Annotated in this window: 35 protein-coding genes and 1 pseudogene (1 of these 36 running past the window's edge); 7 read left to right on the top strand and 29 right to left on the bottom strand. The window is 61.3% G+C overall.

What is annotated here, in order from left to right; all coding sequences use genetic code 11:
* The 7 genes from AB9K34_RS18865 to AB9K34_RS18895 form a co-directional block, all read right to left on the bottom strand.
* On the bottom strand, positions 1 to 178 hold the beginning of the coding sequence (locus tag AB9K34_RS18865; protein WP_369955972.1) for an alpha/beta fold hydrolase. Its footprint begins 656 nt before the window's first position; 178 of the gene's 834 nt are visible here — the first part of the coding sequence; it begins with the start codon at positions 176 to 178; its stop codon lies beyond the left edge, outside the window.
* A gap of 38 nt (positions 179 to 216) precedes the next feature.
* Positions 217 to 1,935: a PHA/PHB synthase family protein gene (locus AB9K34_RS18870; RefSeq protein ID WP_369955973.1), complete on the bottom strand. Its 1,719-nt coding sequence runs from the start codon at positions 1,933 to 1,935 to the stop codon at positions 217 to 219.
* A gap of 138 nt (positions 1,936 to 2,073) precedes the next feature.
* Positions 2,074 to 3,468 (bottom strand): dihydrolipoyl dehydrogenase, encoded by a 1,395-nt coding sequence (gene lpdA, locus AB9K34_RS18875; protein ID WP_369955974.1) that lies wholly within the window; start codon positions 3,466 to 3,468, stop codon positions 2,074 to 2,076.
* A 2-nt stretch (positions 3,469 to 3,470) separates the two neighbouring features.
* Entirely contained in the window at positions 3,471 to 5,123 is a 1,653-nt protein-coding gene (locus AB9K34_RS18880) for a 2-oxo acid dehydrogenase subunit E2 (RefSeq protein WP_369955975.1), read from the bottom strand.
* A gap of 2 nt (positions 5,124 to 5,125) precedes the next feature.
* Positions 5,126 to 6,139: an alpha-ketoacid dehydrogenase subunit beta gene (locus AB9K34_RS18885; protein ID WP_369955976.1), complete on the bottom strand. Its 1,014-nt coding sequence runs from the start codon at positions 6,137 to 6,139 to the stop codon at positions 5,126 to 5,128.
* 1 nt (position 6,140) lies between these two features.
* The gene (locus tag AB9K34_RS18890; RefSeq protein WP_369955977.1) at positions 6,141 to 7,373 is read right to left on the bottom strand and encodes a 3-methyl-2-oxobutanoate dehydrogenase (2-methylpropanoyl-transferring) subunit alpha; all 1,233 of its coding nucleotides are present in this window, start codon (positions 7,371 to 7,373) and stop codon (positions 6,141 to 6,143) included.
* A 185-nt stretch (positions 7,374 to 7,558) separates the two neighbouring features.
* Positions 7,559 to 8,404: a M15 family metallopeptidase gene (locus AB9K34_RS18895; RefSeq protein WP_369955978.1), complete on the bottom strand. Its 846-nt coding sequence runs from the start codon at positions 8,402 to 8,404 to the stop codon at positions 7,559 to 7,561.
* 274 nt (positions 8,405 to 8,678) lie between these two features.
* Here AB9K34_RS18895 and AB9K34_RS18900 point away from each other — a divergent pair, with 274 nt between their 5' ends.
* Both AB9K34_RS18900 and AB9K34_RS18905 read left to right on the top strand, forming a co-directional pair.
* A complete protein-coding gene (locus tag AB9K34_RS18900; RefSeq protein WP_369955979.1) occupies positions 8,679 to 9,158 on the top strand; it encodes an OmpA family protein in 480 nt (159 codons plus the stop codon).
* Positions 9,159 to 9,205: 47 nt separating this feature from the next.
* Positions 9,206 to 11,386 (top strand): protein kinase, encoded by a 2,181-nt coding sequence (locus tag AB9K34_RS18905; protein ID WP_369955980.1) that lies wholly within the window; start codon positions 9,206 to 9,208, stop codon positions 11,384 to 11,386.
* Positions 11,387 to 11,390: 4 nt separating this feature from the next.
* On the opposite strand, the gene AB9K34_RS18910 is transcribed toward AB9K34_RS18905, so the two are convergent.
* The 20 genes from AB9K34_RS18910 to tssA all read right to left on the bottom strand — a co-directional run bounded on the left by AB9K34_RS18910 (position 11,391) and on the right by tssA (position 38,939).
* Complete coding sequence (locus AB9K34_RS18910) at positions 11,391 to 12,104, bottom strand: PP2C family serine/threonine-protein phosphatase (protein WP_369955981.1); 714 nt, start codon at positions 12,102 to 12,104, stop codon at positions 11,391 to 11,393.
* A complete protein-coding gene (gene tagF / locus AB9K34_RS18915; RefSeq protein WP_369955982.1) occupies positions 12,101 to 12,790 on the bottom strand; it encodes a type VI secretion system-associated protein TagF in 690 nt (229 codons plus the stop codon). Before tagF ends, AB9K34_RS18910 begins: the two co-directional genes overlap by 4 nt.
* Positions 12,772 to 16,341, bottom strand: a complete 3,570-nt coding sequence (tssM, locus tag AB9K34_RS18920) for a type VI secretion system membrane subunit TssM (protein ID WP_369955983.1) — start codon at positions 16,339 to 16,341, stop codon at positions 12,772 to 12,774. The genes tagF and tssM overlap by 19 nt, the downstream gene beginning before the upstream one ends.
* Complete coding sequence (gene icmH, locus AB9K34_RS18925; protein WP_369956013.1) at positions 16,338 to 17,720, bottom strand: type IVB secretion system protein IcmH/DotU; 1,383 nt, start codon at positions 17,718 to 17,720, stop codon at positions 16,338 to 16,340. The genes tssM and icmH overlap by 4 nt, the downstream gene beginning before the upstream one ends.
* Before the next feature lie 16 nt (positions 17,721 to 17,736).
* Positions 17,737 to 19,077 (bottom strand): type VI secretion system baseplate subunit TssK, encoded by a 1,341-nt coding sequence (gene tssK / locus AB9K34_RS18930; RefSeq protein ID WP_369955984.1) that lies wholly within the window; start codon positions 19,075 to 19,077, stop codon positions 17,737 to 17,739.
* A 23-nt stretch (positions 19,078 to 19,100) separates the two neighbouring features.
* The gene (gene tagH, locus AB9K34_RS18935) at positions 19,101 to 20,519 is read right to left on the bottom strand and encodes a type VI secretion system-associated FHA domain protein TagH (RefSeq protein ID WP_369955985.1); all 1,419 of its coding nucleotides are present in this window, start codon (positions 20,517 to 20,519) and stop codon (positions 19,101 to 19,103) included.
* Between the two features lie 8 nt (positions 20,520 to 20,527).
* The gene (locus AB9K34_RS18940) at positions 20,528 to 20,830 is read right to left on the bottom strand and encodes a PAAR domain-containing protein (RefSeq protein WP_369955986.1); all 303 of its coding nucleotides are present in this window, start codon (positions 20,828 to 20,830) and stop codon (positions 20,528 to 20,530) included.
* Entirely contained in the window at positions 20,830 to 21,438 is a 609-nt protein-coding gene (locus tag AB9K34_RS18945; RefSeq protein WP_369955987.1) for a hypothetical protein, read from the bottom strand. Before AB9K34_RS18945 ends, AB9K34_RS18940 begins: the two co-directional genes overlap by 1 nt.
* Before the next feature lie 8 nt (positions 21,439 to 21,446).
* Positions 21,447 to 23,708, bottom strand: coding sequence for a type VI secretion system Vgr family protein (locus AB9K34_RS18950; RefSeq protein ID WP_369955988.1), 2,262 nt, complete (start codon positions 23,706 to 23,708; stop codon positions 21,447 to 21,449).
* Positions 23,709 to 23,762: 54 nt separating this feature from the next.
* Positions 23,763 to 27,320, bottom strand: coding sequence for a type VI secretion system contractile sheath small subunit (gene tssB, locus AB9K34_RS18955; protein WP_369955989.1), 3,558 nt, complete (start codon positions 27,318 to 27,320; stop codon positions 23,763 to 23,765).
* Positions 27,317 to 28,177, bottom strand: a complete 861-nt coding sequence (locus AB9K34_RS18960) for an ion transporter (protein WP_369955990.1) — start codon at positions 28,175 to 28,177, stop codon at positions 27,317 to 27,319. The genes tssB (AB9K34_RS18955) and AB9K34_RS18960 overlap by 4 nt, the downstream gene beginning before the upstream one ends.
* Before the next feature lie 30 nt (positions 28,178 to 28,207).
* Complete coding sequence (tssH, locus tag AB9K34_RS18965; RefSeq protein ID WP_369955991.1) at positions 28,208 to 30,910, bottom strand: type VI secretion system ATPase TssH; 2,703 nt, start codon at positions 30,908 to 30,910, stop codon at positions 28,208 to 28,210.
* A gap of 28 nt (positions 30,911 to 30,938) precedes the next feature.
* Entirely contained in the window at positions 30,939 to 31,982 is a 1,044-nt protein-coding gene (gene tssG, locus AB9K34_RS18970; RefSeq protein ID WP_369955992.1) for a type VI secretion system baseplate subunit TssG, read from the bottom strand.
* Entirely contained in the window at positions 31,946 to 33,823 is a 1,878-nt protein-coding gene (gene tssF, locus AB9K34_RS18975; RefSeq protein ID WP_369955993.1) for a type VI secretion system baseplate subunit TssF, read from the bottom strand. Before tssF ends, tssG begins: the two co-directional genes overlap by 37 nt.
* A 5-nt stretch (positions 33,824 to 33,828) precedes the next feature.
* Complete coding sequence (gene tssE / locus AB9K34_RS18980) at positions 33,829 to 34,326, bottom strand: type VI secretion system baseplate subunit TssE (RefSeq protein WP_369955994.1); 498 nt, start codon at positions 34,324 to 34,326, stop codon at positions 33,829 to 33,831.
* Complete coding sequence (locus AB9K34_RS18985; RefSeq protein WP_369955995.1) at positions 34,319 to 35,140, bottom strand: type VI secretion system accessory protein TagJ; 822 nt, start codon at positions 35,138 to 35,140, stop codon at positions 34,319 to 34,321. The genes tssE and AB9K34_RS18985 overlap by 8 nt, the downstream gene beginning before the upstream one ends.
* A gap of 74 nt (positions 35,141 to 35,214) precedes the next feature.
* Entirely contained in the window at positions 35,215 to 35,715 is a 501-nt protein-coding gene (locus AB9K34_RS18990; RefSeq protein WP_369955996.1) for an Hcp family type VI secretion system effector, read from the bottom strand.
* Positions 35,716 to 35,782: 67 nt separating this feature from the next.
* The gene (gene tssC, locus AB9K34_RS18995; protein WP_369955997.1) at positions 35,783 to 37,279 is read right to left on the bottom strand and encodes a type VI secretion system contractile sheath large subunit; all 1,497 of its coding nucleotides are present in this window, start codon (positions 37,277 to 37,279) and stop codon (positions 35,783 to 35,785) included.
* 9 nt (positions 37,280 to 37,288) lie between these two features.
* On the bottom strand, positions 37,289 to 37,801 hold the full coding sequence (tssB, locus tag AB9K34_RS19000) for a type VI secretion system contractile sheath small subunit (RefSeq protein WP_369955998.1): 513 nt from the start codon (positions 37,799 to 37,801) through the stop codon (positions 37,289 to 37,291).
* Positions 37,802 to 37,889: 88 nt separating this feature from the next.
* Positions 37,890 to 38,939, bottom strand: a complete 1,050-nt coding sequence (gene tssA / locus AB9K34_RS19005) for a type VI secretion system protein TssA (RefSeq protein ID WP_369955999.1) — start codon at positions 38,937 to 38,939, stop codon at positions 37,890 to 37,892.
* Positions 38,940 to 39,115: 176 nt separating this feature from the next.
* Between tssA and AB9K34_RS19010 the strand changes: the two genes are divergently transcribed.
* A complete protein-coding gene (locus AB9K34_RS19010) occupies positions 39,116 to 40,684 on the top strand; it encodes a hypothetical protein (protein WP_369956000.1) in 1,569 nt (522 codons plus the stop codon).
* Positions 40,685 to 41,021: 337 nt separating this feature from the next.
* Complete coding sequence (locus AB9K34_RS19015) at positions 41,022 to 42,404, top strand: DUF6079 family protein (RefSeq protein WP_369956001.1); 1,383 nt, start codon at positions 41,022 to 41,024, stop codon at positions 42,402 to 42,404.
* Here AB9K34_RS19015 and AB9K34_RS19020 read toward each other — a convergent pair.
* Entirely contained in the window at positions 42,380 to 42,547 is a 168-nt protein-coding gene (locus tag AB9K34_RS19020) for a hypothetical protein (protein WP_369956015.1), read from the bottom strand. The two genes, AB9K34_RS19015 and AB9K34_RS19020, sit on opposite strands and share 25 nt — an antisense overlap.
* Between AB9K34_RS19020 and AB9K34_RS19025 the strand changes: the two are divergent.
* The 3 genes and pseudogenes from AB9K34_RS19025 to AB9K34_RS19035 form a co-directional block, all read left to right on the top strand.
* Positions 42,500 to 42,688 (top strand): annotated as a pseudogene (locus AB9K34_RS19025) (DUF2924 domain-containing protein); the annotation flags it as partial. The gene AB9K34_RS19020 and the pseudogene AB9K34_RS19025 sit on opposite strands and share 48 nt — an antisense overlap.
* A 2-nt stretch (positions 42,689 to 42,690) precedes the next feature.
* On the top strand, positions 42,691 to 44,016 hold the full coding sequence (locus AB9K34_RS19030; RefSeq protein WP_369956002.1) for a recombinase family protein: 1,326 nt from the start codon (positions 42,691 to 42,693) through the stop codon (positions 44,014 to 44,016).
* Entirely contained in the window at positions 44,013 to 44,396 is a 384-nt protein-coding gene (locus tag AB9K34_RS19035; RefSeq protein ID WP_369956003.1) for a hypothetical protein, read from the top strand. The genes AB9K34_RS19030 and AB9K34_RS19035 overlap by 4 nt, the downstream gene beginning before the upstream one ends.
* 3 nt (positions 44,397 to 44,399) lie before the next feature.
* On the opposite strand, the gene AB9K34_RS19040 is transcribed toward AB9K34_RS19035, so the two are convergent.
* The coding region (locus AB9K34_RS19040; RefSeq protein ID WP_369956004.1) for a DUF3883 domain-containing protein at positions 44,400 to 44,611 on the bottom strand (212 nt) is incomplete at its 5' end.

Genomic DNA, 44,611 nt, shown 5'->3' on the forward strand with positions numbered 1-44,611 from the left:
GGTCAGGAAATTCGTGCATCAGCGGATAGAGGATCTCCACCGCCTGCCCCAACCCGTTGCAGATCACCATCGGAACGCCAGAGCGGCCTTCGCAAACCGAAAACACCCGCAGGTTCACGCCCTTTGCGCGGATGGTCCGGAACACGCCACCATCCGGCGCGGCATGACTGTCTGGCACGATACGATACTCCTGCTCTTCCCTCATAGATCGCGAGACTAGCCGTCTTGCGGCACCTGTTCCAGAACATAGGTTCCCGGTGCCGGGGCGAGCACCGGATGCTTGCGGTTGCCAAGGGTCTTGGGAGCCGTCCGCTGCGCATCTCCGCTGGTCTCGTCGAGCCATTGCAACCAGTGCGGCCACCAGCTTCCCTCGGATTTCGTGGCCGACGCCAGCCAATCCTCGGCCGATCCGGTGCGCTTGCCACCGGACATGAAATGGCGGCGGTTCCTGACCGGGTGATTGATCACGGTGCCCGAAACATGCCCGCCTGACGTCAGCACGAATTCCGCCTCTTGCGGCAGCAAGGTCGTCGAGGAATACGAGGTTTTCCACGGCACGATATGATCCCCTGTCGCGGCAAGGAAATAGCACGGTACGTCGATGTTCCCGCAGTCGACCGGCGTGTCGAGCAGGGTCAGCGCGCCGGGTTCCTTCAGCCGGTTGGCATGGTACATCTCCTCGACGAAATAGGAATACCATTTGGCCGGCAGGTTCGATGTATCCGCATTCCAGTACAATACGTCAAAGGGCGGCGGCGTCTTGCCCTTGAGATAGTTGTTGACCACAAACCCCCAGATCGATTCATTCACGTGCAACATCGCCATCGCGCGGGCAATGTCGCGACCCGGTGCCACCCTGGCCGTTTCCAGCCTTTGCTGATAGGCAGCGATCTGGGCATCATCGATAAACACCTCGACCTCGCCCGGATCGCTGAAATCGAGCATCGCCGACAGGAACGTGGCTGACCCGACGAGCGATTTCTGTGCCTGCGGCATGACCGCCAGCGCCGCCAGCAGCAACGTTCCGCCATTGCACCATGACAGCAGGTCGATCTTCTCTGACTTCGCGACATCCGCCGTTGCATCGATCGCGGCCAGAACCCCCTCGGTGATGTATTCGTCCCAGCCGTAATCCTGCGTCTCCTCGCCGGCGTTTCGCCACGAGATCATGAAGACGGAATTCCCCTCCTCCAGCAGGTAGCGCACCATCGACTTCTTTTCATTGATGTCAAAGATGTAGAACTTGTTGACACAGGGCGGCACGATCAGGATCGGATTGGCGCGGACCTTCGGCGTCACCGGTTCATACTGGATCACTTCGATCAGCGAATTTCGATAGATCACGGCACCCGGCGTCGTCGCCAGGTTCTCGCCGACCTTGAAGGCCGACTCGTCGGTCGTGGTGATATAGCCCTTTTCCAGATCGGCCAGCAGGTTCTGGAACCCGTCAACAAGGCTCTTGCCGCCGGTTTCCTGCGCCAGCCTGAGCACTTCCGGATTCATCAGGGCGAAATTCGACGGCGAAAGGCTGTCGGCAGCGACGCGGGCGTAAAAGCTGAGCTTGCGCTGCTCGTGTTCGGGCAGACCCGCCTTGTCCGCCAGATCGACCATTGCCTTGGCCGTCATTTCATAGGATTGGCGCAGGAAGGGATAAATACCCTCGCTCCAGGCCTCGTCGCCAAACCGGTGATCCTTGCTCGGGGTCGCATCGCCCGCCATTCCCGACAGCCAGAGCTGTGCCATATCGGCCTGGTAGGAGGACCAGGTCTTGAGCCAATCACCCCAGGTATCTGCCGCGAGCATGGTTTGCGCGGCCCGGTTCCAGGAGTCGAGAAATTTCTGGTGTCCGCTCGTATGCATACCCTTGAACACGGGATGGGTCCTGGTCGCGGTCAGCATCATGTCTGACAAGGTCTTGGTGAAATCCTGATCCATCGGGTCCTCCATGGGTGTCGTCGCTGCGGCCTGACCCGCAATCTGTCTTTATGTGCTCAGCGCCCCGGCAAGCCGTCAAAGCCCGGGCACCTTTTGCCTCATGAACGCAACCGCGTCCACCTGATCGCCCTTTCGCGTCTAGAAATGTATGGCGTGCCCCAACGCCTTGAGCGCGGCCTCCTGCAAGCCCTCGCTCTGGGTCGGGTGGGCATGAATCGTTCCCGCGATGTCCTCAAGACGTGCGCCCATCTCGATGGCATGGGCAAACACCGCCGCCAGTTCCGAGATGCCACCGCCGGTCGCCTGTATCCCGACCACGACATGATTATCCGCCCGCGCCACCACGCGGATAAACCCGGCCTCGTTCTCCATCGTCATGGCACGGCCATTGGCGGTAAAGGGAAACTTGCCCGTGACCGTTTCGCCGAACTGGTCCTTGGCCTCTTCGGGCGACAACCCGGCCGTCACGATCTCCGGATCGGTAAAACACACCGCCGGAATGCACTGCTTGTCCCAGGCGTGCGGACCACCGGCGACGATCTCGGCGGTCATCTCGCCCTGCGCGATCGCGCGATGGGCAAGCATCGGTTCGCCGGTGACATCGCCAATCGCGTAAACATCGCGCATCGAGGTCTGGCACCGGTCATCTATTTGAATGAACGGTCCGTTCATTCTCAGCGACAGTTCCTCAAGGCCCACATCCTCGGTGCGGGGTTTGCGGCCAACCGCCACCAGCACCTTGTCAAAGGGCAGCTCGGCCGTTTCGCCATCGGCAAGGCTAACCTTCAACCGGTCCTTGCCCGCATTGAGCCCCTCGGCCTTGGCCTGCAGCATGACCGTGATCCCGAGCGCCTCGAGCCGGTTTGCCACCGGTTCGGTCAGTTCCTTGTCGTATTGCGGCAGGATTTTCGAGGCGAATTCGACCACCGTCACCTCGGACCCGAGCTTGGCCATCGCCGTGCCGATCTCAAGGCCGATATAGCCTCCGCCGACCACGATCAGCCTTTCGGGCACGCTGGTCAACGCCAGAGCACCGGTTGACGAGATGACATCGCCACCGAAGGGCAGCGCGGGGATCTCGAACGGCTCCGATCCGGTGGCGATCACGATCCGCCCGGCACGGATCAGCTGTTCGCCCATATCGGTCTTGACGATCACGGATTTGCCGTCGCGAAACCTTGCATGTCCGATGATCGCGCGCGCGCCCGCCCGCTTGAGCAACGCCCCCACCCCGCCATTCAGACGCGCCACGATACCGTCCTTCCACGCCACCGTTTGCGCCAGATCGATCTCGGGCGCCTGAACCGAGATACCGAGGCTGTTGGGAGCGGTAAATCCGGTCGCCTTGTGAAACTCTTCGGCGGCATGGATCAGCGCCTTGGACGGGATGCAGCCGACATTCAGGCAGGTGCCCCCATGCGCCCTGGACTCGACGACAATGGTATCCACGCCAAGCTGCCCGGCGCGGATGCCACAGACATAACCGCCCGGTCCGGAACCGATCACCAGCAGTTCGCAATTGAGTTCTTCCATGATCAGTCCTCCAGCAACAGCAGCGCAGGGGTTTCCAGCAGCATCTTGAGTTTCTGCACGAAAACCGCGGCATCCCAGCCATCGATGACCCGGTGATCAAAGCTGCACGAGATGTTCATCTTCTTGCGGGGAACGAAACCCGACCCGTCCCAATGCGGTCGCACCTCCATCTTGTTGATCCCGACAATCGCAACCTCGGGATAGTTGATGATCGGCGTCGTCGCGAGCGCGCCAAGCGGACCCAGCGAGGTGATGGTGATGGTCGACCCGCTCAGTTCGTCACGCTTGGCGCTGCCGTCACGCGCCGCGGTGGCCAGACGAGACAGTTCCGCAGCGCTTTCCCAAAGGTCCATCGCCTCGGCATGTCGCACCACCGGCACGATCAGCCCACCCGGCGTTTGCGTCGCGATGCCGATATGGACCGCGTCGAACTTGCGGACAACACTGTCGTCATCCTCGAAATGCGCGTTCATCTCCGGCTGGTCCGCAACCGCATCGGCAATCGCGCGGATCACGAAGGGCAGCACCGTCAGTTTGCCCTTGGTCTCGGCGCGCGCCCTGTTCAACTGTGCCCGCAGGTCCTCGAGGTCGCTCACATCGACCTCTTCGACAATCGTGATATGCGGGATCCGCGACTTGGACAACGCCATGCGCTCGGCGATCTTGCGGCGCAGGCCGATCACCTTTTCCTCGGACTCGCCGGTGCGCATGGGCCGTTTTGCAGCGCCGCCACCTGTGAACTGTCCGCCTGTCTCGTGAAAATGCGTCAGGTCTTCATGGGTGATCCGTCCGGCGGGACCGCTGCCCGGCACACGCCGCAGATCAATGCCGAGTTCGCGCGCCCGCTTGCGCACCGACGGCGTCGTCAGCGGTTTTTCCCCTTCCGCACGGCGCTGTCCGGCGACCGGGACAGGTGCTTTGGATGCCTTGGGTTCGGGTGCCGGCGCCGGTTTCGCCACGGGTTTTACCGGGGCCGGAGCCGCGGCCGTGGATTTTGCCAGCTTGCCGGCCAGAGCCTCGGCCGTCGTATTGCCCGCGCCCTCGACCTCGATCACCATCAGGGTGCTGCCGATGGCCAGCGTGTCTCCGACCGCGCCGCCCAGAAACAGCACCTTGCCCGATACGTTGGTGGGGATTTCAACCGATGCCTTTTCGGTCATCACCTCGGCAACGACATCATCCTCGCGCAATTCCGCGCCGACGCTTGTCAGCCATGAGGTCAGTTCGGCCTCGGCGATGCCCTCGCCCACATCTGGAACCTTGATTTCGTACAGGCCCTTGCCCTCTGCGGCCTGAATGTCGATCGCAGGTGCCGCCGATGTCGGGCCGGCCAGCGGTTCGGGGTCCGCAGCAGGTGCAGCCGCAGGCGGGGTGTCGGCGGCGGCGGCCTGTTCGGCGGAGGTGTTCCCTTCGCCCTCGACTTCCAGCCGGATCAGGTCTGCCCCGATCGACATCTTGTCGCCCGCCTCGCCGCCAAGCCAGACCACCTTGCCCGAGACCGCAGCGGGAATCTCGACCGATGCCTTGTCGGTCATGACCTCGGCAAGCACCTCGTCCTCCTTGACCACATCACCGATCTTCACATGCCAGGCGCTCAGTTCGGCCTCGGCGATGCCCTCGCCGACATCAGGCAATTTCATCGTGAACAGTCCCATGCCTACGCCTCCATAAGCTGCTTCATCTTGCGCCCGACCCGTTCCGGCCCCGGAAAATAGGCCCATTCCTGCGCGTGCGGATAGGGCGTATCCCAACCCGCGATGCGTTCGACCGGCGCTTCCAGATGATAAAAGCACTCGGCCTGGACCTGAGCGGCCAGTTCCGCCCCGAAGCCCGAGGTCAGCGTCGCCTCGTGCAGGACGATACAACGGCCGGTCTTTTGCACCGATGCCATTATCGTTTCCGTATCGAGCGGCATCAGGGTGCGAAGATCGACCACCTCCGCATCTATGCCCGTCTCTTCGGCCGCGGCGATGGCCACATGCACCATGGTTCCATATGTCACCACCGTCAGATCCCCGCCGGGCCGCGCTATCGCCGCCTTGCCCAGCGGCGTTTCATAATAGTCCGGGTCGACCTCGCCCAGAGGATGCGTCTTCCACGGTTGCACCGGCCGGTCGTGGTGGCCATCGAACGGGCCGTTGTACAGCCGCTTGGGTTCAAGAAAGATCACCGGGTCCGGGTCGGCGATCGCGGCCAGCAACAGCCCCTTGGCATCCTGCGGGTTCGACGGGATCACCGTTTTCAGGCCGGACACATGGGTAAACAACGCTTCCGGGCTCTGGCTGTGGGTCTGCCCCCCCCAGATGCCCCCGCCCGACGGCATCCGCACCACCATCGGGCAGGTGAACTCACCCGCCGACCGATACCGCAGCCGTGCCGCTTCCGACACGATCTGATCATAGGCCGGGTACATGTAATCCGCGAATTGCACCTCGACGACGGGTTTCAACCCGTAGGCCGCCATACCGACCCCTGCGCCGACAATGCCCAGTTCGCTGATCGGCGCGTCGAAACAGCGTTCGGCCCCGTATTTTTCCTGCAGCCCGGCGGTGCAACGGAACACCCCGCCGAAATAGCCCACATCCTCTCCGAACACGACAACATCCTCGTCCCGCCCCATGGCGAGGTCATGAGCGTTCTGGATCGCCGCGATCATCGTCATCTGTGCCATGTCAGTATCCCACTTCGTGACGCTGTTTCACCAGATGCTGCGGCATCTCGGCATAGACATCCTCGAACATGTCCCGCGGTGACGGGACATGGCCCGAGTTCAGCGTACCGATGGCCTCGGCCCGTTTCTGGCAATCAATCACGCTGTCGGCGATTTCGGCCTCGGCCTGTTTGTGACGGTCGTCCGACCAGACACCGCGCCGGATCAGATGCGCCTTGAGCCGTTCGATCGGATCCCCGAGCGGCCAGGCCTCGTTCTCGGACTTGGGACGATAGGCGCTCGGATCGTCCGAGGTCGAGTGCCCGCCGGCGCGATACGTGACATGCTCGATGATCGTCGGTCCAAGGTTCCTGCGTGCCCGTTCCGCCGCCCATTTGCCGGCGGCATGAACCGCGAGATAATCGTTGCCATCGACCCGCAACGCGGGAATGCCAAAGCCGTGACCGCGCGATGCGAAGGTGTGGGCGCGGCCACGTGCGATCCCCTGAAAGGTGGAAATTGCCCACTGGTTGTTGACGATATTCAAGACAACCGGAGCCTTGTAGGTAGACGCGAAAACCAGCGCCGCGTGGAAATCGCTCTCGGATGTCGAACCATCGCCGATCCACGAGGCCGCGATCCTTGTATCGCCCTTGATCGCCGACGCCATGCTCCAGCCGACGGCCTGGATGTATTGCGTCGCAAGGTTGCCCGAGATCGAGAAAAATCCGTGTTCCCTGGACGAATACATCACCGGAAGCTGTCGTCCGTGCAGCGGATCGGCCTCGTTCGAGAAGATCTGGCACATCATGGTTTCCATTGGATAACCAGATGCGATCAGCAGGCCCGCCTGACGATAGGTCGGAAAATTCATGTCGCCTTTTTCCAGGGCCTTCTGAAACGCGCAGCTGATCGCCTCTTCGCCGAGATGCTGCATGTAGAACGAGGTCTTGCCCTGACGCTGCGCCAACATCATCCGCGCATCATAGGTGCGCAGGGTCATCATGTCGCGCAGGCCCTGCGCGAGCTCTTCGTCAGTCAGACCACCCGCCCAATCCCCTACGGCGTCGCCGTCATCGTCAAGCACGCGGATGATCGTGAAGGCAAGGTCGCGAATATCCTCGGCCCGCGCATCCACATCCGGGCGACGGACCGAACCCGCCGCCGGGATCTCGACCCCGGAAAAATCCGGAATGTCGCCCGGTCGGCATTCAGGCTTGGGAACATTCAGGGATAACGGCGCGTAATCAGTCATAACAACCTCGTTTCAGATGGATGGGTCATTTACCGGCAAGGGGCGCCGGAAGGCGCTGTTCATCGACGGCGGCCCGGTGTAGCCCCGGCCCGCAATTCGCTTGATCGGAACACTATTGCAGCAACGCGGGCGATAGGGAAGTGCCCGAAGGGAAACATCCGAAAAGGCTGCACACGGCATTGGAATCAAAGCATTCCTTTCGCGATCCATTCGTCAAGCTGGCGACGGCTGATCTCGAAATGCATGCTGTCCTCGCGTCGGAAGCCAGCGCCCCAGACCCAGCCTTCGGCATGAAAGAAATCGGCCAGGATCGTCAGGCCCAACTGTGTCTTTCCGTCGGTAAAATTGTCCAGATGCCCGTCGATATTGAGATCGAGCGCCAACCCGTAGCTGTGGGTGGACAGGCTGTCCATGGTACCGCGTATCCGGCGCACACAGAGCGATCCCGAGGTGTTGATCCGCGCGTAGAGGTCCGGATCGGCGCGCCGCACGTTTTCAAACACCCGGCGCAACGAGTCCGCCGCCGGCTTGAGCATCTGAACCCGAATGGGCCCGACATTCTCCAGGACCAGCTTGCTCGCCAGTGCCTGGTTCGTCATCGGTTCGCAGGTGTCGCTCAGCGTGTCGCGCGGTCGGCCGAGCTTTTCCTCGAGATAGCTCGGGCCGGCAACCTGCAGCCCCCGGTTCACATTCAGCCGATCGGCGATCAGCACGACCTGCGCATAGGCGTCGATGATGTCATTCGGTCCCGTGCCGCGCAAGATCGCGTCTTCGTCGTCCGGATTTGGCGCAAGGGTGTTTTGCCGCCCCATCCCCGCTGCCAGGCCCGCAATCTGGCTCTCCTGCGTCTTCATGCGGTTCTGCAAATCCTCGACCTGCTGGCGCAGCATCTCGATCTCGATCCGCGCACCGGAATCCACCGCAGACCCCTGAAAATCCTCTTCGGACAAGAGATAGTTCAACCCCAGGAAGACGGCAGGCGCCAACACCAGCGCGACGGCAATGATGATCGCCGGGAGAAATCGCATCATGTCCTCATCGTTTCGGGCAATTCAGCCTGCTTCAGGACAGCGAGTAAAGCGCTTTTTTCCTCGAACACGAAGAGAAACGGAACAATGCGACTGCATCGAATGGTTGCAAAACCGTTGTGACATGACAACGCGTCGTGTACAATTTCTATTGTAACTTTTTTGCAGCAGCAAAGGACGCAAGATGGGTTGTTTTTCCAGAATTTTCGCATGCACACTTGCCCTTGGCCTTAGCTATGCAGTTCCCGGCACAGCCGTCGCCCAGACAGCGGACGAAATGACGGCCGAAGAAATCGCGGATGCGTTCAAGAAGCAGAAGACCCGGGGACTGGTGATCGTGCCCAGCGCACAGCAGAGCGGTACGACCGAAACCGCCACCGTCGCGCCAGCTGCCGCCAAGGAATACTCGGCGGTCACACCCGACGAGCAGGTCAATATCCAGATCGCCTTTGACTTTGACAGCGCCGCGTTGCGGGACGATCAGAAGCCCAAGCTCGTGACCCTCTGCGAGGTCATGAAGTCGGTCGATGTCGCGGTCTATCAGGTGGTCGGCCACACCGACAGTTCCGGAACCGCATCCTATAACGAACGGCTGTCCCTGCTGCGCGCGCAGGAGGTCAAGCGTCACCTGGTCGATGATTGCGGGCTTGCGGAAAACCGGATCGAGGCCATCGGCATGGGCGAAAGCGCCCCATATGACGCCGCCAACCCAAGAGCAGATGTCAATCGCCGGGTCGAATTCCAGGCATTGGGCTGAGACCGCTGACGTTTGAAGCAGGACCAGATGCAGCAAGGGGCTGAGACATGATCGACTCACGCCCCATGGATACGTTCAAGCCCGGTGATGTGCTGAACAACACCTACCGCATCGAAGCAGTGCTCGGGCGCGGCGGCACCTCGGAAGTTTACAAGGCTCGCAGCGAGATCTCGGGGCGGCTCGCCGCGCTCAAGGTCCTGAAAGCCGAGTTTTCCGCAAATGATGATTACCTTGTCCTGCTGACCCGCGAAGAGGAGATTCGCGAAATCCGCCATGACGCCGTGGTGCGGTATTCCGAAAACCACCGCACGCAGGACGGATTGGTCTATCTTGTCATGGACTATGTCGACGGTCCCGGTCTGGACAGGAAACTGCGCGAAGGCCCGATGTCCGCCGAGGATCTGCTGACCGTGTGCCGCCGCGTCGCGGAAGGACTCGAGGCGGCGCACAAGCGCAACATCGTGCATCGCGACCTCAGCCCGGACAACATCATCCTGCGCAACGGCAACCCGGCAGAAGCGGTAATCATCGATTTCGGCATCGCCAAGGACACCAATCCGGGAGCGGAGACCATCGTCGGGAACGAGTTCGCCGGCAAATACGCCTATGCCGCGCCCGAGCAGTTGAGCGGGCAGACCGATGCACGTTCGGATATCTACTCGCTCGGCGCGATGTTGCTGGCGAATTTTCGCGGGACATCGCCCGATGTCGGCAAGAACCCGATGGAGGTGGTCAGGAAAAAGAGCGAACCGCTCGATACCTCGGGCGTGCCGGAGCCGCTCAGGACCCTGATTGATCGCATGGCCGCACCCGACCCCGACGCCCGTTTTCAGACGGCGGCCGAGGTTCTGGCCTATCTTCGAGACAACCAGGCAGACGCGGATCCCGATGCAACCGTGATATTTCCACCGCCCCGCGCCGACGATCCGGCATCCGAACCCGATCCATCCCCCGCTACCCCGTCTCCGTCCCGCCCTGCCTCCGAACCGCCACCGGCGCGTAACGAAACGCGCAAGTCACGCGGGGGGCTTGTCGGCCTCGTTGTCGTGGCTGCCCTGCTCGTTGGTGGTATCGGCGGGTATTTCGGCGGGCTGTTCGACGGGTTTCTGGGGCCGCAATACCCGGTTGCAGATCCATATGAGCTCATCGTCGACCATCCCGCAGATGAGCGGCCCCGCGCCACCGGCAACGTGCCTTCGGAACAGATGCTCGCGGCGCTGAATGAGTGGATGGCAGGTCTGTCAGGAACCACCGATCTGAGACTTGCCACCGGCAATATTGCCGACAGTTGGGGCAACGATGTCATGACGACGCTGTCGGACCTGCGCGATCTTGACGATTGGCGGCTGGTGCTTGACGGCAACAACGCACAGATCAGCGGCTCCACCACCGACACCGCCTTGCATGCCCGCCTCAGCCGGACCTTTGCCGATGGCCTGCCCGGTGCGCTGACGGGAAGTGCAGATATCGAACTGATCCCCCTGTTCCTGCCAACCGGCGAGGTCACTGCCGTGCTTGAACGGCTCGCGGATTGCGGTCCGATCGCGACGCCGGGGGCGACGCCCGTGGGATATGGACCGCAAAGCCCGATCACGGTGACGGGAAAGGTGGCGGAAACGGCAACCCGCATCGGCTTGTTCGACGCGCTCAGCGCGATTGCAGGGGAACGAAACGTCGCCGTGGATGTGGACGTTCTGAACCCCACGCTCTGTCTCATCGAAAGCAACCTGCCAAAAGCTCCGGAGGGCGGGATCGGCATAGATTTCATTGTCGGAGGACGGAATGAGCCAAACCCATCCGGCCGATTTTTTGTCGGCGAGAACCCGATAATCGACATCGCGTTGCCCGCGGATGTGACCGACGGTTACCTGACCGTCTCGATCCTGGATGTCTCCGGAAACGTGTATCATCTCTTGCCGAATCTGAACCGGCAGGAAAACGCGGTGACGGCGCTGCGCGACGGGCAAACGGGTCCGATCAAGGTACGGGTTGCCTACAGCGTCGAAGAAGCCGCCCGCGAGAACCGCATCGGCTTTACCGTTGATGACAGTTCGCTGGGCAAGAGCAAGGTGATCGTGCTTCATTCCAGCGAACCGCTATTTGACGGGCTGCGTCCCACATCCGAATCGGCAAGCGGCTATGCGGCGGCGCTCAGGGATCATGTCGAGACAAATCAGGCCAGTATCCTGTCGCTCGACAGCCGGATCCTGACCACGGCGACGCCCTGAGCGTTCAGAGCACGTCCAGCACGACGGCAGTGATATTGTCCGCGCCGCCACCGTCGAGCGCGATTTCGATCAGCCGGTCGGACACCGTTTCGAGCGGTTCACGCGTCAGCACGGATTGCAGGACCGCAAAGGTCGCATATTTCGTCAGCCCATCCGAGCAGAGCAGAAACCGATCACCGCGCAGCGCGTCGCCGCGAACCTTGTCGAGTTCCAACCTGTCCCCCACCCCGACCGCACGGGTGATCGCGTTGGATTGCGGGTGTTGATCCGCCTCGTCCCACGTCATCTGACCGTCGAGAACAAGCTCCGCCACGGCGGAATGGTCAGTTGTCAGGAGTTCGATCTGACCATCGCGAAGCCGGTATATCCGACTGTCCCCGGCCCAGAGCCCGACGAAATGCCCCCTTGCGATCATCAGCGCGGCAACGGTTGCCCCGATAATGCCTCGTCCGCGCGCCTCGGCTTCGCTGAGGATAATATCATGCGATTCAATGATCGCATCGCGGAGCGCATGCATCCGTTCCGTCGGATTCAGCCCCCCCGGGATCATCGCAACCCTGTCCGCAATCAGCCGGCTGGCATAATCGCCCGCGTCATGTCCGCCCATCCCGTCCGACACCATCCAGATGCTCCGCTCGGGCAGCACAAGCACGGAATCTTCATTGACCTTGCGTTTATGTCCCACATGGGTTCGGGCGTTATAGCGAATCTCGCTCATGCGATCTGGCCAGAGCGCCAGATCGGTGCGTCCATGTGGAAAAGGCCCACGGCCCCGGGGCCCTCTGGCAGGCCATCGCACAGCATCAGCCGCTGCGCATCCCCTGTCATCGCACTCCAGATGCTCGGGCGCGCACCGATATCCGCGATGCGGTCGGCGGCAAGGTCTGCGACCACATCGCTGCCCGTCATCGCGATGAAATGACCGGTGCGCGACACTGACGGCGAACATCCGGCCACGGGGGGCGGGATTTCGGCGAGCCTCTGTTCAAGTTTTTCACGGCTCATGTCGTCTTCCAATGCGTCCAGGGCAAGCGCCTCCAGTCTCTCAAATAATCGCGCGGCGCGAAAGTGGTCTGACGCAATCGTGCCCGGCGACGAAAACGACGCCATCAAGGTCAATGGAAATCGCCGCCCGACACGATCAACCGACGGCATGAGCACACCGATGATCTTGGACCCACCGGCCAGTGTCGGCGCCAGGCAGAAGCGCCAGATCGGGGAGGACATATAATGATCGTCCCATTGGTCTCCGAGGGCGGTCTGCGCCGCCAGCATGCTGCGCTGCATCCAGTCATCCCAGGTCGAGACGAAACCCGCCGGAGTGTTCAGCCGAAAGAAATCCCCGACCGTGGGTATCTTGCCAAACGCACCGAACGCCCCGGTCATCACATCGACTTTGGACAATTGAACTTGGCCAGCGCCGGCAGGGCGAACGGGTTGATCACGGAGCCCGACTGCAACTGAAAGATCGCGATGCGGCCACCCACGTTGAAGATCACGCGCTTGCGGTCCGACACGTTGGTGCGGCGTACCTCCGCCGCGTCCAGCAACCGGAACCACCCCCACGGGCCATCCCGCGACAGCGTGCTTTCGATATTCTTTCTGTCCGGCTGAAATGTCACCCGCGCCAATCCGACCGAACCGGGCCATGTCACCGCCACCGGGTTGGGCTGACCGCCACGATGCGCAAATTCGACCGCCTGGCCGTCGATTTCGAGTGACACCGACTTGGCCTTGGGATCCAGGGCCTCGGGCGTGATCTGGAACTGCACCGCCGGCGTCGAACCTGCGGCAAAGAACGCGTCGCGTATCTCGGCGGCATATTGCATCTGCTCCAGCACTGATTGAGAGATGCCCAGTTCCACATCATTGACCCGCTTCCATGACCAAGGCCGTGTTCTGGTATCGACATAGCGGATCAGGTGTTCGGTAAAAAACGAGTCGATCAGCCCCTGTGGCGCGAACAGCCTGGCGAAATCCTGCATGGCGACATCGGCACCCGCGCGGCGGTTGAACGGATAACGGTTGCTCAGCGCCTGCTCGCAGAACGGCAACACGCTGGCCTGCCAGCTGGCGTTGATCGACGCGCGCGTGCCATCCGCCGCGATCCCCGACGAACCGGTGGTGATCTGCGACGCCCAGCGCTGGATCGGTCCGTCGATGCGGCTGGCGGCCTGCTGAAACTGCTGGATCGCGGCACCACCCTCGGCGCTGCTGCTGACGCCGCTGAACGACATCTTGTTCAGCTCCTGATAAACATTGGTCAAGGCTCCCATCAGCCCGTCCAGCTGCGACGGTTGCCCGTCCGGACGGTCTACAAGCTGGTGCAACCAGGCAAAACGATCCTCGACATAGGCACCCGGCGGACGGGCGGGCTCTCCGGTATTGGCCGCGGCTGCGCGCGACAGGGCGCTCAACATGATCTGCGCCTGCGCACTCAGCGTGGACCGGGATTCAATCGCTGCCACCGCGCTCGCCCCGGTCTTGAGTTCGCTCGTGTCGAGGATCGCGCGATCTTCGGTCAATCGGGTTTCGTTCGAGATCTCGGTGAGGATGTTGACGATGGGCGATGTCGGGCCGGACAGAACATTCGTAACCTCCACCGCATGCGACAGGCTTTCCATCGGTATGATGTCGATATCGCCCAGGACCGCGTCGTAACGGGCAATGTAGTCGTTGTAGTACAGGTTCAGAACATCCCGGCTCAGCGCGATAAGCGCCGCGTCGGTCTGCTCGGCCTCGCCACGCGGCCCCAAAACCCAGCTTTCACTGGCGACGCGCGCGGCGACATCCACCGCCTCGTTCAGAAAGACGTTGTTGAACCCGTCATAGGTGAAAATGCCCTCGACCCCATCGCTGAGCGGTTTGCCCGACGAACGTACCAGCACACGCTGCACCGCCGGGCCGCCGGCCTCGGTGATGCGCCATTCCGGCAAGGCGGTGGCCTGCGGGCTGTTGATGATGCCGTTGTAAACCCGCTGCGACAACGGCATTTCCAGCAGCAGGCCCTGCACCTGCTCCACCAGCGGACCATTCAGGGCGATCTCTTCCATCGGCTGCGACAACAGGGCATCGAGATGATCCGCGAGGTCACGCCGCAAGGTGTCGCGCGCAGGGCCCGAATAGGCGAGCGACCAGTCGATCTGCAACCATTCCCTGACCAGATCGGCATTCATCGGCCCCTGCAGCCCAAGCATCAGGTAGATCTTGAGCGCCTCGTAGAGCAGTTCGGTGTTGTTCATGTTGGCGGCCATCTGCTCTTCCAGCCGCAACAGCAATCGCGGCAGGAAACGCTGGTTCAGCGCGGCGCGATAGGTCTGCGCCGCCTGTGTCCCGATGACTTCGCCCTGATACAGACCGTAGGTGAGGCTGCGGTCGGGGGCCGGATCGCCGAGTACCGGGTTGCCGGGCATGTCCCGCAGGATGTTCAACGCATCAACCACCGGCGGAAGGTCGGTATCGCCCACCGGGCTGGGCGGCAAGGTGGCCGCCGCCGCCTGATAGGTTTTCACTTGCGCCTCGGCCTGATCGAGCAACTCTGAATTGCCTAGATAGCTGCGAATCCACAGGGTTCCGGTGGTCAGGGCGACCAACACCGTGGCCGCTATCGCCGCGACACGCGCCCAGCGATAGCGTCGCTCGACCTTGTCGTCGGATGACACAAGCCCCGCTTCGGGGAAGATCACCTGTTCGAACAGCCGGGTCAGGAAATAGGAACGCCCCGTGCCCTGACCGGACCCGATGGCCTGACGCCCGATACCGAAGGTCTGTGCCATGTTCAGCATCAGCCGGTCGATCGGCGTGCCTTCTTGCGTGCCCGACGTGAAATAGACCCCGCGCAACATGTGGCGTTTCTCATAACGGTTATCCTGAAACACCTCGTTCAGAAACTCGCGCGCGACACGGCGCATCGAGGCGACCTGGCTCGGGAAGCCGGCAATCAGGGCGCGGCGCTGATGATCGGTTTCCGCCTGCATGCGTTCGAGCGACTGCGCGTTGAGTTGCCCCAGCAAGAGCGCGAATTCGTCGTCGAACGCCCCCATCGGAGAGACCTCGCCACGGCTCTGGTCCAGCGGCAGGGTAAATCCCCAGACCTGTTCGCGCTCTTCCTTGCCCAGATTGTCGTGAAATTCGCTGAACCCGGCGATCAGGTCCGCCTTGGTGAACAGCACATAGACCGGGAACCGCACCCCCAGGCGCTCGCGCAGTTCGTTCAGCCGTCGGCGCACCGCCAGCGCGTGGCTTTTCTGGGTCGTCTCATCCTGCAACGACAGGTCGCTCAGGCTGATCGCGATCATCGCGCCATTGATCGGCTGACGCTTGCGATGTCGCCTCAGCAGATCAAGAAAGCCGAGCCACCCCGCGTTGTCCGCATCCTTGTCGCTTTCCTGCGTGGTATAGCGTCCCGCCGTGTCGATCAGCACCGCCTGATTGGTGAACCACCAGTCGCAATTGCGCGTGCCGCCAACCCCGCCGACCGCCGCCTTGCCGGTCTTGTCCGCCAGCGGGAACTGCAATCCCGAATTCACGATCGCCGTGGTCTTGCCGGCACCGGGCGGGCCGATCATCACATACCAGGGCAGTTCGCTCAGATGCCGCCGTCCGTTCCTGGACTTGCGCAATTCGGTGATCGCCGTCTTGAACTTGCTCTTCAGCGCGCTGATCTCTTCGTTCAACACCTCATCGGCGTCGGACTCGACGGTCTCGGCGATCTCCTTGCCCATCGCCCGCGCCTTGCGCCAGCGCCACCAGTAGATGATACCCATGAGCAGCAGGAAGAATGCCCAGATCGCGACAATGGTCGCGATGCGGGTGGTCACGCTGTCAAAAGGATACCAGTCGCGCCACCCCAGATAAGGTGCGAAATACCACGTGCACAGCGACAGAACGAGTGCCACGAGCGCCAGGACCGAATAGATCGTGCCGAACATGAATCTCAGGGTTCTGCGGATCATGTCCCGTCCTCCCGCACCAGCAACACTTCTATGCGACGATTGCGGGCGCGCCCCTCGCGCGTGCCGTTATCCGCGATCGGCTCCTTGTCGGCGCGCCCTTCGGCCGACAACCGGCCCGGATCGTCCAGCTCACCGGACATGCGCTCCATCACCGATTTCGCACGCGCCAGCGACAGCGCCATGTTCGACGGAAACCGGGATGACCGGATCGGCACGTTGTCGGAATGACCGGCGATGATGACCGGACCGGGTTCGTCGTTCAGCGCGCGCGCCACGCGATCCACCGGTGCCTCGAAATTCTGCGACAACCTGTCAGAGCCGGACCCGAACATTCCGGACCCGGCGATGCGCACGATCAGCGTGTTGCCCTTCTGAAAAACCTCGACAATGCCATCGTCGATTTCGGGCTGCAAAAATCCCTCGACCTTCCTGAGCTGTTCTTCGGCGCTTGGGGCGGCGGGCGCAGGTGGCGGCGGTGGCGCGCGGCGTTGCAGTTCGGCCACCGGGCCGCTGTCGATGACCGACAACTGTCCGACCACGCGCTCGGTCGAAGTTGACAAGGCATAGGACAGTCCCGCGAACTGGAACGCCAGAAGCCCGGCGGTGACCGCAACCGCGATCCACACCAGCCGCCAGACCGAGCGCGGCTTGAACGGCTTTTCCACGCCCTCCCAATGCGGCGACAAGTCCCGTTCAAGCGGCCCCCGCTGCGCCCGGATGATACGGGCCAGAGCGGCACGGATTTGCAGATGCTTCTCGGCGCCGCCCTGTTCGACGCGCAATCGTCCTTCAAACCCCAGGGACATGCACATGTAGATGAATTCGAGCAGGTCGATATTCTGCCCCGGTTCCTTTTCCAGCCGCGCCAGCAGATCATAGAATCGGTCGCCGCCCACCGTCTCGCGATGGAACGTGCCCACCATCGATTGCAGGCCCCAACTCGACTGACCGCCCCACGGCGTGTTCAGCACCACATCGTCGAGCGTGGCGCAGAGCGCATAGCGTGCAACCTTGACCGTCTGGGCCGCGATGCCCGCCTGCAAGGCACGGTTTTCGAACGCGCGCACCTCGGCGATCACACTCTGGCGCAACTTGTCCGGGTCCATGTGCTGGGCGCGGTTCCGAATGCGGCTGATCAGGGAAAACAACGTGCTGGCAGAGGCGACAAGCTGGTTCATGCCCGTGAGCGTCGGACCGGAGTCCGGCGGCCCTGCGGGGCTGGACACCGGTTCCGGGGCGGTGGAAGCAGGCACGCCAAACGCGTCGGCCGCGGGTGCTGCGGCAGGTTGTGCCGCAGGCTTGCGCCGACCGCCCGGATTCGGCCTGATCACCGTCTTGTCGGTGTCATCGGGTTCTGCAAACGGGTCGTCATCAGACATCATTCATACCAATCCATCAGCCGTTCCGGATCGCCCAAAGCTCCATCTTCAGACCCGGATACTGACCGGATACATGCACTGCGATGCCGCCTGACGTGGTCATCTTGCTCCAGTACGGGCTGGCGGCATCGAGTTCGAAATAGACCACGCCCGCATGATAGGGAATCTGGCGCGGGGCCACCGGCATCGGGCGCAGCGTGATCCCCGGCAGCGCGGAATTGACCAGTTGCCGGATTTCCTCGACCGGGCCGATCTTGGCCTGACCGGCGAAATGGCGGCGCACATCCTCGGCGGGAATATCCGCGTCCACCGCCAGAACGAAACCCGCATTCCCCAAGAGCTTGCGGTCGGCGATCACACCCACGCTTATACCATATTTCCGCTCTTCCAGCTTGATCGGAATCGCTGTCTGTTCAAGCACCGAACTCAGATATTGCCGCAGCAACCGGATGACCGGTGCGAAACTGCCGGTCAGATCGTCATGGCGGTAGGGCGGCAACTCGGGCGGCTGCTTTTCCGCGGTCATGAACACCGACAATTCCCCGGCCAGAGCGACGCAATGCCGATAGAGATCTTCGGGATGCAGATTCTCGATCCGCGACAGATGACGCATCACCGGGATCGTGCGGTTGACCACCGTCAGCAACAGGAAATCCGACACTTCGGCCACGCCACGCGCGCCGCCCCCTTCGGACAGGCGCCCGGCCAGCGCCTGCATCCGGTGCGACAGCAAACCTTCAAGCTCGCGCGTGAACCCGTCAAGCGGTCGCGCGGCGCGTACATCCAGACAACTCGGGATGAATGCCTGATCCAGGATGATCTCCTTGTCAGGGCGCACCTCGATGATGCGCGCCACCGGGATCGCCAGCCGATCCGACAGATCATCGACCGCCAGCGCGAATTGCAGACGCATCTTGCCGATACCGAGCATCACCGGCTTTTTCTGCTGGCCCATGGAATCGGTGACTTCGATCTCGCCGGGACGCAGACGGCTGGCCGACATTTCCGCCCCGCTCAGATCGACCTCGGCGGCCCCCTGCCGCCGTTGCGGCACGGTCAGGTAGACCACGCAATCCTTGATGGTTTCAGGCACTTCCAGAGCCGGGGGGTGATCCTCGGCCATGGGCACACGGAACACGGTACCGTCCTGGGTCAGCCCGGCACAGGATTTCAGCGCGAACTGCCCGACCTTGAGCACCTCGTCGTCGATTTCCAGCGCGCTTACCCCCCAGGCATAGGGCCGCACGCGGCGAGCCAGCCCGGTTACCAGTGCCTCGGTATACCGATCCGCCTGCTGGAAATGATGAGGTTGCAGGAACAACCCCTCGGTCCAAAGCACCTTGCTGTCCCAGGACACTGGCTTCTCCTTCTTTTCGGACGCTATTTCAGCTTGTCCAGTTGTTCCTTGTAAGCGCGTGCAAATTCACGGCTGAACAGGTCGTGGAAATCGTTTTCCGCCTGATCGGATATGTCTGCATACAGCTTCTCGTACACTTCCCAGTAGCGCGCCTTCTTTCCCTTGAGCAGTCCGCCAAGGCGGCCTCCGGTTTCGATCCTGCTCGCCAGTTCCTGGGGATCGAGCCGTGCCAGGACACCTTTCAAAGCAGCTTCCATGCCCGTCACCATCGCAATCTCGTGCGCCTTGATATCTTTCAGCGCCTCTTCGGCGGCGGATTCCGCGCTCAGATAGCCGCGCGTGCCGGGTTTTACGATCGCCTCGACCGCCTGTTCCGGGCTGATCGAGAATTTGAGGGGGTTGTTGCCCCCCGCCCCGATCATTGTCTGTTCGATCCGGAATTCGCTCTTGATAGAGGTCCGCGTCATCAGGATTTCCCGCAAGCCGGTGATCAGCGTTTTCATCACCCGCCCCATGCGCGCCATGGTATTGACCATGTCGGCGTCATCGATCCTGACCTCGTCCGCCCCGACGGCCCGCAAAAACGCACGCGCGGCGTCACTGTCCACCGGAATATCCGGTTCTGCGGGTGGCGTCGATTTTGCCGGGGCACCAGCCTGCGCCGCAGGCGTGGCCACAGGCGGCGCAGGCACCACGGTACCGGGGTGCTCCGGTCCGGGTGCGGCATCGGCTGCGGGATCGGACGGCCCGAGGAATTCGTCATCCCAGTCATCCGGTATCAAACCACCCCCGCCGGTGGATTGCGGTCTAAAGCTGTCCTGCGCCGAAGGATTGTGGCTCGGGGCGCTGGCCCCCTCTCCCTGCCGCCCGTCATCGGGCTTGCGGAAAAACGGGTCATCCCCGTCCTCGCCCAGCGGTGGCAGCAATTCGTCGATCGGGTCCACAGGGTTCAGTTGCGAAGGGCCGGTCGGCCCCTTTTCTTCTCCGAGAAGATCGTCCAGGAAATCGCCCCCCGGCCCGGCATCATCAAGAAGCGCAAGCGGATCGGGAGCTCTGGAAGCGTCGCCATGCGACGCCGGCCCCTGCGCCAGAGGGGCGGCGGGGCCCGGTTCGACCTCGGCCAGATCATCGGTAATGTCGACAACCAGTTCATAGGATCCGAGCGCAAGCACGTCTCCGCTGTTCAGGGGCGTGGGAACCTTGCCAAGCGGTATCTTGCTGTAGTTGAGATAGGTGCCGTTGGTCGACAGGTCGACAATCACCACGTTGCCATTGTGATCCTCGATCACGCAATGGCTCTTGGAAAGCAACCGGTCGGGATCGGGCAGCACGAGATCATTGGCTTCGCCGCGACCCACCGTCAGGCTGCCACCCTGCATCCGCACGGGTTGCGCATTGCCGGGTATCGTACCCGAGGACTGGAATTTCAGAGTGACGGGCATTCCAGCGCCTATCCTCCAGTCAACACGGTAAAATCACCTTTGACGATCGCACCGCCACAGCCGGTGCTGTCGCCGATCCGCGAAGCGGGTATCTTGGAGATGATCACCGTTGACGAACCCATCGCATTGGGATGCGGACCAAGTCCGGACGGATGAAGATCCCCTATCCGTGCCGCGGGCATTTTCCCGACCAACACGGTTGGCGCACAGGGTGGTATGATCACCGACGTTCCCGGCACCGGCCCTGCCGGCGATGGCGCGAACATGGCGCAAAGCACCTGGTCGAAGACGCGCGCCTGCGGTCTGGTCATCAGCTTGCCTCCTTCTTCGGGTCAGGCTCAGACACTCTGCCGTTCCCGCCCTTTGCGATGTCCACCGCCCGATCGATAAGCACCTGAACATGCGCATCAAACCTATCAGATAGTTCCCCCAAGGCCACAACATTCATGGCAAATGCCGCCAGTTCAGATGCACCGGCAGGCGCGGGATATTCGGCCAGATCTCCGGGACCCAGTGTGCCATCGGAGTACAGCACCGCAACCGCACAATTTACCGTGTCGTCATCCACATAGGCGTGATCCAGTGTCGCGCGCGCCGCTTCGCGGTTTTCTTCGGTCGGATCGAAAACCCACGCCTCGGATGCCGCCAGCGATGGCGGGTCGTTTCGCGATTTCGGGCCGATATAGTCACGTGCCGCCAGACACGCCCACCACACCCGTTCGCGTACCGGCAGCAACGCCGCAAGCAGCAGCAAAATGTCGATCCATGCTTCCTTGGCCTGCAGTTCGTCCAGAACCGCATCTGGAAGCGCGCTCGCGGGCGACTGGATCAACGTGTCCAGACGGATATTCGCATTCGACAGTATCCTGGCCGCCGGTTCTTGCGGGATCTTGACCAATTCCTTGAATCTATCACTCATGCCGTCACCTAGTTGATCATCGTGATGCCGCCCTTGGCGGTCAGCATCGCGTCACCCTTGACGGTGGTCAGTTTGGACTTGAGCTCGGCCATCGCCTTGCCTTCGAACTTGAGCATGGTGCCCTTGATCGTTACCCCGACCGGATCGATCACGACCGACGAAGACCCGACTTTCAACTCGATTTTCTGCGCTGCGGTCATGGTGATCTTTCCGGACTTCACATCGACTGTCATGTTCCCGGTTTCGACGGTTGTCGCGTCATTGCCGGTAATTGTCTTGGTATGCTTGCCTTCGATCTTCTGGGTCTTGTCGGTCTTGATCTTGATGTTCTGACTGCCCGTCTTGATCAGGTACTCCTCGTCCCCCTTTTCCAGTGTCAGGCTGTGATCGCCCTCCTTGATCACCCGCGTGACATTCTGCTTGATCACTTCGCTGAGGCTGCCATCCTCGACTTTCGAGTTGATCTTTCCCTCGCCATCCACCTGTTCATGTGCGTCCAGTCCGATGGTCACGACCGACTTGTTCTTGATCAGCATCTGATGGTCTCTCTGCGCCTGAACGCGCATCTTTTCCGCGCCCTTGAGGTCATCGAACATCAATTCGTTATATTCGCTGTCGCTGCCGTTTTTTGACGATCGCGTCCGGATGCCAAGTTCGGTGGGATTGTCCGGATAGGAATACGCCGGATTTTGCCAGCCATTATACAGCATCCCCGTGCAGATCGGCCGGTCGGGATCGCCCTCTTCGAACTCGATAATCGCCTCCTGCCCCATACGCGGCAAGGCGACCATGCCCCAACCCGTACCCGACCATGGCGTCATGACCCGCACCCAGCATGACGATTTTTCGTCCTTCTTGCCGTCACGATCCCAGTGGAACTGAACCTTGATCCGGCCCCATTCATCGGTCCAGATCTCTTCGCCTTCCTTTCCCACCACCGTGGCGGTATGCGGCCCCGAGATCTTTGGCCATGGCGTGCTGATCGGCGCGCGAAATTGCGTTGTCTTGGGGATCGCGCGAAACGTCGACGCAAAAGCATCCTTTTCCATCGACTTGGGAAAGGCCAGATCCATCATCGACAGATCGCGCCGTGCCTCGCGCTCCTGCTCTTTCAGGTAGTCGAACAGAGACTGCTCTACCCCGGTGCGTTTCATGTCATTGCGCAGTTTGCCGGCCTTGCGGGTCTGTTTGTCCGGCTCGGCATCCAGAAAGTTCTGGTCCTGCACATAATGTTCGGCCGAAACGATCAGATAGGTGGCATTGGCCGCATTGTCGGGATGACCATTCATCGCGAAGGTCTGTCCGGCGGCAAGAGCCCGGACATTGGCGGCTCCGCGAAAGGTCTGGTAACGGACCGTCTCTGCCTCCATCCGGACCGCAGCGTATTTCTCGCCCAGCTTCTTGTCGCTGTCAAAAACACCCGGATAGCGGTGGTGCCCGTTATAATCGTAGATTTCGTGGCTCTTGTGCGCATGGCTTCCCGACTCTATCGAATGATCGAATTTCAGATCGGCATTCTGCAACTTGAAGTCGAAATCGTTCAGCGTGACCTTGCCGCGCGTCACCCGCTGCGCTGCGGTCCATTCGGCGATATGATCCTCGCGCGAGCGTTCGGCCCCACGATCCGTCTGGCGCGCATGATAGGTGATCTTGGAATGACCGGGCACTTCGGAATGGGCGCTGATGGAATCACACAGAACCAGCTTTTCCACCTCGGTCGAATCGAGTGCATTGGAAAAGTAGAAATATATCCCCTCCTCTTCCATCAGGCGACACAGGAACGCGTAATCGCTTTCACGGTACTGCACGCAATAGGTGCGGTCTTCGTAGGTGCCGGTCAGCTTGTTGTCGAAATCGGTCAGCCCGTGCGCAGACAGCAGGTCGGAAATAATGTCGGGCACGCTCATTTCCTGGTAAATCCGGCAATTTTGGCTGCGCGTCAAAAGCCAGAACCACGGGCGCAGATCGGCGAGATAATACCAGTTTCCCTGGTAGTAGCCGAGTTGCTCCATCGATATGCACAGACCGCTGAAAATGCGCTCGCTCTTGTCCTCGGTCTTGACATGGACGCGCATGTTACGGCCAACGACTGCGCCAATATTCACATCTTTCGACCAGCTTCGGATCAGGACACTGGTTTCGGTCAGCGTACTCAGGCCCTCCTTGACAACCGCCCGGAACAGGTTCGGCCCTTCTTCGCCCTTTCCGGGCCAGGAAAACTCGCCAGAAATCCAGCTTCTGGCTTCGGGAAACGGCTTGTAATCAGGCATTGTCTTTCCTTTCGGAATACCACCGGGCAACCGGTCGGGACATGGAACTCATCACTACAAATCCTCCAGCAGGGCCGCGAGATCGGCGTCGACATCCGCAAGATCGCCATCTGGCGGCGCGGTATCGTCAAACCCGGCAAGCAAGTCATCCAAACCCAGGTCTTCGCCCGTGTCCTGAGCAGTGACAGATTGCGGGCCGCTTTCGGATATTGGCGCGGGCCTGGGCGGTGATGGCGGTGGCGGCGGCGCATCCGACCACGGCCCCAGTATATCGCCGCCGGCCATCGACTGGAACGAGGCAAGGCGGATTTCATCCCGCCCCTTGATCGAGACCACCGGCATCAGCCCGCGCGCCATGACCTTTTCCACCTTGTCCAGCGTCAGGTTCCGTTCGGTGCAGGGCAATGCAACCTGATCGCCATATTGGTCTGTGACAAGGTGATAGGGCATCTCCCCCAGCGACATGATCGACCCCAACCCCATATGCGCGCCGTTCTTCCTGTAGGATCTGGCCAGCAGGATCGCGACAAGCACCACCGGATTGGCCCAGAGCATCCCCCGCAGCCCCTCGGCCATCGTGAACTCCTCGAAATCGAAGGCATGGATCGGCTCGGACTTCGCCCCATACGGACGGCGCAGCAGGAAGCGTGGCGCGGCAAGCCCCAAATGGTGCGCCTCGGGCATCGCCCGCAACCCGTCCCACGCTGTCGCTACGAGCGGATGGCGATCCGCTTTCTCGGTCTCAAAGATACCCGACGACAGCGCCGCGAGAAACGGCGCGTCCACATGCGCGGCCACGCGGGCGATCCGCCCGAGCAATTCCGCATGGGGTGGCGTTTCCTCGAAACTATACAGCCCGACAATCGCTGAATACCCGCCGCGCCCATTCTCGGGATCAAGTGGCAGTTCCGTCAACAATCGCACCAGCCCGGATCGGGCGAGATCATCGGTCGCGGCAAGGTCGGCGCCGATCTCTTCGGCGGAAATATCATATAGCGTCACGTCGAGCGTGTCGTCGGTCTCGATGCTGCGCGCGATCAGGTCGAGCGACCGCCATTGCGACTCGACCGCCTGAAATTCCGGGTGATGCAGGATCAGCCGCATGGCCGAGGTCAATGCCGCGTCCACAGCCTGCTGCATCGCGACCGTATCGGCATCGGCCACCGTGCGGACATGCGGGCCGACGATCTGCGCGATTAGGTCTTCGACAGGCGACGCCGTGGCCAATGACGCACCGTTATCGCCGATCAGCCTCTGAAACTCCGACAGTTTCAGATTGGCGGGCATCGCATTTCCAGCCGAGCGCGATCTTGGCGGCGCGACCGGCGTGGCATGCGCCTCGCCCCATTCCCTGAGCCGTGCGGCAGCGTTCGCAGAGGTCGTCCCGGTCGCGAGCTGCGCCCGGAGCGCCCGCAATTCAGACAGGATCGGCACGTTTTCATAGAGTTCGTCGGGATGTAGGTCGTCCAGTTCATTCAACTTCACCGCGACCCCCGCACCCTCCTTGCCGATCGGCAGGACAAGCGTCGTTGCAAAACTCCGGATCACATCCTCGACGGTATCCGTATCCAGCAGCACAGGCGCACGCGCCGCCAGCGCATCGCCGGTTTCCACCAGCCCGCGCGCCGCGCGTCCGGAGAAATCGCCCATCAATGCGATGCGAAAACGTGTCCGGTTCAGCCGTTCCGGTTCGGGGCGATCCCCCGTCAGGAAACCAAAGGCAAACCCGACCCCGCCCGCCAGCGTTGCCTCGCCCCCGGCATCCGGCGCCGGTGCCTCGTTCAGCAGATCATCAACTTCGACATCGGGTGCGACATCCACGCCCAGAAGATCATCGAGCGTGTCCTCTGTCTCATCGGTCGGTGACGGATCGCCCGGATCACCCAGCAAATCGTCGAGATCGTCCAGATGATTTTGCGGGCGATCCGGGGTGGCGATGGCCGCATCGCCGGGCTTTGCCGCTGAGTCGAGGTCCACCGGCAGATCGTCGAGCAGGTCCGCTCCACCTGCATCCGGTTCGTCAGGTTCCGCGAATCCGAGATCGCCCAGAAGATCCTCCAGCCCGCCCGCCTCCGATGCGCTGTCAAACGGTGTTGGCGACTGTACAGAGCCCTCGGGCTCATCCGGATCGGCTACGCCGAGGTCGCCGAGCAGATCGTCAAGATCATTCGCCTCCGGCCGGACCCCGTCCGCCGGTTCACCATCGGCATCGCCCATTCCCGGAATATCATCCGACGGGTCTGTCCCGGCCTCATCGTGGCGGGGATCGGCGATTTCCGTCGCTTCGTGGTCCTCAACTGCCAGTCCCGCCATAACATCCGTCAGGTCATCGCCTGGCACCGCGTCACAGTCGCCCGACGCAAGGGCATCCGGACGATCCTCGTGTCCGGCGTCATGCGGTGACAGTGCGGCCAACGTGTCGGCGGTCTCGTTTTCATCCGGTGGCTCTTCAAACCCGGCGAGACTGTCCAGTGCCAGAGCGAGATCATCGGTCGGTGTAGGATCAGGGAGGCGCTGTTCGGCCAGACCGGTCAGCGTGTCACTTGCGGTGTCATCGTCGCGCTGCTGCTCCACAGGTGCGTTGGCCAGACTGTCGAGCGCCGACTCCAAATCGTCCGGTTCGGATGCTTCGTCCGGCGATGCCGCAGCCAATCCGGCGAGGGTATCCGCGTGATCATCGCCTGCGGTGTCTTCAGGGATGCCAGCCTGCACCAGACTGTCCAGAACCCCGGACGCGGTATCCGGTTCGCAAACCTTTTGGGGCGCCGGATTTGCGAGGCTCGCGAGTGTATCGTCAACCGAAGGGTCCGGCGCGGCATCCGGCGAAGCATCCCTGCGCAGCGCGTCCAGAGCCGCCTGCGTCGCATCCCCGCCGGTTGTCTCCGCCGGTGCGCGTTTCCGCAACTCGGCAAGAACATCCTCCCCGGCACTGTCCTGCTCCGCGGGCTTCGGTGCCGATTGCGCCAGCGCGGCAAGCACGTCCGACGCGGTGTCCGGTTGTGCCTCTTGCCCCGGTGCGCCGGATTTCAACCGGTCAAGCACGCCGTCCGCAGGATCCGGCGCCGCGCGCTCATCGCGAGCCAGGGCACGCAAGCTATCCAGCACAGCGGTGCGATCCGCGCCGTCCTGCTGCGCCCCTGCCAATGCAGATAACAGCGCCGGATTGGCCAGTATCTCTTCGATCAACGCTGCCGCTCCGACCTTGCCGTCCATATAGGCCAACAGGTTCGACAACTGCGTGCGCGCCTCAAGCAACTCGCGCAGCGGGGCAACCTTGGCGGCAATCGCCTCTGGCGCAAAATCCTCCATCCGCTCAAATGTCAGATCGACGTCCAGATTGCCCTCCCCGGTCAGGGTGTTCGGCACGCTGAATGCCGCGCGCGGTTGCATGCCGCGCATGCGCTCATCGAAATTGTCTGCGTCGATCTCAAGGAACCTGCGGTCATCGATCGACGGCTGCGGCGATATGGATTTGCCGCTGAGGTCCGACATGACTCCCATAACGAACGGCAGCTGCACCTTCTTTTCCGAACCATACAATTCGATATCATATTCGATCTGCACCCGCGGCGCGCGGTTGCGCGAGACGAATTTCTGCGCACTACCACTCATTTCCGCTCTCCCCTGAGTTCCGCGACTTCGGCGCGCAAGGCTCGTATCTCGGCAAGCATCTCCGTGACATGCGCGTCAACGATATCGGTTTCGCTCTTCACGAGTTCGCGCAGGTTCTCGAATTCGGCCTCGTTCTCCTCTTCCACCGCAGCCTGCATGGTATTGACCAGCAGACCGATGAACAGGTTCAGCACCGAAAAGGCCGTGATGACGATGAACGGCACGAAGAACGCCCAGGCATAGGGGTGCACCTCCATCACCGGCCGCACGATGCCCATGGACCAGCTTTCGAGTGTCATGATCTGAAACAGCGAGTACAGGCTGCGCCCCAGCGTGCCGAACCACTGGCTGAAATCATGCCCGTACATCAGCGTGGCCATGACGCCGAACACGTAAAAGACGATCGAGATCATGATGATCACCGCCCCCATGCCCGGCAGCGCATCGAGCAGGGCCTGAACCACCGCCCGCATCTGCGGGATGACCGACAACAGGCGCAAGGCGCGGATCACCCGCAACCCGCGCAGTGCCGACAGCCCGCCCTTGTCCGGCAACAGACCCAGTCCGACGACAACGAAATCGAAAATGTTCCACGGGTTGGAAAAGAAGCCGCGGATGCCATAGGCATAGAATTTGAGCGCCAGTTCCGCGACAAAGATCATCAGAACCATCTTGTCGACGACCTTGAGTGTCGGGCCGATCACCGCATTGATGCTCTCCGACGTCGACATGCCCAACGTGATTGCGTTGAAAATGATCACGCCAAGGATCGCGTTCTTGACGGAGTCACGCTCGACAAACTCCAGCGCCTTTGCCCGCAGGGTTGCTGTCTGCTTGGTTTCCGGGCTTGTCTGCACGTCTGAAATTCCTTGTTCTATGTCCGGGTCCTACTCGAACGCGTAAGAGAAACTCTTGCCGTCACTGTCTATCGCGACCTTGCTCACCGCCCCGCCCTGCATCATGCGACGCAGGAACTCTGCAGATATTTCCGGCAGCATCGTGTTGGTGACGATTGCATCGATCATGCGTCCGCCGCTCTCCAGTTCCTGGCAGCGATCCACAATGGTGCCGACAACGGCATCCGAATATTCGAACGGAACCCCGTGCGACGTTTCCACACGTCGCTTGATCCGCCCCAATTGCAGACGGGTGATCGCAGCGATCATGTCAGGGCTGAGCGGGTAATAGGGGATCGTCACCAGACGCCCGAGCAGTGCCGCCGGGAAGATCCGCAGCAGAGGCTCGCGCAGCGCCTTGGCGATGCCTTCGGGTTCGGGCATCAGATCGGGATCCGAGCAAAGGTCCATGATCAGGTCGCTGCCGGCGTTGCTCGTCAGCAGGATCAGGGTGTTCTTGAAATCGATGACACGACCCTCGCCATCCTCCATCACGCCCTTGTCGAAGACCTGAAAGAATATCTCGTGCACGTCGGGATGGGCCTTTTCCACCTCGTCCAGCAAGATCACCGAATAGGGCTTGCGCCGCACGGCCTCGGTCAACACCCCGCCTTCGCCATAGCCGACATAGCCCGGAGGCGCGCCCTTGAGGCTGCTGACGGTGTGCGCCTCCTGATACTCGCTCATGTTGATGGTGATGACGTTCTGTTCGCCACCATAGAGAACCTCGGCCAGCGCCAGCGCGGTTTCGGTCTTGCCCACACCGGATGTACCCGCGAGCAGGAATACCCCGATCGGCTTGGACGGGTTGTCGAGTCCGGCACGGCTGGTCTGGATGCGCTTGGCGATCATCCGCATCGCGTGATCCTGGCCTATCACACGTTTCGCCAGATGGTCCTGAAGGTTCAGGATGGTCTCGATTTCGTCCTTGACCATGCGCCCCACGGGGATACCCGTCCAATCGCCGACGACACTGGCCACCGCCTGATGATCGACAATCGGCAGGATCAGCGGGCTTTCCCCCTGCACCTCGGTCAGTTCGGCATTCCTGGCCTTCAATTCCGACAGCAGGTTCGCGCGCTCCGTGTCGCTCAACGGGCTGGCCTCGGCGTCCTCGCTGCCAGGTTCGGCCTCGACCGGCGTGCCGCCCTCGCGCAGCCGCGCCCGCAGATCGAGGATGGTTTCAACCACCGCCTTCTCCCGCTCCCACCGTTCGGTCAGACCGGCCAGCCGGGTTTCTTCCGTCGCCTTGGCCTGCGAAACGGCATCGCGGCGTTCTGCGACGTCATAACCCGCCGTCTCATCGCGATCTATGATCTCAAGCTCGGTTGTCAGCGCCTCGATCCGGCGGCGGCTGTCATCCACCTCAGCCGGCACCGCGTGCTGGCTGACCGCAACGCGGGCGCAGGCCGTATCGAGCAGGCTGACCGATTTGTCAGGCAGTTGCCGCGCCGGGATATAGCGCGCCGACAGGGTCACCGCAGCCTCGATACCCTGATCGAGAACCTGTACCTTGTGGTGTTTTTCAAGCATCGAAGCGATACCGCGCATCATCAGGATCGCCTTATCGATACCGGGCTCGTCGACCTGCACAACCTGGAAGCGGCGGGTCAGCGCGGGGTCTTTTTCGATGTATTTCTTGTATTCGGCCCAGGTGGTCGCGCCGATGGTCCGCAAGGTGCCCCGTGCCAGCGCCGGTTTCAGCAGGTTCGCCGCATCGCCAGTGCCTGCGGCCCCGCCCGCCCCTACCAGCGTATGGGTTTCATCCACGAACATCACGATGGGCGTCGGGCTGGCCTGCACCTCGTCAATCACCTGTCGCAGACGGTTCTCGAACTCGCCCTTCATGCTGGCACCGGCCTGCAACAACCCCACGTCCAGCACGAGCAAGCGCACGTTCTGCAACGCCGGCGGCACATCGCCGCGCGCGATCCGCAGTGCAAAGCCTTCGACCACCGCGGTTTTGCCGACACCCGCCTCACCGGTCAGGATCGGGTTGTTCTGGCGTCGCCGCATCAGCACATCGACGATCTGGCGGATCTCTTCGTCACGGCCGACAATCGGGTCGATCTCGCCGTTGCGGGCCTGTTCCGTGAGGTCGGTACAGAACCGGTCGAGCGCCTCGGTGCTGCCCAACTGTGCCTGCCGCGCGCCGCTGGCTTCGCCCGGTTCCGCGCCACCGCCCGTCTGACTGCCGTCCTTGGGGCGCATGGCCTCTTCCGGCGATCCATCGGTTGCCATGGCAAAGTTGTCGGCCAGATCGTCGGCGCCGATACTGCCGAGTTCCGAAGACATGGATGTCAGGATGTTGCGCAAAGCGGGCGTCTTGAGCATCCCGAGCAAAAGGTGGCCTGTGCGGACCTGATTGGAACTGAACAGAAGCGACCCCCAAAGCCAGCCGCGTTCCATCGCGTCCATCAGGTGATCGGACAGATCCGAGATCGCACTTGCCCCGCGCGGAAGGGCGTCGAGCGCACGGGTCAATTCGGCGGAAATCCTGCCGGCGTCCAGATCGTAATGATCAACGATCCGATGCAGGTCACTGTCCTGCGCGTTCAGGATCTGATGCATCCAGTGTACGACCTCGACATAAGGATTGCCCCGCATCTTGCAGAACACCGTGGCCCCCTCGACGGCCTGGTAGCCGAGCTTGTTGAGCTTGCCAAAGAGCGCTACGCGGCTGATCTCGGTCATCTGGTGTCCTTCCTGGTCAATATTCGCATCACGGCCCCGCCCTCGCAGTTGAAATATCCGGATAGAGGAACAGGTCTGCGGCGTCGGCGCGCGTATCGTCCGGATCGGGGCGCGAACGGATCCAGCTTGTATGTCCAAGCCGCGTGTTCCCTCCGAGACTGGCGCGGGGCACCTCGTCTCCTGCCAGGACAAGGTTCACATCCCAGTCCAGACTGTCGCCCGCATAGTTGCGCACGATGGATTGCAGCCGCGCCAGCGAGTCTCCTCCCGGCAGCAAGCGGTGATACTCGGACAGCGAAAGCGGGCCGATGCGCAGCCTGAACTTGGCCCCGCGTGTCCACACCCGCTGGCCGATGCTGGTGTTGCGGCCCAATGCGGCGCGTTGGCCGAGTTGCCACCGATCGCCGGGTTCGAGATCAAGCCAGCTGCCGACGAATTGCTGCAACCGCACCGGCGCCTCGAAAAATGCGGAGAGGATAGAGACCAGTCCTTCGGGATTGCGCGACGCTTGTGAAAGATGCCCGGCAAAATGCAGCTTGGCCAGGTCCGGCATCGCGTCACGGTCGCGCAATGCCGGACCGTGATACCCCGACAAGGCCGCCACCTTGCGCGCCATCGGGTCATCCGTACGATCAAAACTCGGGGCGGGCTGGCCGGTGGTCCAGGCGCGATACAACAGGCTCATCATGCGATGGGTCAGCATGTCGGCAAAGGCCACGAAGGTGCTGTCGCGGTGGTTTCTGTACCGGTCGCGGACATATTGCGTCATGTGCAGGGGCAGCGGCCCGTTGGGTCCGAAGAGACCAAAGAACCGGTTGGTCAGCCGCGCCGGACGACCACCCACGCCCAGTTTGAACGCGGCAATCGTCGATGGCGGAAACGCCAGTTCCGCCTCTTGTCCCAAACGCACCTTGTCTTCGCGGGGGCGACGGCTCTCGCCCAGACGGGGCGCTTCGTCAAAGGTCGCTTCGATAACCCGGAGCGCCTGAAAAACATGATGCTTTTCCGGTTCCTTCGTCAGCCTGTCAAAATGGCTCAAATCATCCGGCCCAGTCCGGTTTCCGGTCGCCATCTGGCAATTTCTCCGCGTGTCTGCGTTTTCAATACGGTTTCGGTAAAACTGTTGATCGTTGTGTATCGGCGCATGAACCGTTCCAGCACCGCGCCGAGCACATACGCGCTCGTGCCCTCGAAAAAGCTCTCGTCGATGCCAATCGTGACCTCGACGCCGCGCACCGCCGTTGACAGAATCTCGTCGCTCATCCGGCGCACGATGGGACGGCTGGAAACCGAAACGATCCCTTCCAGCTGCTTTTCCGTAACCCGATCCCCCAGCGGCGCATAAAGCCCGACCAGCTCGCGCAACGCCGCCGCCGAGTCCCCCTTGCCGGCATCGGCGATCGACAGGTAGTTGAGGCTCAGGTGGCTGATCAGCCGCCATGCGGTATCCCCCTGCGCCAGTGTCGGATGCGGACGTGTCGGAGAGACAGGCAGGCGGATGGATTTGACCGGGCCGCCCTCGGGCATCCGGAACACATCCGCATCTCCGGTCGCCAGCAAAAGCGGCAGGTCGCGGTTTGAGCACATGGCCTGCACCGCAAGTTGATCAAGGTTGGCCGGATAGGGCGTTTGCGCCCGGTCAACCAGCGTCACAAAAACCTCGGACCCAAGATAGGATGTCCGTACCCCCCGCAGCCGCTCTTTTTCCGAGCGCTGTCGCATGCGGCGGTGAATCGTGTAATAGGCCGGGTGGGTTTCCCCTGCGGCGGTGAAATCGGTCGCGGAATAGAACGGGCGGAAAACAACGTCGTCTCCGCCAGCGCTGCTGATGCCGGTGACGCTCTGAAGCGAATGAATTTCAAAGTCCAGCGCGGCCGTCCGGCTGGGGATCACGTGCTGCTCGGTATCGCTGGCAAGCACGTGCACCCGGTCGCAGCGCTTCGGAAACAGGTTGATGGCGGGCACCGCGTTCGGGGTAAAGGCCTCGGCAACAACCATCGGCGCCACCTCGCTACGCCCTTCCCGCAGCAGGATGTAGATATCGACATCCGGCCCGGTCGCGCGGGCAAGTGCAGGTTGCACCCCCTGAAGTTCGACAAACAGGAACCGTTCGGGCATCGCGAAATATTCCTGCAACAACCGATACCCGTCGAAAGAGCGGCGCGGCGTCGGCAGCAGGGCTTCGTCCTGATCAAAGCCGCGATTCACCACCGCACCCCGCACCAGCGGTTCCGCCCAGTCGGCCCGCCGGTCGGTCGAGCGACCGCAGAGCGCACTGACCTGCGTCGACAGCAATTCAAGCAACGCCCAACTGTTGCCGGCACTGCTGTCGAGAAACAGGGTCAGATCGTCCATCGGCATCTCGGCGATCGGACCGCCATCGGACCGTCTGAGCCTGAGCCGAATGGCGGCACGCGCCTCGGCCTGTCCGGCAACGCCTGCGGCCACCAGTTCCCCACGCCCGTCGATATATTCCGCCTCGCTGATCCGGATCGGCCACATCGTCATCTCTGCGGCAGTGCGAAATTCGCAGGGTGTGTTCTCGCCCTCCATCAACCGGCTGCGCAACGAGGTATGACGCGGCAGGACATAGCCACTCTTGACCGCGGAATTGGACGTGTCCGGTTCGAAAGCGGCAATCATCATCGAAGGCGTCGGCGCGAGGTAATGCGGATAGACGATCTCAAGCAGGTTGCTGGTAAAATTCGGATATTGAAGCTCAAGCTCGAGCTGCACGCGCGCCGAGAGAAACGCCACCCCCTCCAGAAGCCGTTCGACATAGGGGTCGAGCACCTCGACCCCCTCCATGCCCAGCCGGCTGGCGATTTTGGGATAGGCCGCCGCGAACTCGGCGCCCATGTCACGCAGGAAGATCAGCTCGTTCTCGTAATGCTTCATCAGGCGTGTATCCATGGCGGCTAGCGGCCCCCGTCCACGGAGATTTCACCGGTCGTGACGTCCACCTGACTGCGCAGGTACAGTTCGAGCGGCAAGGGCTGGGCCCACATGTCAGCACGGATGATCAGCGCGACGGTCATGTCTTTTCCGGTGTCGTCCGGATTGAGCGTGACCTCTACCGTACCGTCTATGATGCGAGGCTCGTAAACCGCGATTGCCCGCTGGATGGAGCGGCGTATCTGCTCGGCCCGTTCTGCTGTCGAAAACTCGCCTGACACCTCGCGCAAGCCATAGTTTACGACACTGCGCGCGACATTGGGCAGCGCCGCCGCATCAAATGAGCTTTCGGTATTGGTGGTGTTGAGCAACCAGGACAGATCGCGCTGGATGATGTCGCGCAGGCGCGAGATGTCGATCACCCGCGAATCCCTGGTTTCCCTGGGATTACCCGGCTCGTTGTCGGTCAACCGGTCCAGCAAAGAGGGTTGCAAGCGCTCGGCAAGGGTCTTGTCAGCCATCGTCGGATGCGCTCGCGGAAGTCGGAGCGCCCTCCATGACAAGGCTGCGGACATCCATCAACGCAACATCGCCCTGATCGGTCGCGAACAGTCGCTGGCCCGCGCCGACAAATGTCTCGCCGCCCACATCCGACCAGGTGGTCGCCCGCGCCAGGGTGTTCGCGGGGTCGTCGCCATCGGTGGTCCCGACGTAGCGGGTCGGGATCAATGCGGCGACTTCGCCACCGTTCTGCAAACCAAGCGTTGCCGCGGTCCAGACCGCATCGCGCAGGTCGCTGGGCGCCTCCATCGACAGGGACGCGACCGAGCTGAAGGGCAGCCAGAAATAACGTCCGTTCACAATGATCTCGAGCACCGGACCCAGACGCATATCGGCATCGGCGATCCACTGAAATGCCTGTCCGTCGATCACACCCGCGCAGGCAGGCGCCGCATCAAAGGCACGGGTGCGCAACGCCGCAGCCTCCTCGGATCTACCGGCGGCCAGCAGTTTCTGCGCCTCGATCAGCAGCGCCAGCCATTCTGCCGGTTCGCCGAAAATCAAAGGCTCTTTCTCGCCGGCGAATACCTTTTCGCGATAGACCTCGCAGATGATCGCCTCGCGATAGGTCTGTGCCATCATCGTGGCGGCGCTGTCCATTTCCGCACTCAGCTTCAACTGGGTGATCGCCCGCTTCCAATCTCCCAGAACGCAAAGAAGCTGAAACAGGAAAATCCGGAGCTTCGGGTCGGCAGGGTTTGCTCTGACCTCGTCCTGCAGCGCGGCAAGCGCAGCCTTCGGATCGCCTGATTTCAGATGTTCTTCTGGGGTCATGCAAAGGGTTCCGGATGCAAAATATCAAATGAACATGCCTGGCCGTGATCCGGCCAGGCAGGCAGTTGAAACGATCAGATCATTTCACTCTTCATGACGTTCCAGGCAAAATCGGATTTACCCTTGTTCAGTGCTCCGGTTTCAGGATCGGCTTGTTTGTACTCGACCTTGATCGTGCGATAGGCCAGTTCCCAGTTCTCTTCCGGGATCTGCTCTTCCCCGCCTGTAACATCGTACTTGTCGATCACCGAGTGAGTCAGAGTGAAGATGAGATAAGGCTCCATGCCGGTCTTGCCGTCCTGACCCGAGCGGCAGAGATGGATAACCGTCTTGTCGCGCACCGTGCCGTTGGCGACGGACAACATGAGCTTTGGCGATGCGAGGCTGAGTTCGGACGTCACGCTGATCTTGCCGAAATTGGCATTGGCATAGCCACGCTGGGTCGTGCCCAGGTCGGACATGTCCAGCGTACGCTCGACATTGAACGAGACGGTCTTGAGCGGGATCCAGTTTTCATGGTTGCTGTCCATGCTTTCGCCGTCAGCACCGGTAATTTGAATAAATGCGTTTTCCATAGTGTTTTCCTTTCACTGATTGACGCAATGCGCCATTCTTGGGGGTAGCGCCTTCCTGAAGCCGTAATTACGCTCCTTTCTCCGAAGGCAATTTGGATACCAGCCGCAGGGACACGGTAAGCCCCTCGAGCTGATAGTGAGGGCGTAGAAAGAACTTCGACGAATAATAGCCGGGATTGCCCTCGACCTCTTCGACAGCGACCTCGGCGGCAGCGAGTGGTTTACGTGCCTTGACCGCTTCCGAAGAAACTTCTGCGTTGGTGTCCACGTACTGGTTCACCCAGTCCTGGAGCCAGACTTCCATGTCTTTGCGACTCTTGAACGAACCGATCTTGTCGCGGACCATGCATTTCATGTAATGCGCGAACCGGCAGGTCGCGAAGAGATAGGGCAGCCGCGCCGCAAGATTGGCGTTCGCGGTTGCGTCCGGATCGTCATATTCTGCCGGCTTGTGCAGCGACTGCGCCCCGATAAAGGCCGCGATGTCGGAATTCTTGCGATGGATCAGCGGCATCATGCCGTTCTTGGCCAATTCCGCCTCGCGCCGATCGCTGATCGCAATCTCGGTCGGACATTTCTGATCCACGCCGCCATCGTCGGTGGGGAAGGTGTGGCTGGGCAGGTTTTCAAGTGCACCGCCGCTTTCGACACCACGGATTCGCGAGCACCAGCCATAGGTCTTGAACGACCGGTTGATGTTCACAGCCATGCCGTAGGCGGCATTGACCCAGCCATACTTGCTGCTGTCCGCGCCGTCCGTGTCTTCTTCAAAGGCGAACGCCTCGACCGGGTCGGTTTTCGATCCATATGGCAGACGTCCCAGGAACCGCGGCATCGCCAGGCCGACATATTTGGAATCCTCGCTCTCGCGCAGGCTGCGCCAGGACGCATATTCAGGCGTCTGGAAAATCTTGGTCAGATCGCGGGGGTTGGCCAGTTCGCCCCAGCTGTCCATCTGGAACAGGCTCGGCTGGGCACCGGTGATCAACGGCGCATGCGCAGCGGCGGCGATCTTGGACATTTCACCCAGCAGCTCCACGTCCGGCGGGCTGTGATCGAAATGATAATCCGCCACCAGCGTGCCATAAGGCTCGCCACCGAACTGCCCGAATTCCTCTTCGTAAAGCTTCTTGAAGATCGGAGACTGATCCCACGCGGTTCCCTTGAACTTGCGCAGGGTCTTGTGCATCTCCTTTTTCGAGATGTTCATCACCCGGATTTTCAGCATCTCGTCGGTTTCGGTGTTGTTCACCAGGTAATGCAGCCCTCGCCACGCGCTCTCCATCTGCTGGAATTCTTCGTGATGCAGGATCAGGTTGATCTGCTCGGTCAGCTTCTTGTCGAGTTCCGCAACGATACCTTCGATCGAGCGCAACGCGTCGTCGGAGATCAGGTTCGCATTCTCGAGCGCCTGCTGGGCGAGCGTCTTGACGGCAGTTTCAACGGCGGTCTTGGCCTGATCGGATTTCGGGCGGAATTCCTTTTGCAGCAGTTCCTCGAATTCCGATGAGCCAAATGCGGTGGCTTCACCGCCGGCCTTTGCCTGGGCTTGTTCTTCAGCCATGTGTATCTCCTATTCCTCGTCGCTTTCAGCCTTGGGCGCAGGCTGCGCGGCCAGTGTTTTCAACAATGCAGGGTCACTGATGATCTTGCTGATCAGGTCCTCGGCACCGGTCTTTCCGTCCATGTAGGTCATCAGATTGGACAATTGCGTGCGCGCATCGAGCAACTCGCGAAGCGGCTCGACCTTGGCGGCGATCGCTGCGGGCGAGAAATCGTCCATGCTCTCAAAGGTGATATCCACCGCGAGGTTTCCCTCGCCGGTCAGCGTATTGGGCACCGTGAACGCGGCGCGCGGCTTCATCGATTTCATCCGGTCGTCGAAATTGTCGACGTCGATCTCGAGAAACTTGCGGTCTGCAACGGCGGGCTGCGGTGCTTCGGACTTGCCGGCAAGATCGCTCATCACACCCATCACGAAGGGCAACTGCACCTTTTTCTCCGCGCCATAAAGCTCGACATCATATTCGATCTGAACCCTGGGCGCGCGATTCCGCGCTATGAATTTCTGTGAACTATCCGCCATCTCGTACTCCTTGGTATCCCTGTTTTTTCATGTGTCGCGGCTGACCCAAAAAGAGGCCGCCAATGGGTTAATCAAAAGTTAATACAGACTAATCATCGTCTATTCCGCCAAGACTCTTGACGGCATCGAATTCGCCGGGGGCTATATCGCGAATGATCGTCAGGAAATCGGCATTGACCAGCCGCTTGGCGCGCTCCAAAAGGATCGGAACCGGGCTGGAGGGCTCTTTCTGGCGATAATAACCGACGATCCGCTCCAGCGCGTTTATCACGTCGGTGCGCGAATTGATCGCCCCTACGGCCTGCACCGGCGCGGCGGGGGCCGCATCCGTTGCCGTGGTATCCGGGTCAACCGGCGCGCCCTCTTCGGCGGTATCCGCAGGGCCCGCCGAAGAGGCATACTCTCCGACCCGACGCGCCATCAGGTCCAAAAGCTTGACCAGCGGCATGAGTTCAGGACCCTGGCCCGGGGTCTTTTCATCAAATACCGCAGAAATCGCCCTGACATTTTCCGATGCCGTCTGTAGCGCGGTCAGAGTTTCCGACAGCACCTCGTCATCCGTGTCCTGGAACGCGGCCGCAATCGTTGCCGTATCCGGTCCGGTCTCGCCCTCGGGCACGGCAACCTGCCCCTCGGACATTTCGATGTCACGCATCGAGAACAGGCCAAATCCACGGCTCCGGGTCAGCGGCGCGCGGCGCAGCGAACGATAGGCCAGCGACGGCCCCGCCATGCCGTCGGGTTGACCACAAAGCCCCTGGATCGCATTGATCCGCATCGTCGGATCGTTGCCGTCCTCCTCGTCAAGCTCGGGATGGCAGGTGTCCCAATAATCTTCCAGGTGGCCGCGCAACACCGTGGTCGCATCGGCATAGCCTTGCAGCCCCTCGACATTCAGGATCGCATCCGCAAGGAACACACCGGCACGCAGATCATGACTCTGCCTGAGCACGTCGAGCGCCTTTTTGACGACTTCCCGGTAATCAGGCCCGTGACCCTCGGCGATCGCATCGCCAACCTGCTGCTCTTCAACCGGTTGGGCGGCAAGCTCCATCTCGGTGAACACCATCTCGTATTCGAGATTCTCACCGCTTGGCGCGTTTTCACCCTTGGATTGTAAAAGGACTACCGGGTCCATAGTGTCTCCCTTCGAAGCGGCCAAAACCCCGGCCGCGACTACACTTGAACCAATTCCCGGTTGCGACTGCAGTAATGCAGTTCACACAACAGAAAACATTTTTTGTTGACCCTAAGTCAGCCTTATCATCTTCTTAAAGTCAATTGGATTTCCACACGCATAGAGGGTTCGACATTATGGCCGATCTCAAACTCGAAGGCGCCGAGCTCAAGAAAATGGTGAAGCTCGGAAAAAAGAAACCTCTGAGCTTTGCGTTCTGCCCCGGATTACAGAATGAACACACGTTCATGATCGATCGCCGCAAGGCGCCCGCGATGCTCGGCAAACTTGCGCGCAAGGAAGGCACCGGCAAGAAAGTCGCCTTCGGGACGTTTGAACTCAAGGGGCGTGTCATGGAAATGACCTGCGAAAGCACCGTTCCGCAGATGGCCAAGACGATCAAGAAATACCTGAAAACCCAAAAGACCCTGGTTAACGTTTTGATCCTCGACGCCGACGGCAACACCCTGGAGAGCGACGTCGAGGATTTGCCAGACGATCCGACAATGGAAGAAACGCTGCAAGACCAGGCCACGCGCGAAGAACCGACCGAAACCACGCAAGCCCAGGATGACGTTTCTGAAGATGCGCAACAGTATGCCCCCGAAGAGAGCGACGCCCCCGCGATGGACGCGGCGGCACTGGCGGCGCGATTGAAGGCACTGCAACCCGATATCGCCGCAGCCAGCGACGATGCCGCCGAGAAACTGAAAAAGGCAATGACCGGTGCCGTCTCTCAGATAAAATCCTCTGCATTCGAACAGGCGGACAAGACGATTACCGCACTGGAAAACGCGGTCGCCAGGCTGCGCCAGCGTGCAGAAGCAGGGCAGGTCCCGGAAGCCGGACAGGACCCCGCCTCACCGCAACCGGATTTCCAGGCCCTCGCCATCCGCGCCAAGGCTCTGCAACAGAGCATTGCCGACATTGCGGAACCTGCAAAAGGCAAACTGATGACAGCGCTGTCAAGCGCCGCCCAGACCATCAAGGCGCGCAATCACGAGGCGGCGGACGCTCTGCTCGGAAAAATCGAAGCGGCCGTCAACAAGACCAGAACGGCAACCACTGACGGCGATGGCAACGCCACGAAATGGGAAGCTGTTCAGGCGCGTCTGCAACCCGTCGTCGACAAGGCAATGACCGACAGGCGCGGCGACCTCGCCGCAATCAACCGCAGCTTTGATTTCGCCAAGGATCAGGCGGCGGAGGGCAACTATGCCAACGCGTTGAAAGCGGCAGCCAAGACGGCCGAGTTGCTCAAGCAGGCAGCGACCATGCAGACCACTGCGGCGGCACAAGAGGCCGCCGACCTGTCGCCCGAGGGGCTTGTCAAGCTGCGCGTCGCCTGGATCGAAACGCGGCTTGGCATGAAAAAGGACATCGAAGGGCTGAAATCGGCAATTGACGATGCAACAAGGGGCATTGACGGCATGGAAGAGGTCTCTTCCAAGTCCTCGGTCCTGTTCGACTATATCTCGGGCATCGACACGAGCCTGGAACAGGCATTGCAGGACATGGCCGATGCACAGGACACAGAGACGCGCAACGCCCTGAAACGCAATGCGATGCAAATTGTGGAAACATACAGGGACGTTCTGGATTCAGATTTCTTCAAGGCGGTCGACGACAACGGTTTTGTCAAAACCAACATTCGCAGCTCTGCTCTCAATTCGCTGCAAAAAGTTGGCGCAGCCCTGGCGGCCTGATCCGTCATGTCCATAACCGGCATCAAACGCAGGACCGCACGCCTTCACTCGAGATCCTGTTCACCGCTATCGCCCTTGTCACTGGCCACCACCGCGCCGGCCTCGCGCCCGGTGCCTTCGGTCGCCGCCCGCCGCGAACGCGGTATCGCCGTCTGTGCCCGCAATGATGGTGTCTACGCGTGTTTGAGCCACGCATGACAAGAATAGGGCTGGCGAAGATGACGGAGCATAGCGTCGGGATCGACATTTCCAAATCTCACCTCGACGTTTTTCACTTGGAGACTCAGACGGCGAAGCGGTTCGAGAATTCCGCGCACGGTTTTCGGGCGCTGCGCAAATGGCTGGCTCAGCTGGCGGTGACGCAGGTGGTGTTCGAGGCGACCGGCCCTTGTCATCGCGCCTTCGAAAAGGCGTTTTCGGGGGCCTTCCTTTGGTCAAGGTCAATCCTCTCCAGGCATGCCGTTTCGCGCAAGCCTACGAGACACAGGTCAAGACGGACGCGGTAGATGCACGCCTCTTGGCCCGCATGGGATCTGCGCTTGCCTTGGTGGCTGATGAGCCGATGTCAGAAAAGACGCATGATCTTCGTGACCTGCAGATCACACGAACGGCCCTGACCAAGGAGCGCACCCGGCTGCGCAACCGCGGCCATGTTCAGACCAACACGGTTCTCAAACGCCAGACCAAAGCCCGCCTGGCGCTGGTCGAGCGGCAGGTCGTCGAGCTGAACGACGAGATTGCAAAGCGCATCGCCGATGACCGGTCAGTCACGTCGGATCATCGCTGTGTGGCCTGGAGGCATGCGGGACAATCGCCTCACATATGCCGCACCCAGAACATCAGGACTACGCCATCGACGGCCTGGTCCCATTCACTGTGCATTGAAAGGGGACGAGGGATGTCGATGCGTTATGGCGATCTCATTCAGTTCGAGCCGATTGAGTCGGTTATCCAGCTTCTGGATGCCAATCGCCCAGATGAGGCCAAGAAACTGGTTTCGACCTACGTGATTTCTGACGATATGGCTGAGCGGATTGCCAAGCTCATGATCCCGCAGCTTTCGTTCGACGACGGCGTGGCCCACAAGGGCGTACTGGTCGCCGGCAACTACGGGACAGGTAAGTCGCACCTGATGTCCGTTCTTTCGCTGGTGGCAGAGGATGCAGACTACGTCCAGATGATCCATCACCCAAAGGTGGCTGACGCTGCTAAAGCGATCGCGGGGAAGTTCAAAGTCCATCGGATCGAGATCTCAAGCCAGATGTCGTTGCGTGACATCATCACGCAGCAGCTGGACGTCTTTCTCGAAAAGGAAGGCGTAAGCTATTCCTTCCCGCCGGCCGACAAGGTGATCAATAACAAGGCCGCCTTCGAAGAGATGATGGCGGCGTTTGCCGAGGTGCACCCGAACCACGGCGTTCTGCTAGTGATGGATGAGTTCCTCGAATACTTGCGTTCGCGCAAAGATCACGACCTTGTTCTCGACCTGTCGTTCCTGCGCGAGATTGGCGAGGTCACCAAGCACCTCCGCTTCCGCTTCGTCGCAGGCGTTCAAGAGGCCATCTTCGACAGCAGCCGCTTCCAGCATCTTACGGATAGCCTTCGTCGAGTGAAGGATCGGTTCACCCAGGTTCTACTTGCCCGGCAAGACGTCAGCTTCGTCGTGGCCGAACGACTCCTGAAGAAGACGTCGGATCAGCAAAACAAGATCCGCGCGTAGGCGAACTCGCCGGAGGCCGGGATCATGGTGACGGCGCGGGTCAGCCCTTCGGCGGTGTCGGGATCGGCCAGAACCAGATCGCGGATCCCCGCAATCCGGTGGCTGGCACGCGGCTGATCCGGGAATGGAACGGGGTCTAGCAAACCATCACCGTGCTGAAGGACGGTTTTGAGTGGCAGGGCCGCAAGTACAAATCGCTTTCGGGCATCGCGCGAGAAATCACCGGCGTGCGCTGGAACGGCTATCGCTTCTTCGGGCTGCAGGTCCGACCGCGGGAGATTTGACCATGGATAGCAACTCGCGCCCAAACCGCCGCCTGCGCTGTGCGATCTATACCCGCAAGTCCACCGAAGAAGGGCTCGACATGGAGTTCAATAGCCTCGATGCGCAGCGCGAGGCTTGCGAAGCCTACATCGCCAGTCAGCGCTCCGAGGGCTGGGCCTACCTGCGCGAGCGTTACGACGACGGCGGGTTCTCCGGCGGCACACTGGAACGCCCTGCGTTGAAACAGCTGATTGCCGATGTTGAAGACGGCCTCGTTGATGTGATCGTGGTCTACAAGATCGACCGCCTCAGCCGCGCCCTGATGGATTTTTCGAAACTGGTCGAGCTTTTCGATCGGCACGGCGTGACCTTCGTGTCGGTGACCCAGTCCTTCAACACGACAACGTCGATGGGACGGCTCACACTGAACATCCTGCTCAGCTTCGCGCAGTTCGAGCGGGAAGTGACGGCAGAGCGGATCCGGGACAAGGTCGCCGCCTCCCGGAAGAAGGGCATGTGGATGGGCGGCTACGTCCCCCTCGGGTACGATGTCGTCGACCACAAGCTTCTCGTGAACGAGAACGAGGCGGCGCAGGTACGGCGGATATTTGAGCGCTTCGTCGAACTTGGATCCGCCACGGTTCTGGCGCGAGAGCTCCGCCGCGAAGAGGCCTGCAACAAGCAGGGGACGCTGATCGACAAAGGTTATCTCTACCGGCTACTCAAGAACCGCGTTTATCGCGGTGAAGCTGTCCACAAGGGTACTGCATATCCCGGCGAGCATGATGCCATCATTGACGCCGACCTCTGGGACCGCGCCCACGCCATCCTGCAAGAGAGCCCCCGGAAACGCGCCAACAACACCCGCGCGCAGACACCGGCGCTGCTCAAAGGGCTGATCTTCTCGGAAACCGGCGCGGCCATGACGCCCACCACCACGAAGAAAGGCTCGAAACTCTACCGCTACTACGTGTCCATGGACGTGATCCGGAACCGAGATACCGGCGACGAGACCGCGCCCACGCGGCTGGCCGCCGGGATGGTCGAAAAAGCGGTGGTGACTGAAATCCGACGGATCCTGCAAACGCCAGAGGTAGTCACGCAGGTGTTGTCGGCGCTCAAAACCAACACCGCCGATATTTCAGAAGCCAACGCGTTGGGCGCGCTCCACGAGTTCGACACCCTCTGGACCCAACTCTTCCCCGCCGAGCAAGCCCGGATCGTTCAGCTCCTTGTCCGGCGCATTACGGTGACGGCCACCGGGCTCGAGGTCGATATCCGGCGCGAGGGCATCGCCGGGGTCATCCGCGAGATGTTCGCCCCGCGCGAGTTAGAGGCCGCCGAATGACCAATTCCAATGACACCATCCGCATTCTGATCCCTCTCAAGGTACGCAAGAAAAACGGGCGACCGAAGATCCTGCCTCCCGCCGACCATGGCCCGAGCGCGGATCAAGCGCAGGATCCCCACATCCTGCGTGCCATCGGCCGCGCATGGAGCTGGCGTCGTCGCATGGAAGCGGGCGAGTTCGCCACAATTCAGGAACTGGCCGAAGCCGTCGGGTTGGCCGAGCGTCATGTCAGCCGTCAGTTACGGCTCGCCTATCTTGCACCCGAGGTTCTTAAACGCCTGACCTGCGGACGCGAGGCGTCGGCGGTCAGCCTCTACGATCTGTGCTTTCTGGCGGGGGATACTTGGCAAAAACAGGCTGAGCGAACGTTTCGCTGACCTTCAATGAAAACTCGCCTGAAAGGACGTTGCCGTCAGCGAGACATGCGCGTCCAGCGGCGGGTGCAGCTCGAACGCCTTCGGCTCGCGCGCGAAGTTCCAGAGCCGGAACAGGGACCATTCCGAACGCCGCTCCTCGGCCACGGCCAGCTCGGTGCGGCTGATGTGGAAAGGGGTGCGTTCCCAGCCATTCGTCGTCTTCACCTCGACTAGGC

Origin of the sequence: Sedimentitalea sp. XS_ASV28, assembly GCF_041224545.1 — a bacterium.
Taxonomy (GTDB): domain Bacteria; phylum Pseudomonadota; class Alphaproteobacteria; order Rhodobacterales; family Rhodobacteraceae; genus Sedimentitalea.

Coding starts and splice junctions, on each gene's coding strand:
- AB9K34_RS18870 (WP_369955973.1), bottom strand. CDS start 1,935: ATGGATCAGGATTTCACCAAGACCTTGTCAGACATGATGCTGACCGCG.
- lpdA (WP_369955974.1), bottom strand. CDS start 3,468: ATGGAAGAACTCAATTGCGAACTGCTGGTGATCGGTTCCGGACCGGGC.
- AB9K34_RS18880 (WP_369955975.1), bottom strand. CDS start 5,123: ATGGGACTGTTCACGATGAAATTGCCTGATGTCGGCGAGGGCATCGCC.
- AB9K34_RS18885 (WP_369955976.1), bottom strand. CDS start 6,139: ATGGCACAGATGACGATGATCGCGGCGATCCAGAACGCTCATGACCTC.
- AB9K34_RS18890 (WP_369955977.1), bottom strand. CDS start 7,373: ATGACTGATTACGCGCCGTTATCCCTGAATGTTCCCAAGCCTGAATGC.
- AB9K34_RS18895 (WP_369955978.1), bottom strand. CDS start 8,404: ATGATGCGATTTCTCCCGGCGATCATCATTGCCGTCGCGCTGGTGTTG.
- AB9K34_RS18900 (WP_369955979.1), top strand. CDS start 8,679: ATGACGGCCGAAGAAATCGCGGATGCGTTCAAGAAGCAGAAGACCCGG.
- AB9K34_RS18905 (WP_369955980.1), top strand. CDS start 9,206: ATGATCGACTCACGCCCCATGGATACGTTCAAGCCCGGTGATGTGCTG.
- AB9K34_RS18910 (WP_369955981.1), bottom strand. CDS start 12,104: ATGAGCGAGATTCGCTATAACGCCCGAACCCATGTGGGACATAAACGC.
- tssM (WP_369955983.1), bottom strand. CDS start 16,341: ATGATCCGCAGAACCCTGAGATTCATGTTCGGCACGATCTATTCGGTC.
- icmH (WP_369956013.1), bottom strand. CDS start 17,720: ATGTCTGATGACGACCCGTTTGCAGAACCCGATGACACCGACAAGACG.
- tagH (WP_369955985.1), bottom strand. CDS start 20,519: ATGCCCGTCACTCTGAAATTCCAGTCCTCGGGTACGATACCCGGCAAT.
- AB9K34_RS18940 (WP_369955986.1), bottom strand. CDS start 20,830: ATGACCAGACCGCAGGCGCGCGTCTTCGACCAGGTGCTTTGCGCCATG.
- AB9K34_RS18945 (WP_369955987.1), bottom strand. CDS start 21,438: ATGAGTGATAGATTCAAGGAATTGGTCAAGATCCCGCAAGAACCGGCG.
- AB9K34_RS18950 (WP_369955988.1), bottom strand. CDS start 23,708: ATGCCTGATTACAAGCCGTTTCCCGAAGCCAGAAGCTGGATTTCTGGC.
- tssB (WP_369955989.1), bottom strand. CDS start 27,320: ATGAGTGGTAGTGCGCAGAAATTCGTCTCGCGCAACCGCGCGCCGCGG.
- tssH (WP_369955991.1), bottom strand. CDS start 30,910: ATGACCGAGATCAGCCGCGTAGCGCTCTTTGGCAAGCTCAACAAGCTC.
- tssG (WP_369955992.1), bottom strand. CDS start 31,982: ATGGCGACCGGAAACCGGACTGGGCCGGATGATTTGAGCCATTTTGAC.
- tssF (WP_369955993.1), bottom strand. CDS start 33,823: ATGGATACACGCCTGATGAAGCATTACGAGAACGAGCTGATCTTCCTG.
- tssE (WP_369955994.1), bottom strand. CDS start 34,326: ATGGCTGACAAGACCCTTGCCGAGCGCTTGCAACCCTCTTTGCTGGAC.
- AB9K34_RS18985 (WP_369955995.1), bottom strand. CDS start 35,140: ATGACCCCAGAAGAACATCTGAAATCAGGCGATCCGAAGGCTGCGCTT.
- AB9K34_RS18990 (WP_369955996.1), bottom strand. CDS start 35,715: ATGGAAAACGCATTTATTCAAATTACCGGTGCTGACGGCGAAAGCATG.
- tssC (WP_369955997.1), bottom strand. CDS start 37,279: ATGGCTGAAGAACAAGCCCAGGCAAAGGCCGGCGGTGAAGCCACCGCA.
- tssB (WP_369955998.1), bottom strand. CDS start 37,801: ATGGCGGATAGTTCACAGAAATTCATAGCGCGGAATCGCGCGCCCAGG.
- tssA (WP_369955999.1), bottom strand. CDS start 38,939: ATGGACCCGGTAGTCCTTTTACAATCCAAGGGTGAAAACGCGCCAAGC.
- AB9K34_RS19010 (WP_369956000.1), top strand. CDS start 39,116: ATGGCCGATCTCAAACTCGAAGGCGCCGAGCTCAAGAAAATGGTGAAG.
- AB9K34_RS19015 (WP_369956001.1), top strand. CDS start 41,022: ATGGCTGGCTCAGCTGGCGGTGACGCAGGTGGTGTTCGAGGCGACCGG.
- AB9K34_RS19030 (WP_369956002.1), top strand. CDS start 42,691: ATGGATAGCAACTCGCGCCCAAACCGCCGCCTGCGCTGTGCGATCTAT.
- AB9K34_RS19035 (WP_369956003.1), top strand. CDS start 44,013: ATGACCAATTCCAATGACACCATCCGCATTCTGATCCCTCTCAAGGTA.